The 57,419-nt window shown below is 72.6% G+C and carries 52 protein-coding genes, 1 tRNA gene and 1 pseudogene (1 of these 54 running past the window's edge); 16 read left to right on the forward strand and 38 right to left on the reverse strand.

Annotated features, from left to right (window positions below; genetic code table 11):
- Positions 1-50: 50 nt before the first annotated feature.
- Together ACFUC1_RS00005 and ACFUC1_RS00010 are read right to left on the reverse strand one after the other, a co-directional pair.
- Positions 51-701 (reverse strand): response regulator transcription factor, encoded by a 651-nt coding sequence (locus ACFUC1_RS00005; RefSeq protein WP_310157229.1) that lies wholly within the window; start codon positions 699-701, stop codon positions 51-53.
- Positions 698-1,222 (reverse strand): sensor histidine kinase, encoded by a 525-nt coding sequence (locus ACFUC1_RS00010; protein ID WP_379115827.1) that lies wholly within the window; start codon positions 1,220-1,222, stop codon positions 698-700. The genes ACFUC1_RS00005 and ACFUC1_RS00010 overlap by 4 nt, the downstream gene beginning before the upstream one ends.
- A gap of 281 nt (positions 1,223-1,503) precedes the next feature.
- On the opposite strand from ACFUC1_RS00010, the gene ACFUC1_RS00015 reads away from it, so the two are divergent.
- Both ACFUC1_RS00015 and ACFUC1_RS00020 read left to right on the forward strand, forming a co-directional pair.
- Positions 1,504-2,166, forward strand: coding sequence for an MBL fold metallo-hydrolase (locus ACFUC1_RS00015; protein WP_379115828.1), 663 nt, complete (start codon positions 1,504-1,506; stop codon positions 2,164-2,166).
- 65 nt (positions 2,167-2,231) lie between these two features.
- Positions 2,232-3,104, forward strand: coding sequence for a DMT family transporter (locus ACFUC1_RS00020; protein ID WP_379115829.1), 873 nt, complete (start codon positions 2,232-2,234; stop codon positions 3,102-3,104).
- Here ACFUC1_RS00020 and ACFUC1_RS00025 read toward each other — a convergent pair.
- Together ACFUC1_RS00025 and uvrB are read right to left on the reverse strand one after the other, a co-directional pair.
- On the reverse strand, positions 3,093-4,106 hold the full coding sequence (locus tag ACFUC1_RS00025; protein WP_379115955.1) for a TerC family protein: 1,014 nt from the start codon (positions 4,104-4,106) through the stop codon (positions 3,093-3,095). The genes ACFUC1_RS00020 and ACFUC1_RS00025 overlap by 12 nt on opposite strands.
- Positions 4,107-4,332: 226 nt before the next feature.
- Positions 4,333-6,441, reverse strand: coding sequence for an excinuclease ABC subunit UvrB (gene uvrB, locus ACFUC1_RS00030; RefSeq protein ID WP_379115830.1), 2,109 nt, complete (start codon positions 6,439-6,441; stop codon positions 4,333-4,335).
- A gap of 104 nt (positions 6,442-6,545) precedes the next feature.
- Here uvrB and ACFUC1_RS00035 point away from each other — a divergent pair, with 104 nt between their 5' ends.
- Genes ACFUC1_RS00035 through ACFUC1_RS00045 form a run of 3 tightly spaced genes read left to right on the forward strand, consistent with a single transcriptional unit; the run spans position 6,546 to position 9,062 of the window.
- The gene (locus tag ACFUC1_RS00035) at positions 6,546-7,280 is read left to right on the forward strand and encodes an MFS transporter (protein ID WP_379115831.1); all 735 of its coding nucleotides are present in this window, start codon (positions 6,546-6,548) and stop codon (positions 7,278-7,280) included.
- Positions 7,281-7,310: 30 nt separating this feature from the next.
- The gene (locus ACFUC1_RS00040; RefSeq protein ID WP_379115832.1) at positions 7,311-7,802 is read left to right on the forward strand and encodes a hypothetical protein; all 492 of its coding nucleotides are present in this window, start codon (positions 7,311-7,313) and stop codon (positions 7,800-7,802) included.
- Between the two features lie 42 nt (positions 7,803-7,844).
- Positions 7,845-9,062, forward strand: coding sequence for an MFS transporter (locus ACFUC1_RS00045; RefSeq protein WP_379115833.1), 1,218 nt, complete (start codon positions 7,845-7,847; stop codon positions 9,060-9,062).
- On the opposite strand, the gene coaE is transcribed toward ACFUC1_RS00045, so the two are convergent.
- From coaE to rpsA, 3 genes are all read right to left on the reverse strand, one after another.
- Positions 9,034-10,224, reverse strand: a complete 1,191-nt coding sequence (gene coaE, locus ACFUC1_RS00050) for a dephospho-CoA kinase (RefSeq protein ID WP_379115834.1) — start codon at positions 10,222-10,224, stop codon at positions 9,034-9,036. The two genes, ACFUC1_RS00045 and coaE, sit on opposite strands and share 29 nt — an antisense overlap.
- A gap of 46 nt (positions 10,225-10,270) precedes the next feature.
- Positions 10,271-10,735 (reverse strand): PPOX class F420-dependent oxidoreductase, encoded by a 465-nt coding sequence (locus tag ACFUC1_RS00055; RefSeq protein WP_379115835.1) that lies wholly within the window; start codon positions 10,733-10,735, stop codon positions 10,271-10,273.
- 103 nt (positions 10,736-10,838) lie between these two features.
- Positions 10,839-12,320 carry a 30S ribosomal protein S1 gene (rpsA, locus tag ACFUC1_RS00060; protein ID WP_379115836.1) on the reverse strand — a complete coding sequence of 494 codons (1,482 nt, stop codon included), beginning with the start codon at positions 12,318-12,320 and terminating at the stop codon, positions 10,839-10,841.
- A 158-nt stretch (positions 12,321-12,478) separates the two neighbouring features.
- Between rpsA and ACFUC1_RS00065 the strand changes: the two genes are divergently transcribed.
- Positions 12,479-13,294 (forward strand): class I SAM-dependent methyltransferase, encoded by an 816-nt coding sequence (locus ACFUC1_RS00065; RefSeq protein WP_379115837.1) that lies wholly within the window; start codon positions 12,479-12,481, stop codon positions 13,292-13,294.
- Positions 13,295-13,486: 192 nt separating this feature from the next.
- Positions 13,487-14,998: an MFS transporter gene (locus ACFUC1_RS00070; RefSeq protein ID WP_379115838.1), complete on the forward strand. Its 1,512-nt coding sequence runs from the start codon at positions 13,487-13,489 to the stop codon at positions 14,996-14,998.
- A gap of 70 nt (positions 14,999-15,068) precedes the next feature.
- Here the strand turns inward: ACFUC1_RS00070 and ACFUC1_RS00075 are convergent, their stop codons facing one another.
- Complete coding sequence (locus ACFUC1_RS00075; protein ID WP_379115839.1) at positions 15,069-16,061, reverse strand: DUF3068 domain-containing protein; 993 nt, start codon at positions 16,059-16,061, stop codon at positions 15,069-15,071.
- An 86-nt stretch (positions 16,062-16,147) separates the two neighbouring features.
- Here ACFUC1_RS00075 and ACFUC1_RS00080 point away from each other — a divergent pair, with 86 nt between their 5' ends.
- A complete protein-coding gene (locus ACFUC1_RS00080; RefSeq protein WP_379115840.1) occupies positions 16,148-17,908 on the forward strand; it encodes a hypothetical protein in 1,761 nt (586 codons plus the stop codon).
- A gap of 8 nt (positions 17,909-17,916) precedes the next feature.
- Entirely contained in the window at positions 17,917-19,119 is a 1,203-nt protein-coding gene (locus ACFUC1_RS00085) for an acyltransferase family protein (RefSeq protein WP_379115841.1), read from the forward strand.
- Here the strand turns inward: ACFUC1_RS00085 and ACFUC1_RS00090 are convergent.
- Positions 19,014-23,117: an alpha-(1->3)-arabinofuranosyltransferase family protein gene (locus ACFUC1_RS00090; RefSeq protein WP_379115842.1), complete on the reverse strand. Its 4,104-nt coding sequence runs from the start codon at positions 23,115-23,117 to the stop codon at positions 19,014-19,016. The two genes, ACFUC1_RS00085 and ACFUC1_RS00090, sit on opposite strands and share 106 nt — an antisense overlap.
- Positions 23,118-23,161: 44 nt before the next feature.
- On the reverse strand, positions 23,162-23,929 hold the full coding sequence (locus tag ACFUC1_RS00095) for a class I SAM-dependent methyltransferase (RefSeq protein ID WP_379115843.1): 768 nt from the start codon (positions 23,927-23,929) through the stop codon (positions 23,162-23,164).
- Between the two features lie 76 nt (positions 23,930-24,005).
- Here ACFUC1_RS00095 and ACFUC1_RS00100 point away from each other — a divergent pair, with 76 nt between their 5' ends.
- Positions 24,006-25,157 carry a glycosyltransferase family 4 protein gene (locus ACFUC1_RS00100; RefSeq protein WP_379115844.1) on the forward strand — a complete coding sequence of 384 codons (1,152 nt, stop codon included), beginning with the start codon at positions 24,006-24,008 and terminating at the stop codon, positions 25,155-25,157.
- Here the strand turns inward: ACFUC1_RS00100 and ACFUC1_RS00105 are convergent, their stop codons facing one another.
- From ACFUC1_RS00105 to polA, 3 genes are all read right to left on the reverse strand, one after another.
- Positions 25,158-25,361, reverse strand: a complete 204-nt coding sequence (locus ACFUC1_RS00105) for a hypothetical protein (RefSeq protein ID WP_316009050.1) — start codon at positions 25,359-25,361, stop codon at positions 25,158-25,160.
- A gap of 108 nt (positions 25,362-25,469) precedes the next feature.
- Positions 25,470-27,113, reverse strand: coding sequence for a hypothetical protein (locus ACFUC1_RS00110; protein WP_379115845.1), 1,644 nt, complete (start codon positions 27,111-27,113; stop codon positions 25,470-25,472).
- Positions 27,114-27,120: 7 nt separating this feature from the next.
- Positions 27,121-29,793, reverse strand: coding sequence for a DNA polymerase I (gene polA, locus ACFUC1_RS00115; protein WP_379115846.1), 2,673 nt, complete (start codon positions 29,791-29,793; stop codon positions 27,121-27,123).
- A 67-nt stretch (positions 29,794-29,860) separates the two neighbouring features.
- On the opposite strand from polA, the gene ACFUC1_RS00120 reads away from it, so the two are divergent.
- A complete protein-coding gene (locus ACFUC1_RS00120; protein ID WP_379115956.1) occupies positions 29,861-30,259 on the forward strand; it encodes a PaaI family thioesterase in 399 nt (132 codons plus the stop codon).
- 23 nt (positions 30,260-30,282) lie between these two features.
- Here ACFUC1_RS00120 and ACFUC1_RS00125 read toward each other — a convergent pair whose 3' ends face one another.
- From ACFUC1_RS00125 to hisI, 18 genes are all read right to left on the reverse strand, one after another.
- Positions 30,283-30,846: a GNAT family N-acetyltransferase gene (locus ACFUC1_RS00125; RefSeq protein ID WP_379115847.1), complete on the reverse strand. Its 564-nt coding sequence runs from the start codon at positions 30,844-30,846 to the stop codon at positions 30,283-30,285.
- A 223-nt stretch (positions 30,847-31,069) separates the two neighbouring features.
- The gene (locus tag ACFUC1_RS00130; RefSeq protein ID WP_379115848.1) at positions 31,070-31,600 is read right to left on the reverse strand and encodes a GNAT family N-acetyltransferase; all 531 of its coding nucleotides are present in this window, start codon (positions 31,598-31,600) and stop codon (positions 31,070-31,072) included.
- A gap of 2 nt (positions 31,601-31,602) precedes the next feature.
- Positions 31,603-32,226, reverse strand: coding sequence for an ANTAR domain-containing response regulator (locus ACFUC1_RS00135; RefSeq protein WP_379115849.1), 624 nt, complete (start codon positions 32,224-32,226; stop codon positions 31,603-31,605).
- A gap of 153 nt (positions 32,227-32,379) precedes the next feature.
- A tRNA-Leu gene (locus ACFUC1_RS00140) sits at positions 32,380-32,462 on the reverse strand.
- A 92-nt stretch (positions 32,463-32,554) separates the two neighbouring features.
- On the reverse strand, positions 32,555-34,009 hold the full coding sequence (pyk, locus tag ACFUC1_RS00145; RefSeq protein WP_379115850.1) for a pyruvate kinase: 1,455 nt from the start codon (positions 34,007-34,009) through the stop codon (positions 32,555-32,557).
- An 82-nt stretch (positions 34,010-34,091) separates the two neighbouring features.
- Positions 34,092-35,546, reverse strand: coding sequence for a glutamate synthase subunit beta (locus ACFUC1_RS00150; RefSeq protein WP_379115851.1), 1,455 nt, complete (start codon positions 35,544-35,546; stop codon positions 34,092-34,094).
- The gene (gltB, locus tag ACFUC1_RS00155) at positions 35,539-40,083 is read right to left on the reverse strand and encodes a glutamate synthase large subunit (protein ID WP_379115852.1); all 4,545 of its coding nucleotides are present in this window, start codon (positions 40,081-40,083) and stop codon (positions 35,539-35,541) included. Before gltB ends, ACFUC1_RS00150 begins: the two co-directional genes overlap by 8 nt.
- Positions 40,084-40,221: 138 nt before the next feature.
- On the reverse strand, positions 40,222-41,157 hold the full coding sequence (gene lgt / locus ACFUC1_RS00160; protein ID WP_379115853.1) for a prolipoprotein diacylglyceryl transferase: 936 nt from the start codon (positions 41,155-41,157) through the stop codon (positions 40,222-40,224).
- Positions 41,154-41,918 carry a DsbA family protein gene (locus ACFUC1_RS00165; protein WP_379115854.1) on the reverse strand — a complete coding sequence of 255 codons (765 nt, stop codon included), beginning with the start codon at positions 41,916-41,918 and terminating at the stop codon, positions 41,154-41,156. The genes lgt and ACFUC1_RS00165 overlap by 4 nt, the downstream gene beginning before the upstream one ends.
- A complete protein-coding gene (locus ACFUC1_RS00170; RefSeq protein ID WP_379115855.1) occupies positions 41,915-42,436 on the reverse strand; it encodes a MauE/DoxX family redox-associated membrane protein in 522 nt (173 codons plus the stop codon). Before ACFUC1_RS00170 ends, ACFUC1_RS00165 begins: the two co-directional genes overlap by 4 nt.
- Before the next feature lies 1 nt (position 42,437).
- A complete protein-coding gene (gene trpA, locus ACFUC1_RS00175; RefSeq protein WP_379115856.1) occupies positions 42,438-43,253 on the reverse strand; it encodes a tryptophan synthase subunit alpha in 816 nt (271 codons plus the stop codon).
- Complete coding sequence (gene trpB / locus ACFUC1_RS00180; RefSeq protein ID WP_379115857.1) at positions 43,250-44,521, reverse strand: tryptophan synthase subunit beta; 1,272 nt, start codon at positions 44,519-44,521, stop codon at positions 43,250-43,252. Before trpB ends, trpA begins: the two co-directional genes overlap by 4 nt.
- A 22-nt stretch (positions 44,522-44,543) precedes the next feature.
- Positions 44,544-45,335: an indole-3-glycerol phosphate synthase TrpC gene (gene trpC, locus ACFUC1_RS00185; protein WP_379115858.1), complete on the reverse strand. Its 792-nt coding sequence runs from the start codon at positions 45,333-45,335 to the stop codon at positions 44,544-44,546.
- A gap of 37 nt (positions 45,336-45,372) precedes the next feature.
- Positions 45,373-45,792, reverse strand: coding sequence for a DUF2752 domain-containing protein (locus ACFUC1_RS00190; RefSeq protein WP_379115859.1), 420 nt, complete (start codon positions 45,790-45,792; stop codon positions 45,373-45,375).
- Positions 45,793-45,796: 4 nt separating this feature from the next.
- The gene (locus tag ACFUC1_RS00195; protein ID WP_379115860.1) at positions 45,797-46,051 is read right to left on the reverse strand and encodes an HGxxPAAW family protein; all 255 of its coding nucleotides are present in this window, start codon (positions 46,049-46,051) and stop codon (positions 45,797-45,799) included.
- Between the two features lie 52 nt (positions 46,052-46,103).
- On the reverse strand, positions 46,104-46,703 hold the full coding sequence (locus ACFUC1_RS00200; RefSeq protein WP_379115861.1) for a Trp biosynthesis-associated membrane protein: 600 nt from the start codon (positions 46,701-46,703) through the stop codon (positions 46,104-46,106).
- Positions 46,700-48,259 (reverse strand): anthranilate synthase component I, encoded by a 1,560-nt coding sequence (locus tag ACFUC1_RS00205; RefSeq protein ID WP_379115862.1) that lies wholly within the window; start codon positions 48,257-48,259, stop codon positions 46,700-46,702. Before ACFUC1_RS00205 ends, ACFUC1_RS00200 begins: the two co-directional genes overlap by 4 nt.
- Positions 48,246-48,614 carry a phosphoribosyl-AMP cyclohydrolase gene (gene hisI, locus ACFUC1_RS00210; RefSeq protein ID WP_316009027.1) on the reverse strand — a complete coding sequence of 123 codons (369 nt, stop codon included), beginning with the start codon at positions 48,612-48,614 and terminating at the stop codon, positions 48,246-48,248. Before hisI ends, ACFUC1_RS00205 begins: the two co-directional genes overlap by 14 nt.
- A gap of 145 nt (positions 48,615-48,759) precedes the next feature.
- Here hisI and ACFUC1_RS00215 point away from each other — a divergent pair, with 145 nt between their 5' ends.
- On the forward strand, positions 48,760-49,230 hold the full coding sequence (locus ACFUC1_RS00215; protein ID WP_379115863.1) for an SRPBCC family protein: 471 nt from the start codon (positions 48,760-48,762) through the stop codon (positions 49,228-49,230).
- Complete coding sequence (locus tag ACFUC1_RS00220) at positions 49,223-50,017, forward strand: class I SAM-dependent methyltransferase (protein WP_379115864.1); 795 nt, start codon at positions 49,223-49,225, stop codon at positions 50,015-50,017. Before ACFUC1_RS00215 ends, ACFUC1_RS00220 begins: the two co-directional genes overlap by 8 nt.
- A 34-nt stretch (positions 50,018-50,051) precedes the next feature.
- Here ACFUC1_RS00220 and ACFUC1_RS00225 read toward each other — a convergent pair whose 3' ends face one another.
- Entirely contained in the window at positions 50,052-50,816 is a 765-nt protein-coding gene (locus ACFUC1_RS00225; RefSeq protein WP_379115865.1) for a VOC family protein, read from the reverse strand.
- A gap of 117 nt (positions 50,817-50,933) precedes the next feature.
- Between ACFUC1_RS00225 and ACFUC1_RS00230 the strand changes: the two genes are divergently transcribed.
- Positions 50,934-51,413 (forward strand): NAD-dependent epimerase/dehydratase family protein, encoded by a 480-nt coding sequence (locus ACFUC1_RS00230; RefSeq protein WP_379115866.1) that lies wholly within the window; start codon positions 50,934-50,936, stop codon positions 51,411-51,413.
- A gap of 94 nt (positions 51,414-51,507) precedes the next feature.
- Here ACFUC1_RS00230 and ACFUC1_RS00235 read toward each other — a convergent pair whose 3' ends face one another.
- Genes ACFUC1_RS00235 through ACFUC1_RS00255 form a run of 5 tightly spaced genes read right to left on the reverse strand, consistent with a single transcriptional unit; the run spans position 51,508 to position 54,081 of the window.
- Positions 51,508-52,053: a GNAT family N-acetyltransferase gene (locus tag ACFUC1_RS00235; RefSeq protein WP_379115867.1), complete on the reverse strand. Its 546-nt coding sequence runs from the start codon at positions 52,051-52,053 to the stop codon at positions 51,508-51,510.
- On the reverse strand, positions 52,050-52,436 hold the full coding sequence (locus tag ACFUC1_RS00240) for a VOC family protein (RefSeq protein ID WP_379115868.1): 387 nt from the start codon (positions 52,434-52,436) through the stop codon (positions 52,050-52,052). Before ACFUC1_RS00240 ends, ACFUC1_RS00235 begins: the two co-directional genes overlap by 4 nt.
- On the reverse strand, positions 52,433-53,047 hold the full coding sequence (locus ACFUC1_RS00245; RefSeq protein ID WP_379115869.1) for a putative immunity protein: 615 nt from the start codon (positions 53,045-53,047) through the stop codon (positions 52,433-52,435). The genes ACFUC1_RS00240 and ACFUC1_RS00245 overlap by 4 nt, the downstream gene beginning before the upstream one ends.
- Before the next feature lie 3 nt (positions 53,048-53,050).
- Positions 53,051-53,383 (reverse strand): hypothetical protein, encoded by a 333-nt coding sequence (locus ACFUC1_RS00250; protein WP_379115870.1) that lies wholly within the window; start codon positions 53,381-53,383, stop codon positions 53,051-53,053.
- 50 nt (positions 53,384-53,433) lie between these two features.
- A complete protein-coding gene (locus tag ACFUC1_RS00255; protein ID WP_379115871.1) occupies positions 53,434-54,081 on the reverse strand; it encodes a dihydrofolate reductase family protein in 648 nt (215 codons plus the stop codon).
- A 340-nt stretch (positions 54,082-54,421) separates the two neighbouring features.
- Here ACFUC1_RS00255 and ACFUC1_RS00260 point away from each other — a divergent pair, with 340 nt between their 5' ends.
- On the forward strand, positions 54,422-56,611 hold the full coding sequence (locus tag ACFUC1_RS00260; RefSeq protein WP_379115872.1) for a DEAD/DEAH box helicase: 2,190 nt from the start codon (positions 54,422-54,424) through the stop codon (positions 56,609-56,611).
- 133 nt (positions 56,612-56,744) lie between these two features.
- Positions 56,745-56,910 (forward strand): annotated as a pseudogene (locus ACFUC1_RS00265) (YfcE family phosphodiesterase); the annotation flags it as partial.
- 48 nt (positions 56,911-56,958) lie between these two features.
- On the opposite strand, the gene ACFUC1_RS00270 reads toward ACFUC1_RS00265, so the two are convergent.
- A protein-coding gene (locus ACFUC1_RS00270; protein WP_379115873.1) for an Hsp70 family protein crosses the window boundary here: on the reverse strand, positions 56,959-57,419 show its end. Its footprint extends 1,090 nt past the window's final position; the window shows 461 of its 1,551 coding nt (coding positions 1,091-1,551); the start codon falls outside the window, past its right edge; the stop codon is at positions 56,959-56,961.

Consider the following 57,419-nt stretch of genomic DNA (forward strand, 5'->3'; position numbering starts at 1 on the left):
CGGTCCGTCTGCACCGCAGACGGACCGTCACCCTCAGGAACCCCCGCAGGTCAACGCAGGTGCGCCGGCCACGTCTCCTGCGACCCGTGGGCCGACAGCAGGGCCGCTGCCTGCAGCCGCGAGTGCACGCCCAGCTTCGTGAGCAGGTTCTGCACGTGCGTGCGGGCGGTGCTGCGCTGCACGCCGAGCGAGGTCGCCATCTCCTCCGTAGTCTGGCCGTCCATGATGCAGCGCATCACCTGCCACTCGCGGTCGGTGAGGAACTGCAGGGCCCACAGCGGGTCGTCCGACGACTTCTGCGGCCGCAGCGCGCGCTGCAGCAGCGACGGTTCCACCGCGAGCTGGCCGCGCACGGCCCGGTCGAGCATCTCGACGATCTCGACGATGGGCTTCTCCTTGCCGACGTAGCCTGACGCGCCCTCGGCGATCGCCCGGCCGACGATGGCGTGGTCGGCCTCGGCCGACAGCATCACGACCTTGGTCGACGGCGACAGCTCCCGGATGCGGTGGATCGCCGTGAGCGACGTCCCGCCCGGGAAGTTCACGTCGAGCAGGCACACGTCCGGGTGGTGCTCGGCGACCGCCTCGACCGCCTCGTCGGGCGACTCGGCGAGCGCCAGGACCTCATGACCCCGCGCTCCCAGCGCGAGGCCCAGGGCCTCGAGCAGGAGCAGGTGGTCGTCGCAGACCACGATTCTCACGAGGCCACCGACCTCAGGCCCGACGGGGTCAGGCGGATGTCCGCCTCGACACCGCCGCCGGAACCGCCGTGGATGTCGAACGACCCCCCGCACGACGCGACCATCGCCCGCGTCGTCGTCAGGCCGAGCGACGTGCGCGACGAGATCTTGCCCAGACCCGGGCCGTCGTCGACGACGCTCAGGTGCACACCGTGAGGGTCCTGGTGGACCCCGACCCGGACGTGCCCGTCCTCGCCGGCCGCCCGGACCGCGTTGTCGAGCACGCAGGCGAGCGCCCGGCTCAACGCCACCGGCCGGGCCGACGCGTACGCGACGGTGTCCCCGACGAGCTCGATCTCGCAGTCCGCGGTCGCCCGCGCCCGCTCGACCCCACGGGCCGCCACCTCGACGACGTCCGTCGGGACGACCGCGTCGGTGGCACCCCCTCCGAGGCTGGCCTCGACCAGCTCGGCGAGCCAGCGCGCCTGCCCGGCGATGACGTCGAACTTGCGGTTCGTGTCCCCACCCTCCGTGCCTGCCATCAGCAGGATGGCCGCAAGCGGCTGCCGCAAGTCGTGCAGCAACGCTCGAACGGTGTCGATCTCCCCTCCAGCGACTGGGCGCTGGACCTCCTGAACCACTGCAACCATGTGCATTCCCTCACAACCCGCGAGCCGGGGACCTGCACCCCCTGTGAGGCCCCCTGTGGCTCTGCGACCGCTCAAAAGTAGGACGCTGGAAAGAGGAGCAGCAATAGTCATTCGGGACTAGGCGATTCCACCGATTTCCCGCGGTTGCCTTTCGTCGGGGGAGAATGCCTTTCATGGCGATGACCAGCAACGACGGATCCGGCCGACCTGCAGAGCAACACGTGTGGGGAGGTCTCACGATGTGGCGGGAAGCAGTGTCCGAGATGGACAACAATGCCTACCTCCTGCGCTGTTCGCGCACGGGCGAGCTGCTCCTCGTCGACGCCGCCGACGACGCCGAGCGGCTGCTCCGGCTGGTCGAGGGGGCCGGCGGGGACCTGCGCACGGTCGTCACGACGCACCAGCACTGGGACCACCACCGGGCCCTGGCCGAGGTCGTCGCGGCGACCGGCGCGTCGACAGCGTGCGGCGCCGACGACGCCGACGGTATGCCGGTCCCTCCGGACCGCCTGCTGGCCCAGGGTGACGTGGTGCAGGTGGGCGAGGTGTCCCTCGAGGTCGTGCACCTGCGGGGACACACGCCGGGCTCGGTGGCGCTGGCCTACCGCGACCCGGACGGCCCGACCCAGCTCTTCACCGGCGACTCACTCTTCCCGGGCGGTGTCGGCAACACGAAGAACCCGGGCCAGAGCTTCGAGTCCCTGATCGAGGACGTGACCACCCGCGTGTTCGAGGTCTACGACGACGACACCGTGGTGTGGCCGGGCCACGGCGCGAACACCACGCTCGGGGTGGAGCGGCCGCACCTGCCGGAGTGGCGCGCCCGGGGCTGGTGAGCGGGACGGGCGCACGGCGGACCGTGGCGCAGGCCGTCCGGCCCGGCTCACTAGAGTCGCCGACTGTGACGCCCCGCCAGCCCCCTGCTCCTCCCCTGCTGCTGGTGCTGGCGGCGATCGCATCGGTCCAGTTCGGGGGTGCCCTCGCGGCCACGCTGGTCCCCGAGATCGGGGCGGGCGGCTCGGTGGTGCTGCGCCTGCTGTTCGCCACCGCGATCCTCGGCCTGCTGGCGCGGCCCCGGCTGCGGGGGCACTCGCGGCGTGCGTGGCTCGTCGTCGTCGGCTTCGGGCTCGCCCTGGGGCTGATGAACCTGGCCTTCTACGCCTCGCTCGCGCGGCTGCCCATCGGGGTGGCGGTGACGGTCGAGTTCCTCGGGCCGCTCACCCTCGCCAGCGTCCTGTCCCGGCGGGCGCGCGACCTCGCGGCCGTGGGCGCCGCTGCCGTCGGGGTGGTCCTCATCTCCGAGGCCCTCGACACGCCCTGGCACCGGCTCCAGTGGGCTGGGCTGGGGCTGGCGGCGCTCGCGGGTGCGTGCTGGGCGGCATACATCGTCGCGAGCCGGCACGCCGGTCGCGAGTTCAGTGGCCTGGATGGCCTGGCGCTGGCCATGGGGGTGGCGCTGCTCGTCGGCCTGCCCTTCGGAGCCGGGTCGGTGCCGAGCTGGAGCGGCGAGGCCGTGGTCAAGGGCCTCGGGATCGCGGTCCTGTCCTCGGTGCTGCCGTACTCGCTCGAGCTCGCGGCGCTGCGCCACCTGAGCCCCCGGACGTTCGGGGTGCTGCTCAGCCTCGAGCCGGCCGCGGCCGCGCTCGCCGGGCTGCTCGTGCTCGACCAGCGCCTGCACCCCACCCAGCTGGTGGGCATGGGGCTGGTCGTGCTGGCCAGCGCCCTGGTCATGGGCGCCGGCCAGCCACGGGACCCGGCCGCCTCAGGAGGCTGACCGCTCCACCTCGGACTGGCGCTCGTCGCGCCGCGTCTTCCACAGGCTGGCGACGGTCGTCACGCCGAGGATGACGACGATGGCGCCGAGCGAGACCGAGATCGGGATGTCGGGGGCGGCCTCCACGTGCTTGCCGCCGTTGATGAACGGCAGTTCGTTCTCGTGCAGGGCGTGCAGCACGAGCTTGACGCCGATGAAGGCGAGCAGGACGGCCAGCCCGATGGTGAGGTAGACGAGCTTCTTGAGCAGGCCGCCGATGAGGAAGTACAGCTGGCGCAGGCCCATCAGAGCGAAGAGGTTCGCGGTGAGGACGAGGTACGGCTCCTTGGTGAGGCCGTAGATCGCGGGGATGGAGTCGAGCGCGAAGAGCAGGTCGGTCGTGCCGAGCGCCACGATGACGATGAACATCGGGGTGGCCAGCTTCTTGCCGTCGACCTTCGTGAACAGCTTCGGCCCGTCGTACTCCTTGGTGGCGGGGAAGCGTCGCTCCACCCAGCGCATGAAGCCGTTCTCCTCGTACTCCTCGTCGTCGTCGCCGTTCTCCCGGGCCAGCTTGACCGCGGTGTAGATGAGGAACGCGCCGAAGATGTAGAAGACCCAGGAGAACTGGTTGATGGCAGCCGCACCGACCGCGATGAAGATTCCGCGCAGGATGATGGCGATGACGATGCCGACGAGCAGGGCCGTCTGCTGCAGCTTCTCGGGCACGGCGAAGCGGGCCATGATCAGCAGGAAGATGAAGAGGTTGTCGACCGACAGCGAGTACTCGGTGAGCCAGCCGGCGTAGTACTCGGTCATGAACTTCGCACCGGCCTGGTCGTGGGTGAACCACCAGACGCCGACGCCGAAGACCAGGGCCGCGCCGACGTAGACCGCCAGCGCGAGGCTGACCTCCTTCGTCGTCGGCACGTGCGGCCGGCGGGCCACGACGAAGATGTCGAAGAGCAGCACCGCGGCCATGAGGCCGATGGTGAGGTACCAGACCCAGGGGGCGACCTCCATCTGCGTGGTGGTGGTCGCTGCAAGCGTGGTCACGGTCAAGGGTCCTCCGGTCACGACGAGGTGGCCGGAGGTCTCTCCCGCCCCGTGAGGTGCGGACCGGAGCCCCGGGCTGCAAGCCGTGATGACGAGGACACCGCGATGGGGATACTCCCCTCCGATTAACCCGACCAGTCTCCCAGACCGCCGCGGACGGCCCCAAATCGAGTCCAGCCCGCGGCGGGTCGGACTACTTGGTCGCCTCGGACATCTGGCGCAGCTCCTTCTTGAGGTCGCCGATCTCGTCGCGCAGCCGGGCGGCCAGCTCGAAGTGCAGGTCTGCGGCCGCCTGGTGCATCTGCGTCGACAGCTCCTGGATGAGGTTGGCCAGGTCGTTGGCCGGCATCCCGCGGAGCCGGTCCGCGGCAACCCCGGCGTCGGCCTGGACCGTGCCCCGGCCGCCGCGCTGACCGGTCTTGCCCCGCGACTGCGTGCGCCCCGAGCCGATGAGCGCCTCGGTGTCGGCGTCCTCGCGCTGGATGAGGTCGGTGATGTCGGCGATCTTCTTGCGCAGCGGCTGCGGGTCGACCCCGGCCTCCTTGTTGTAGGCGATCTGCTTCTCGCGACGGCGCTGGGTCTCCTCGATCGCCTCCTGCATCGAGGGCGTGACCGAGTCGGCGTACATGTGGACCTGGCCGGAGACGTTGCGGGCGGCGCGGCCGATCGTCTGGATGAGCGACCGGGCGGAGCGCAGGAAGCCCTCCTTGTCGGCGTCGAGGATGCTCACGAGCGACACCTCGGGCAGGTCGAGGCCCTCGCGGAGCAGGTTGATGCCGACGAGCACGTCGTACTCGCCCATCCGCAGCTCGCGCAGGAGCTCGACCCGGCGGAGCGTGTCGACCTCGCTGTGCAGGTAGCGGACGCGCACCCCCTTGTCGAGCAGGTAGTCGGTGAGGTCCTCGGCCATCTTCTTGGTGAGGGTCGTCACGAGGACGCGCTCGTTCTTCCTGGTGCGCTCGCCGATCTCGTGCAGCAGGTCGTCGATCTGGCCCTTGGTCGGCTTGAGGATGACCTCGGGGTCGATGAGGCCGGTCGGACGGATGATCTGCTCGACGACCCCCGTCGCCTGGGCCAGCTCGTAGGGGCCGGGCGTCGCCGACAGGTAGACCGTCTGCCCGATCCGCTCGAGGAACTCCTCCCACTTCAGCGGGCGGTTGTCCATGGCGGACGGCAGCCGGAACCCGTGGTCGACGAGCATGCGCTTGCGCGACATGTCGCCCTCGTACATGGCGCCGATCTGCGGGACGGTGACGTGCGACTCGTCGATGACGAGCAGGAAGTCCTCGGGGAAGTAGTCGAGCAGCGTGTTGGGCGCGGTGCCCCGGGCTCGGCCGTCGATGTGCATCGAGTAGTTCTCGATGCCCGAGCACGAGCCGACCTGGCGCATCATCTCGATGTCGTACGTGGTGCGCATGCGCAGGCGCTGGGCCTCGAGCAGCTTGTTCTGCTTCTCCAGCTCGGCCAGGCGGTCGGCCAGCTCGAGCTCGATGCCGCGGATCGCCCGCTCCATCCGCTCCGGGCCGGCGACGTAGTGCGTGGCGGGGAAGACGTACATCTCCTCCTCCTCGCGCATCACCTCACCGCTGATCGGGTGCAGCGTGTAGATCCGCTCGATCTCGTCGCCGAAGAACTCGATGCGCACCGCGAGCTCCTCGTACACCGGGATGATCTCGACGGTGTCGCCGCGCACGCGGAAGGTCCCGCGGGTGAAGGCGAGGTCGTTGCGGGTGTACTGCATCTGCACGAAGCGGCGCAGCAGGTCGTCGCGGTCGACCTGCTGGCCGACCTTGAGCCGAGCCATCCGGTCGACGTACTCCTGCGGGGTGCCGAGGCCGTAGATGCACGAGACGGACGCGACCACGACCACGTCGCGGCGGGTCAGCAGCGAGTTGGTCGCGCTGTGCCGCAGCCGTTCGACCTCGTCGTTGATGGAGGAGTCCTTCTCGATGTAGGTGTCCGTCTGCGGGATGTACGCCTCGGGCTGGTAGTAGTCGTAGTAGGAGACGAAGTACTCGACGGCGTTGTGCGGCAGAAGCTCGCGGAACTCGTTGGCCAGCTGTGCGGCCAGGGTCTTGTTCGGCGCCATCACGAGGGTGGGGCGCTGCACCTGCTCGATCAGCCAGGCGGTGGTGGCGGACTTGCCCGTGCCGGTCGCGCCCAGCAGGACGGTGTCCTTCTCCCCCGCCTTGATCCGCCGGGACAGGTCGGCGATGGCCACGGGCTGGTCACCGGCGGGCTGGAACTCGGAGACCACCTCGAACGGGGCCACCGTGCGCTGCAGGTCGGTCGTGGGACGCATGGATCCACCGTATGCCGTGCCACCGACACCGCGCCCGGCGCGGGGCTGTCCCACCCCCGCGCTAGCGTGTGCCCGCCCTGCTCCCCTGCCCCCGGAGGTCCTCCGTGCCAGCCCCGGCGACGACGCCACCGCTCACCCGCCGCGGCATACCGGTCGACCCCCGCCTGCGCGTGCTCGCGCTCGGCACGTTCGTCAACCGGGCGGGCGCGGGAGCGACCCTGACCACCTTCGCCCTGTACTTCACCCGTGAGGTGGGCCTGGCGGCCGCGCAGGTCGGCCTGGCCCTCTCGATCGCCGCCGTCGTCGGCATGGTGGCGCAGGTGCCCCTCGGCCACCTCGGCGACGTCCGCGGGCCGCGCGAGGTCATGGCGCTCCTCACCGCGGCGTTCGGTGCGGTGGGGCTGCTCTTCCTGGTGGTGCGTGACTTCTGGGCCCTCACGGCGGTCCTCGCCGTCGTCACCGCGCTCCAGAACGGCGGCGGCGCCGTGCGCAACGGCTACATCGGCCGCATCGCGGTCGGGGGCTCCGGCGTCGCCTTCAAGGCGTACCTCCGGGCGGTCACCAACCTGGCCATGTCGCTCGGCGCGGCCATGGGCGGTGTCGCGCTGTGGATCGACCGGCCCTGGGCCTACCTGGCCGTCTTCGCGATCGACGGCGTCACGGGCATCGTCGCCGGCCTGGTCAGCCTGCGACTCCCCCACCTGCCACCGGCACCAGCCCGAGCCGCCGGGGAGCCCCGGCTGGCCGTGCTGCGGGACACGCCCTACGTGGTCGTCACGCTGCTCACCGGCGTTGTGGCGATGCACTTCGTGGTGATGGAGGTCGGCATCCCGCTGTGAATCAGCCAGCACACGAGTGCCCCGACGGCCATGGTCGCCGTCCTGCTCGTCCTCAACACCGTGGCCGTGACCCTGTTCCAGGTCCGCATGACGCGAGGGGTCGACGGGGTGACCGAGTCGGCCCGGGCCATGGTCCACGGCGCCGTCGGGATCGCCCTCGGGTTCGCCGTGATCGCCACGTCCGGATGGCTCGGGCCGGTCGGCGCAGCAGCGGTCCTCGTCGTGGGCGCTGCCGTGCACGTCGTGGGCGAGATGCGCTCCAGCGGCGGCCAGTGGGGTGTGCAGATGGGCCTGGCACCGCAGGAGCGGCAGGGGCAGTACCAGGGCTTCGCCGGGCTCGGGTTCTCCCTGTCGAACGTCGTGGCCCCCACGCTCATCACCCTGCTGTGCATCGAGTGGGGCTGGCCGGGGTGGCTGGTGCTGGGCGGGCTGGTCCTCGGGGCGGCGCTGGCGCTGGGGCCCGCGACCGCCTGGGCACAGCGCACGCGCGACCGCTACGGCGCCCTCTCCGCCACGGGCTGAGACGTCGCTGCACCCCTCGGTCGCCGGGCGTTGACTGGCCGGGTGGACCTCGCGACCGTCGGCACCGCCCGCCGTTGGGGCATGCTGGCGGCCAGCACCGCGGCGCAGGCGTCCGGTGCGGTGGCCCTGCACGGACCGGCGTTCCTCATCCCGGTGCTGCACCGGCGCGGCGGGTTGTCCCTGCCGGCCGCAGGCATGGTCGCCGCGGCGCCCACGATCGGCGTCATGCTCTCCCTCGTCGCCTGGGGCCTGCTGGTGGACCGTCGCGGCGAGCGGCTCGCGCTGGTGTCCGGGCTCGCGGCGGCCGGCGCCTGCTCCGTCGCCGCCGCGTGGGGTTCGGGCGTCGCGTGGTGGTCGGCCTGGCTGGTGCTCGCCGGAGCCGCGGCCGGCGCCGCGAACGCAGCGAGCGGTCGGGTGGTCGTCGGCTGGTTCCCCGTGCAGCGACGCGGTCTGGCCATGGGGATCCGGCAGATGGCCCAGCCGCTCGGCGTCGGGTTCGCCGCCGTCACGATGGCCCCGCTGGCGGACGCGCACGGAGTCCGGGCGGCCCTCCTCGTTCCGGCCGTCGCTGCCGTCCTGGCCCTCGCGGCGGTCGCTCTCGTGGTCCTCGACCCGCCGCGGCCCGCCCGGACGGTCGAGCACACCGCCAGTCCCTACCGGGGTGACCGCACGCTGGCCCGCGTGCACGGTGTCTCGATGCTGCTGGTGGTGCCGCAGTTCCTCGTCTGGACCTTCGGGCTGGCGTGGCTCGTCGACGACCGCGGGTGGTCCGCCGGCTCGGCGGGAGTCCTCGTCGCGGTGACGCAGGTGGCCGGCGCCCTCGGGCGCATCGCCGCCGGCGCCTGGTCCGACCGGGTCGGCAGCAGGATGCGGCCGTTGCGCTGGGTCGCCGTCTCCGTCGTGGTGGCGATGCTCGCCCTCGGGGCGACGGCCGCCGCCGGGTGGTCCGTGGCCGCGTTCCTGCTCCTCGTCGCGTCGACCGTGACCGTCGCCGACAACGGGTTGGCCTTCACCGCCGTGGCCGAGCGCGCCGGGCCGTTCTGGTCGGGGCGCGCACTCGGCATCCAGAACACCGGCCAGTTCCTGGCCGCCTCGCTCGTGCCACCCCTCGCGGGGGCGCTGGTGGAGCAGCTCGGGTATGCCGCCGCCTTCGCGGGTGCTGCGGCCTTCGCCGCCGTGGCGCTGCCCCTCGTCCCGGTCCGGTCCGAGGCCCCGCTGCCCGGCTCCCCGGTCAGCGCCGCACCGGCGCCCAGCCGCTGACCCGCACCCACTCCTCGACCCGGGCGTGCACGGCGTCGAACCACGGCTCCTTGGCCTCCGCGTAGGCGTCGACCCCGAGCCCGCTCGCCGCGAGGCGCTGCTTCTCCGCGGCATACTCCTCGCGCGCGGCCCGGTCGGCACGCATCCAGTCGCGGAAGGCGAGGGCCCACCGCCACCCCGGACTGCCGACCTGGCGGACGTGGACGTGCACGAGGCGCCCGGGGTCGGCGCCGGCGTGGAACCGCTTCTCCCACGCCGACCCGACCTTGGCGTTGTCGAACGCCACTGTCCCCGTGCGGGGGAAGCCGGCGTCCCGGAGCCGCTGGACGAGCGCAGGTTCGTCGGCGGCGTCCAGCGAGGCGACGCCCACCTGCAGGTCGATGACGTCCTTGGCCAGGAGGCCCGGCACAGAGGTGCTGCCGACGTGGTCTGCGGTGACGACGATGTCCCCGAACGCGAGGCGGAGCCGTTGCAGCAGGCGCTCGGCCTGGGCCGGCCAGGACGGGTCCGACGGCACGGGGCGCAGGTCGTCGGACCGCGCCGCACGGACGCCGGTGCGCACGTTGAGCTCGAAGGGGACGAGCCGCTCGTGCCACAGCCGGTCGACGGCGGCCTCGAGCTCCGCCTCGGTGCCGCCGTTGTCCAGCCACACGTCGGCGGCTGCCCGGCGCTCCCCCTCGGACGCCTGGGCGGCGATGCGGCGGCGGGCGTCCTCGACGTCCATGCCCCTGGCGCCCACGAGCCGGTCGAGCCGCACCTGCTCGTCCGCGTCGACGACCACGACCAGGTGGTAGCCGGGCCCCATGTGCTTCTCGACGAGGAGGGGAACGTCGTGCACGACCACCGCGTCCTCGGGTGCCGCCGCGAACAGCTCCCCCGTGCGGCGCGCGATGAGCGGGTGGGTGATGCCCTCGAGGTCGCGGCGGGCCTGCGGGTCGGCGAAGACGAGCGCCCCGAGGGCGGCACGGTCGAGGGCGCCCTGCCGCGAGACGACACCGGGGCCGAAGCGCTCCACGACCAGCCGCAGCCCGTCGCTGCCGGGGGCCACCACCTCGCGCGCCAGGACGTCGGCGTCGACGACGATCGCACCCAACGCGGAGAACCGTTGCGCGACAGTCGATTTGCCGGAGCCGATCCCGCCCGTGAGCCCGACCCTCAGCATGGGGACACCCTAGTCGCCGGCCCCGGCCCGACGGGTCAGCCCCGTCTCAGTCGGCGAGGCGGGCCGGGAAGCCACCGGTCGCGATCGGCCCCCACCGCGTCGGGGTGATCCGCAGGATCGACTTGCCCTGGTCGAGCATCGCCTGCCGGTACTCGCCCCAGTCGGGGTGCTCGCCGGAGATGTTGCGGAAGTACTCCACGAGCGGCTCCACCGAGTCGGGCACGTCGAGCACCTCGCAGTCGCCGTCGACCTGGACCCAGGCGCCGCCGAAGTCATCGGAGAGGACCATGACGCTGACCTGCGGCCGGTGTCGGGCGTTGGTGGTCTTGGCCCGCTCGGGGTAGGTCGAGATGACGATGCGCCCGCTGTCGTCCACGCCGCCGGTGACAGGGGATGCCTGCGGGCGACCGTCGGACCGCTCGGTCATGAGCACCATGTGGTGGCGGGGGCGGACGAACTCCAGCAGCCCGTCGAGGTCGACCTTGGTGTTCGTGGCGATGGTGCGTGGCATGACGCCATCCAAACACGTCCGGGCACGGCACGAGGCCCGGCCCCCTCGTGGGGACCGGGCCTCGTGGTGTCGACCGTGGTGGCACGCGGTGCGTGCCGGCCGGTCAGTTGCCGGTGAGCTTCTCGCGCAGAGCGGCCAGCGCCTCGTCGGAGGCGAGGGTGCCCTCGGAGGCCGAGGACGAGGACGAGCCCGAGTCCGAGCTGCTGCCACCCGAGGAGTAGGACGTCGCGGTGCCGGCGTTCGAGGCAGCCTCGGCGTCGTCCTTGGCGGCCTGCTCGACCTGGGCCTTGTGGGCCTCCCAGCGGGCGTGGGCCTCGGCGTACTGCTTCTCCCACTTCTCGCGCTGGGCCTCGTAGCCCTCGAGCCACTCGTTGGTCTCCGGGTCGAAGCCCTCGGGGTACTTGTAGTTCCCCTGCTCGTCGTACTCGGCGGCCATGCCGTACAGCGTCGGGTCGAACTCGGACACCGGGGCGCTCTCGTCGTTCGCCTGCTTCAGCGACAGCGAGATGCGGCGACGCTCGAGGTCGATGTCGATGACCTTGACGAAGATGTCGGCCCCGACCTGGACGACCTGCTCCGGCAGCTCCACGTGGCGCTCGGCCAGCTCGGAGATGTGGACCAGGCCCTCGATGCCGTCGTCGACGCGCACGAACGCACCGAACGGGACGAGCTTGGTGACCTTGCCCGGGACGACCTGGCCGATCGCGTGGGTCCGGGCGAAGTGCTGCCACGGGTCCTCCTGCGTCGCCTTGAGCGACAGGGAGACACGCTCGCGGTCCATGTCGACGTCGAGGACCTCGACGGTGACCTCCTGGCCCACCTCGACGACCTCGGACGGGTGGTCGATGTGCTTCCAGGACAGCTCGGAGACGTGGACGAGGCCGTCGACCCCGCCGAGGTCCACGAACGCACCGAAGTTGACGATCGAGGACACGACGCCGGAGCGGACCTGCCCCTTCTGGAGCTCCTTGAGGAAGGTCGTGCGGACCTCGGACTGGGTCTGCTCGAGCCAGGCACGGCGCGACAGGACCACGTTGTTGCGGTTCTTGTCGAGCTCGATGATCTTGGCCTCGATCTCCTTGCCGACGTACGGCTGGAGGTCGCGGACGCGACGCATCTCCACGAGCGAGGCGGGGAGGAAGCCGCGCAGGCCGATGTCGAGGATGAGGCCACCCTTGACGACCTCGATGACGGTGCCGGTGACGACGCCGTCCTCCTCCTTGATCTTCTCGATCGTGCCCCAGGCGCGCTCGTACTGGGCGCGCTTCTTGGACAGGATCAGGCGACCCTCCTTGTCCTCCTTCTGGAGGACCAGGGCCTCGACCTCGTCGCCGACGGAGACGACCTCGGACGGGTCGACGTCGTGCTTGATCGACAGCTCACGCGAGGGGATGACGCCCTCGGTCTTGTAGCCGATGTCGAGCAGGACCTCGTCCCGGTCGACCTTGACGATGCGACCCTCGACGATGTCGCCGTCGTTGAAGTCCTTGATGGTCGCGTCGATCGCGGCAAGGAGGTCTTCCTCAGAGCCAATGTCGTTGATGGCGATCTGAGGGGCGGTCTTCTCGACCGTGCTGGCAGTCATGTAGTAGGAACTCCGATGATGGGCAGGAAATAGAAGGTGTGGATGTGCGACCCGCAGGTCGCCCCGCGCCCTGGGGCACGGACACGACGAAGCGAGCACACGGATGTGCTGCTCCACCTTACCGGCGGCGTCCGGCGGGGGTCAAAAACGCGAGGGGTATGCCGTTGAGCGAGTTTGCGCAGGTCAGCCGCCGGTCGGCGGGCCCGGACGAGACCGCGGCGGCGAACCGGTCCTGGTGGGACGCCGAGGCCGGCGAGTACTACGCCGAGCACGGGGCGTTCCTCGGCGACTCCGAGTTCGTCTGGGGGCCCGAGGGCTGGCGCGAGTCCGAGCTGGGGCTCCTCGGCCCGCTGGAGGGCCGGCGGGTTCTCGAGATCGGTGCCGGCGCGGGGCAGTGCTCCCGCTGGGTCGCCGGTCGCGGCGCCTCCGTGGTCGCGACGGACCTGTCCGGCGGGATGCTGCGCCAGGGGGTCGCCCTCAACCGGCGGGCCGCTCCCCCGGCTCGGCCGGTGCCCCTCCTGCAGTGCGACGCGGTGGCCCTGCCGTTCGGCGAGGGCAGCTTCGACGTCGTGTTCACGGCATACGGGGCGGTGCCCTTCGTCGCGGACACGGAGGCGCTGCTGCGCGAGGCGGCCCGCGTGCTGCGCCCGGGGGGACGCTTCGTCTTCTCGACCACCCACCCGTTCCGCTGGGCGTTCCCCGACGACCCGGGCGAGCACGGCCTGACCGTCACGCAGTCCTACTTCGACCGCACGCCCTACGTCGAGGCCGACTCCGACGGCGAGGCGACCTATGTCGAGCACCACCGGACGGTCGGGGACCGGGTGCGGGAGATCGTCGCCGCCGGGTTGGTGCTCGTGGACCTCGTCGAGCCGGAGTGGCCCGAGCGCAACACGCAGACGTGGGGTGGCTGGTCGCCCACCCGCGGGCGGCTCTTCCCGGGGACGGCGATCTTCGTCTGCGTCCGCGGCTGAGGGCCTCGGCCCGCCTTCCCGGCTGGGCACCCGACCGGGCCGCCCCGGCAGCCGGGAGCTGCCTGTGTGCGCGCCCGAAACGACCTCAACCTGCAGGTTTGCCCCTCCGGCCCTAGCGTGGTCGCGGTTGCCGCGGAGACCCCCGACCCCGAGGGAGCGCGTGCCACCGCTCACTCGAGGAGGAGGAGAACCGTGGCGTCAGACGTCGAGACAGGACGCATCACCACCGACATCCCGGCCCGGATGGACCGCCTGCCCTGGGCCCGCTGGCACTGGCTGGTCGTCATCGGCCTCGGCACCGTCTGGATCCTTGACGGCATCGAGGTCACCATCGTCGGGTCCATGTCGGACGCGCTGAAGCCCGCGAACACCGGCCTCGGGCTCAGCAGCTCCGACATCGGCCTCGCGGGGGCCGTGTACGTGGCGGGCGCCTGCCTGGGCGCGCTGCTGTTCGGCCAGCTGACGGACCGCTTCGGCCGCAAGAAGCTGTTCCTGCTGACGCTGGGCATCTACACGATCGCCACCGTCGCCACGGCCTTCGCGCCCAACCCCCTGTGGTACTTCTGCGCGCGGTTCGTCACCGGCATGGGCATCGGTGGCGAGTACGCCGCGATCAACTCGGCGATCGACGAGCTGATCCCCAAGGACTACCGCGGGCGCGTCGACGTCGCGATCAACGGCTCGTTCTGGGTCGGTGCAGCCCTCGGCTCGCTGCTGACGATCCCGCTGCTCGACCCGAAGGTCGTCGACCCGGCGATCGGCTGGCGCCTCGCGTTCGGCATCGGCGCCGTCCTGGCGGTCGGCATCCTGTTCGTGCGGCGCAACGTGCCGGAGAGCCCCCGCTGGCTGTTCATCCACGGGCGCGACGAGGAGGGTGAGCAGATCGTCAAGGACATCGAGCGCACGGTGTCCGAGGAGACGGGTGGCTCGCTGCCCGAGCCCACGGAGGAGCCCATCACCATCCGGCAGCGCCGGACGATCTCGATCGCGGAGATCGCCAAGACGGTGTTCACCCTCTACCCCAGGCGCACGATCCTGTGCTTCTCCCTGTTCGTCGGTCAGGCGTTCCTCTACAACGCCTTCTTCTTCACCTACGGAGACACCCTCACCACGTTCTTCGGGGTCAAGCAGACCGGCTGGTACCTCGCGGTCTTCGCGGTCAGCAACTTCCTGGGCGCGCTGCTGCTCAGCCCGCTGTTCGACCGGGTCGGGCGCGTCCGCATGATCACGGGCACGTACATCGTGTCGGGCGTGCTGCTCGGCATCGCCGGCATGATGCTCGGCGGCCTCAACGCGACGACCCTGACCATCTTCGGCGTGGTGACGTTCTTCTTCGCCTCGGCCGGCGCCAGCGCGGCATACCTCACGGCCAGCGAGGTGTTCCCACTGGAGACGCGGGCCCTGTGCATCGCGTTCTTCTACGCGATCGGCACCGCGGTCGGCGGCATCAGCGGCCCGCTGCTGTTCGGCAAGCTCATCGACGACGCGTCGAAGTCCAAGGACATCACCGGGCTCGCGTTCGGCTACTTCCTGGGCGCCGCGCTGATGATCGTCGCCGGGCTGGTCGAGGCGTTCCTCGGGGTCAAGGCCGAGGGGCAGTCGCTGGAGAGCATCGCCCAGCCGCTCACCGCGGAGGACGCCGGTGGCAAGGAGGGCGTGCGTGAGGGCAGCGGGCGCACGGTGCCCGGCGCCTCTCCCGCCTGAGTCCTGACGCACACGAAGGGGGCCGACCGGGATGATCCCGATCGGCCCCCTTCGTCGTGCAGGCGGTCGGTCAGACGGCGCGGCGGTCGCGCTGCTGCCCGCCGAAGGTGAGGAACAGCCCAAGGGCGATGAACAGCACGCCCAGGAGGATGCCCACCAGCGTCAGCGAGCCGTTGACGAACCCGAGGAGGGCACCCTTGGTACCCCAGGCCTTGACGTTGTCGCTCACCGTCTTGTCGTTGTAGCCGATGGTGCCCTTGGTGGTGGCGAGCTCGGGGTAGCCGTCGGCGACGAGGGACTTGTCCTGCTGCTCCTGGCCCTTGATGAGGACACCGGTGTTGGGCTCGATCCACAGCGTGCGCACGTTGCCGTACATCACCTTGGCGGACACGTCACCGTCGGCCGAGTCGCCGAAGACGGCCTTGGGGACGTCACGCGTGGCCACCTCCGCCTTGGGGATGGTCTGGCGGAACACGTAGGTGTCCAGGCCCTGCAGCTTCTCCTCACGGACGTACTCGATCGGCGTCGCCTTGCCGAGGTCGCCGTCCCAGAACTGGTAGGTCTTCTTCTGCACGTCGAACGGGAACTTGAAGAACAGGCCCTGGTGCTGGACGTCGACCGTCTTGGCGGGGTCGGCGAGGTCGCCGGCCGACTCGAAGTCGCCGCAGCAGTTGGTGGCCTCGCCCGTCTTGCGGTTGAAGCTCACACCCTCGTTGCTGTACGTCAGGTCGGTCCACTTGCCGTTGAGCTCGGCCTGCGACTGCACCGTGGTCTGCCAGAACGCGTCCGTGTCCTGCTTGCCGGCCGCCTTGGCCCGACCCGGGATGCCGAGGACCTGCCGGGTGCTGCGCAGGTGGGCGTTCTCGAGCTTGTCGAAGACGGGCTTGCCGTCGACCTCGTGGGCGTAGAGGGCCGACATGCCCGTCCCCTCCGACACCGAGGTCGACTTCTGGTCCAGCTTGACCGTGGCCAACCGGTCGTAGAGAACCGGCTTCGCCAGCACCCCCAGCACCAGCAACAGCACACCCACCAGCGTGGCGACACCGCCAAGCACCTTACGCATCCCGGCTCTCTCTCCTTTGAAATGAGGTGAGCGGACGCTACCAGCGGGTAGCCTGCGCGCGAGGGACATCGTTCGAAGAGGAGCACATGCGTCGTTGGTTCGCCGGAGGTGACCGCACCCTCTGGGTCATCGTCGGCGCCGTGGCGGCCGGAGCGGCGGCCATCCTGGGCGTCCTGGCAGCACGCGGCTCCTGGTACACCGACGACCTGGACTTCCTCGTCGACGGTGCGCGGGGCTTCTCGCCCGGGGCGCTCCTCACCCCCGTCAACGACCACGTGGTGCCTGGCCTGCGCCTGGTGTACGCCGTGTTCGCGGCGGTCGCGCCGCTGAACTACGCCTTCACGGTCGGTGTCCGGGTCGTCCTCTGGGCCGTCGCGTGCGTGCTCATGGGCGCGTTGGCGCAGCGGCTCCTTCTCCGCACAGGTCCCGCCGTCCTGGCCACGGTCCTGTATGCGTTCTCCCCCGTCGTGATGCCCTCGTTCATGTCGCTCTCGAGTGCCACCAACAACCTGCCCGCCCACGTGCTGGGCCTGGTGTTCCTCCACCTCTCGCTCGACTGGGCGCGCCGGGGGCGCGTCCGGGACCTCGTGGGCGCGGCCGTGGCGCTCTTCGGCTCGCTCCTCTTCTGGGAGAAGTCGGGGCTCGTCGCGCTGACGGGGCTCGCGGTGGTCATGGTCGCCCACACGCGCCTGGGCCGGGCCCGGGTCGTCATCCCGTGGTCCCTCGCCGTGCTCGTGCCCGGTGCCGCCTTCGGCGCCCTGTTCCTCGCTCGACGCCAGCAGGGGACGGTGGACCTGCCCGATCCTCAGACTCTGCTCTCGCTCTTCGGGCAGGCGCTCCAGCGCGCCGTCCTGCCGGCCGTCGCCGGGGGGCCGTGGTCGTGGTCGCCCAGCAACCCGCCCTTCTTCGGGTTCGCGGACCCTCCTGCTGGGATCCGGTGGGCCGGGGCAGTCGTCCTCGTGCTGGCGATCGGTGCGACGGCAGCCTTCGGACGCCGGTACCTGTGGTTCTGGGTGGCGGTCCTGCTCTACTCGGTCGGGACGACGCTGGTCGTGTCCCTGGGTCGCTTCTCGACCTTCGGCAATGCCTTCACGGCGCACTATCACTACTGGTCCGACCTGGCGATACCCCTCAGCCTCGCCCTGGCAGCGTCCGCGGCCTGCCTCCCCGTCCGCGCCGGGCGTCCGCTCAGGGTCGTTGCCCTGCCCGTGGCGGCTGCGTGGGCGTGCGTCCAGCTCGTCTCGATGGCCGGCTTCGGCGACCTGTGGTCGCGCAACCCGGCCGGAGCGTACGTGGCCAGCCTCTCCGCCGACCTGAACGAGCGCCAGGGCACGAACCTGTGGGACGTCTCCATGCCCGGTGACGTCGTTCCCGGTATCAACGCGCACCGCACCGTGGCCGGCCTGCTCCCCCTGCTGGGAGACAACCGGACGACGATCCAGGACTCGGGCACGACGCCCTACGGCGTGGACGAGCACGGCAGGGTCCGCCCGGCCACCCTCAAGGCATGGGGGTCCGGGGTGGTCCCCCCCGACTGCGGAATGCGGATCCACGGGAGTGAGTCGGTACGCGTCCCCCTCTCCGCTGAGGTTCCTGAGGGTCAGTGGTTCGCGCGGATCTCCTACCTCGCCAACGTCGACACCCGCGTTCGCGTCGTCCTCGACGGTGACAAGGGCGCCGTCCCGCTGGAGGGAGGTCCGGCCGTGTGGCCGGCCGGCCTGGCGAACGCCTACCTCCGCGCAGCGTCCCCGTCCTCGGCAACAGCCGTCACCATCAGCGGGCTCGACGACGACGCAACGGTGTGTGTCGGTTCCGTCGAGGTGGGCGCCGTGGAGCTGAGCAAGTGACCCGCGGCATGCGCAGGCAGTTCCCCGGCCTTGACGGCATCCGGGCGGTCGGTGCCCTCCTGGTACTCGGCACGCACGTCGGCTTCGAGAGCGGCGCCTCGATCAGCTCGTCGTTCAACGGTGTGCTGTCCCGCATGGACTCGGGGGTCGCCATCTTCTTCGTCATCTCCGGCTTCCTGCTCTACCGTCCGCACGCCGTGTGCCTGCTCACCGGCGACCCGCGGCCCGACGTACGTCGGTACTTCTGGCACCGTGCGGTGCGGATCCTGCCGCCGCTGTGGCTGGCGGTGCTGGGTGCGGCCATCGTGTTCCACGGCCGGCCCGGCACCACCGCCCGGAACCTGGCGCTGCACTCGGCCCTGGTCCAGATCTACGTCGAGCGTCACGAGGCGCTGGGACTGACGCAGATGTGGAGCCTCGCGACCGAGGCTGCCTTCTACGTGCTCTTGCCGGTGCTGGCGTGGGTGCTCGCCCGACGGATGCCGCACCCCGTGGTCGGGGCTCCTGACACCCGTGCCGCGGTCCGTGTGCGCCTCGGGCTGCTGCTCGCCCTCCCGGTGGTGGGATCGGCCTGGATGGCGCTGGCCGCCGACCGTCACGAGCCGTTGTGGGGCATCTGGCTGCCGGGGTACATCGGCTGGTTCGGCCTGGGGATGGCCCTGTCCCTGTGGAGCGCCGCCCGGTCGCTGGGCGTGCTCGGGCACACCTGGCTGGACGACCTGGCGCCGCGCTCGTGGACCGTCTGGGGGGTCGCGGTCGGTCTCTACCTCGTGCTGGTGTCCCCCGTGGCCGGGCCGTACGACCTGAGTCCCGCCACGCCCGGCCAAGCAGCGACGAAGAACCTGCTCTACGGCATCCTCGGAGCCCTCGTCGTGCTCCCCGCGGTGTCGGCCAGGACCTCGGAGGAGGACCCACCGGAGGCCCGGGCCCTCGGTGGCCGCGTGGGCAAGGTGCTCGGTGACCTCTCGTACGGGGTCTTCTGCTACCACCTCATCGTCCTCGGGCTCGTCGAGCGGGCCATCGGGTTCCAGATCTTCACGGGCCGGTTCTGGACGCTGCTCGGGCTGACGGCGCCCCTCAGCCTGCTCGTGGCGGCCGCCAGCTTCTACGGGGTCGAGCGACCGCTCATGCGGCGCGCCCGTCGCGGCGAGCGGGTGCCCGCCCACGTGACCGAGAGTGCGAGCGCAACCGCTGTGAGCACCGCCAGCTGAACCACGCTGCTGTGCACGCCGGCGTCGCCGGACGGCCACGGCTCGACCATCGCGACCGCCGTCGCCAGGACCCCCGCGGCCGCGACGACCGACAGGACGACGAGCCGCCGGCCCGCGGCGCGGCGGACGACCACGGCGACGGCGACGGCTGCCAGCCCGACCCAGCCGAAGGCGGCGACCAGGACCGCCGACGCGCCCCAGCCCCAGACCCGCGACTCGTCCGGCGCCGGCGGAGCGGGACCCCGGCGGCGGCGTGCGGCCAGCATGAGGGCCGCGACGCCCAGGGCGAGGAGGGCGCCGATCGCCAGACCGAGCCGGTAGGTCCGGTCCGGCTCGAACGACGCGTGCAGAGTCCCGGCGTCGCCGGCCGGAAGGACCCACCCCTGCTGCCAGCCGTTGACGCGGACCGCTGACAGGACACGCCCGTGCTGATCGGTGGCGCGCCAGCCGGGGTTGAAGTTCTGCGGGACGGCGAGGACCGAGGCGCCCGGCTGCCCGCTCAGCGCCACGGTGAACGTCGACGGACCTGTGCGCTGCGGCACCGCTCGCACGGTCCCGGCCGGGTCGGACGTCGGCCCCGCCGAACCGGTGACGGACGACAAGGCCCGGCCCCCCGTCGCCAGGGAGAGCTCGACGGGGCGGAACACGCGGGTCGCCGGGGCGTCGAGCCGGAAGCGCCCGTCCGGGACGGCCACGGCGTCGGCTCGGCACAGCGACCACGTCAGGGGGCGCCCCTGGAGGACTGCTGCGGCCGTGCCCGTGACCGCCGTGTCGTAGCCGCGACCGGCCACGGAGAGCCGGGGTCCGAAGCCGCAGGACGCCCCGGTGCCCTCGTCACCGGACAGCTTGCGCACCAGGCCTTCGGCGCCGGACACAACCACCTCGGAGACGCCGACCGGCAGGGTCCGGCTGAGTCCGTTGGCGTCGATGGTCCGCGCCCCTGAGGTCTCGAGGAACCGCAGGACGACCGTCCTGACAGGCTGCTTCGGCCACGAGAGCCTGCTCTCCCGGTCGACGTCGAGCACCCGTGGACGGCCGCCGTCGAGGGTCACCTCGACCTTGGTCGGTCGTGAGGCTGCGAGGTACTGGTCCACCCGCAGCTGGAGGCCGTCGCTGCGGACGGTCCGGGGCAGGCGGACGGTCAGTCGTGGCTCGGGGTCGTCGGCGGAGGCCACCCACCCGGTGCCGAGGTCACCGTCGACTGCGGCCCCCGGGCGCCCCGCCGGGTCCGCCACAGCACGGCTGCTGGCGGTCGCGCGCACCGGGTTCAACCCGTCCAGCAGGCCGTCGGCCGCCGTCCCGTCGACCGCGACGACGGCACCGCTCATCGCCAGGTCACCGGCCCCTCCTGCATCGACGCTTCGATGCAGCCCCGCGACCTCCTCGGGGTCACGCGCGAGATCGGGGTCGCAGAGCGGCCGGGAGCCGATGTCGACGCAGGCACTGGTCCCCTGCGCAGCCCGGAGCAGGAGGGAGCCGATCGTCCCGGCGCGTGGCGCGGGTGCCACCAGCGACGACCCGAGGACCAGGCCAGGGACCGAGACCTCGGCGATCCCCACGCCGTTGACCGGTTCCCCCGGCGCCACCTTCGTGACGGTCACCCGGAGTCGACCGGTCGTGCCGGCCGGGACGGGAAGCGGCTGAGGCCTGTCGGACTGCGCGACGACCGCCGTCGTCCGGCCGCGGTCGCTCTCCACCTGCACCTCGACGGGCACCGCGCCCAGCGGGTCCCGGTGGGTGAACGTGATCTCGGCTCCGCTGACGTCTCGTGGCGAGCGGAGATCCAGCTCGAGCCACTCGCCGACCGCGGACCCGTACCTGCCGGACACCCAGGCCGTAGCCGGGTCGCCGTCGACCGCTGCAGCCGGACCCGTCCCAGGTCCCAGGCGAAGGGTGGCATCCGCGTCGGCGGCCGAGGACGATGCCGTCACCCGGGCCAGGTCACCGTCCCACGCACGCACCGTCTGCGTGACCGAGGGGGCGACGTCGTAGTCGATGACCCTGCGTCCGGTCCGCCCCTTGTCGTCCGGCGTGAGCACCGGCGAGGTGTTGTCGCTCGCCCGCCCGAAGAACACCTCGCGCCGGCGGTACCCGTCCGTGACGACCGACGGGGACGCGGCCAGGCTCGAACCCGCACCGACGCCGTCGGACCCGGTGACCGTCATCGCGAGCTCCGGGTGCGCGGCGAGGACCGCACCGACGTCCTCCGGTCCCCCCACCACGCGCCCTACCGCACCGACCGGGGCCTGGACCGCCTCGCCGGTGGCGCCGGTGTCCACGACCTCGACGCTGGGGTACGGCAGCCGGGTGTGCGACTCCTGCGTGGAGCCGGGCTGCTCGGCGAAGGGGTTCACGCGCGGGCCGAAGCTCGCGACCACGGGCATACCGGAGCGCGACAGGGCCTGGTGCACGAGCGCCCGGACGTTGCGCGTCGCGTCTGCTCGCAGGTCGTTGCGGACGACGAGGTAGCGCACGCCCGCCGACCGGAGGGCGTCGGCGAGCTCGGGGCCGCCGCGACCCGCACCGAGGTCCGCCTCGACGCCGTCGAGGAACCGCGTGGCGCCTGCAGACCCCAGGGGCACCGCGTCGCGCACCGCGAACGGCCGGCGCATCAGCGCCTGCAACGGCTCGTCCTTGGTCGATCCCCACGTGAAGTCGGCGAAGCTGGCGGCCGGCACCACCAGAACGGTCCCCTCGCCGGGCTGGGCATCGAGCCAGCGGGCGGCCTGTCGCCAGTGCGCCGGGATCGCCGAGTACCCCTCCGGCCGGGCCAGCGACCCCAGCAGGGCGGGGGTGGCCGAGGCCAGCAGCAGGGACACCGTGACGACGGGCACGAGCCACGCCGGGGTCCGCAGCCTGGACGACAGCCGAGACGCGTGCGCACCCAGGTGGACCAGGCCGAGGACCAGCGGGACCCGGACCACGAGCTCGAACTTGTGGGTGTTGCGCAGCGGCGCCAGGGCGCCGTCCAGCGCCGCCTGCAACGGGCCGGCGGCCAGTGACTGGGCCGCTCCCGTGTGCCCCAGCGTCACCAGCGCGAGCCCGACGACGAGCCCGAGCCCGAGGAACCGGCGCTCGGGGCACGACCTCGAGGCCAGGCCCAGGAGGCCCAGCACCGCCACGGCCGCGGTGACCGCGATCAGGGCGCCGGTGGACACGAGCAGCCACATGCCCGGCCAGCTCGGGCCCGCCGGACCGGTGAGGAACGCGAGCCACGGCGTCGTGCCGCGCAGGGCCTCGAACGGGCTGGCGAAGGCGGTGGTCACCGGGGCGTTCTCGATCCAGTCGAGGAACGGCGGGCTGTACCTGCCCAGCAGCACGAGCGGCACGAGCCACCACACCGACACGGCGACGACGGCCGTGAGCCAGCCCAGGGCCAGACCCACCGTGCGCGCACGCAGGCCCCGGCTGAGGAACCACAGCGCGGGCAGCACGAGCGTGGCCCCCGTGGCGACCGCGTTCACCCCGCCGACGAAGCCGAAGGCGACCGCGGACGCGGTGGTCCGCCACCACCACGAGCGGGGGCGCGGGTCGACGAGGGGCAGGAGCACCCACGGCGCCATCGCCAGGGGCCACACCTCCACCGACGTCACGGCCACCTCCCCGAGGAACCGCGGGGAGAGCGCGAAGACGAGCGCGCCGGCATACCGCGACCACGGGGTGCCCATCCTCAGGGCGGTGGCGAGCCTCCACATGCCGACGAACGCCGTGCCCAGCACGACCGTCCACCAGAGGCGCTGCACGACCCAGGCGGGGACCCCGGCGGTGACCAGGAGCCAGTGGAAGGGCCCGACCGGGAACAGGTAGCCGTAGGCCTGGTTCTGCAGCTGCCCGAATGCTCCCTGGGGGTCCCACATGTGCAGGGCGCGCAGCAGGAAGCCGCCGGGGTTGGCCGTGAGGTCCAGCTTGGTGTCCGGGACGATGCGCCCGGGCTCCTGGTGGAAGGCGACGGCGGCGAGCAGCAGGCAGCCGGCGAGGAGGCGGGCACGCCAGACCACGCGTTCGGCATGCTGGTCACGTCGTCGCCGGTCGAGCTCCTGCGTCACCGCTTCTCGACCACGATCACGACGTTCCAGCTGACCACCTCGCGCAGCCCCGGGACGCGCACGACCCATCGCGCCCACCACGGGTGGTACCGCGGCAGCACCTCGACGACACGCAGCTCCCCGCGGGCCTCCGCGGCGCGCGTCCAGCGCAGCATGCGCCCGGCGGAGCAGGCGAACAGGGACCGCCCGAAGTCGTTCTTCGGGCGGTGCCCGTGCCGCGCGGCATACCGGTTGGCGGCACGGCGCCCACCGAGGTAGTGCCACGGCGCGGTCTCGTGGCCGCCCCACGGCGAGAGCCACGGTGTCCAGGACAGGACGACGAGGCCGCCCGGCCGGGTCACGCGCAGCATCTCCGCCGCCATGGCCTCGGGGTCGGGGACGTGCTCGAGCACGTTGCTCGAGTACGCGACGGTCACCGCGTCGGACGCGATCGGCAGCTGCAGCCCCGACCCGCGGACGGCGTTGGTGCCCACGTGCCCACGTGCGGTCAGCTCGCCGACGTCCGGCTCGACCCCGGCGTAGGACGCACCGGCCCGGGCGAAGGCATCCGCGAAGTAGCCCGGGCCTCCCCCGATGTCCAGGACCCGCGCACCGTCGATGGGCGCCCACCGCAGCACCTCGGCGACCGAGTCACGGGCCAGGGTCGAGTAGAACCTGTCGGGGTCGGTCTGCTCGACGAGGAAGGCGCGGAAGAGGGCCACGGACCGGCGCAGCGACCCCCGCGGCAGCTCCGACGCCACTGAAATCTCGCCCGACTCGACCACGCGGAGAACCCTAGTGCCGCTACGGTTACCCATCGGTCACTTTGGGCCACACCCGACGTTGTGAGGATCTGCACAGGTGCGAATCGCCTTGCTGAGCTGGCGTGACTTCACGCACCCCGAGGGCGGCGGCGCCGAGCACTACCTCGAGACCGTCGGCGCCGAGCTCGCCGCGCGCGGGCACGAGGTCGTCATGTACTGCGCGTCCCACGGCGACGCCCCGGCCACCGAGGTGCGCGGGCGGCTCACCCTGCGCCGCCAGGGCGGCCGCTTGAGCGTGTATGCCGCGTGCGTCCGGGCCCTGCGCCGCGACGAGCGCGAGCACGGCCCCTACGACGTCGTGGTCGACACCCAGAACGGCATCCCCTTCTTCTCCCCGTTCGGCACCCGGACGCCGGTCGTCGTCCTGGTCCACCACGTGCACCGCGAGCAGTGGCCGGTGGTCTTCTCCCCGTGGGTGGCGCGGATCGGCTGGGCCATCGAGTCGCGTCTGGCACCCCTGGTCTACCGCCGGAACCAGTACGTCGCCGTGTCGGGCCGCACCCGTGACGAGCTGGTCGGGCTCGGCGTCGAGGCCGGCCACGTGGCCGTCATCCACAACGGCACGGACGCGCCCCGGGCGCTCGACGTGCCACGCGCGGCCACCCCGACCCTGGTCGTCCTGGGCCGCCTCGTCCCGCACAAGCGGGTGGAGCAGGCCATCGACGTCCTCGCCCGCCTGCGCCCGATGCACCCCGGGCTGCAGCTGCGCGTGGTCGGGCACGGCTGGTGGCACGACAACATCGCCGCCCACGCGGAGGCCTCGGGTGTCGCCGACGACGTGCACCTGCTCGGCTTCGTCGACGAGGGGACCAAGCACGCCGAGCTGGCGGCGTCCTGGGTGGCGCTGGCCCCGAGCGTCAAGGAGGGCTGGGGCCTGTGCGTCGTGGAGGCCGCGAGCCACGGCGTCCCGACCGTCGCCTACCGGGACGCCGGCGGCCTGTCGGAGTCGATCGTGGACCGCCAGACGGGGGTCCTGGTCGGCGACGTCGACGAGCTGACCCACGAGGTCGCGATGCTGCTCGCCGACCACGAGCGCCGGGAGGAGATGGGCCGGCACGCCCGCGAGTACGCCCAGCAGTTCACCTGGACGAGCACCGCGGACCACTGGGAGCGGCTGCTCACCGAGGTGGCACGGCGAAGGGCGCCGGTCGCGATGACCGACGCCCGTTCGCGGACCAGGACTGGCTGATCAGCCGCCGTACGGGATGAGGGTGCTCGGGTCGACCGGGTTCTGGCGGCCGTTCTGCACGGCGACGCTGTCCTGCGGACCCTGGGTGCTCACCACGGTGACGACCGCTGCCGTCGCGGCGCCTCCGCCGATGACGATGCTGAGCAGCGTGACGGCAAGGGCGGACGAGATCTCGCCACGCTCGGTGCGACGCAGAAGCTTCATGGGTGCAGGGCCCTCCAGGGTCGTTGGTGCGGCAGATGTTACCGACTGGTTGCCCTCAGGGTGCAACTTCGCCGGAACTCGCGGTCAGCGTGTCACGGGACCCAGGGGTCAGGGAGTCACCGCCCACACGGCGAAGTGGGGAGTCTCCCGCTCGACGACGACGCCCGCTCCCCGCACAGGGACCCGCCCCGGCGTGTCCTTCCAGACCAGCACCGCGGAGACCCCGGCACGGCGCAGCGTCGCGGCATCGAGGGTGTCGGAGCCGCCTAGCGCAGCGAGGGTGGCGGGGTCGTCGTCGACCACCACCACGGCGCCGTCGCGCACGACGGTGAGCTGGCGCGAGGCCACGACGTCCGCCGGGACGGCGCGCGAGGTCGGGTCCAGGAAGGGGTCGGGGCCGGCCCACGGCACCCGGCGGAACGGCTGCCACGGCAGGACGAGCAGCGCACGGTCGCCCGCAGCACGCGCCGCTGCGTCGACCGCCGGCTGCCAGTCCGCCGGCACGGTCACGGGCCGGTAGGCCCCGCGGACCTCCCCCGGCAGGTCGGGCACGGACAGGACGGCGAGGCTCGCCAGCGCGACCGCGACCGCAGCACGGCGTGTGCCGTGCGCTCGCGACTGCCCCGGCCGCGCCGCCGGCCTGCTGCTCCCCCGGGCCACGAGGGACGCCAGGAGCACAGCGGCCGTGAGGGCGGTCGGGGCCAGCCACCGGTGGGTGTCACGGCCGATGGCCACACCGGGCACCGCCTGCAGCGCCGCGAAGGGGGCCAGCCCCGGACCGGCTGACACGGCCCACGCCAGGAGCACCGGCCCCAGCCAGGCAGCCCCCACCAGGGGCCCGAGGCGTCGGTCCGGGCCCCGGGCCAGCCGCACCAACGCGGCCGCGCCCAGCAGGGCGAGCACCAGGCCGGCCACCACCGCCACGGCCGTCCCCCGAGACCCCGGGCGAGCTGCCGGGGCCCAGATCCCGCCCAGGGTGAGGAGGGAGCCGAGGGTCCCGAGCGGGGTGTCCGCAGCAGCCGCGAAAGCGCGGGCGCCGTCGGGGTCAGCGGCACCCTGCCGGTGGACCAGCGCGGCCACCACCCACGGCAGGCACCAGGTGACGGCCAAGGACCCCGTCGTCACGAGCCAGCGGGCGCTGCGGCGGTGGCCGGTCAGCAGCGAGGCCACCACCGTGGCGACGCCTGCGGTCAGGCCGCCCCACGGGGTGAGGGCCGCGGGCAGCGCTGCGAGCAGGAGGGCTGTGGCGGCACGCCACCCGGTGAGCCGGGACCGCACGACGACGACCACCCACGGCAGCATCGAGTAGGCAAGGAGGGTCGGCGGCTGGCCGACCAGGAGTCGCTCGGCGACGTACGGGTTCCACCCCGCGACGACCGCAGCCACCACCATGCTGGCCGGTCCCCACGGCCGCACCAGCACGGCCGCGCCGAGGCTCGCGAGGAGGACGGACCCCAGGAGCATGAGCTGCTGCTGGGCACCCACGGGCAGCACGGCTGACAGCGCGGTCGTGACCGCGTCGAGCGGCACGGCGCGCGGCGCCGAGCCCCCGCCCCAGGTCGTGGGGCTCCAGCGCGGGTGCGGCACCCCGACGAAGTCGCGGTAGAGCAGCACCCCCGGGCCAAGCGAGCCGCCCGTCACCGCGAGGGCGACGGCGGCCGAGGTCACCCCGGCCAGCGCGAGGTCACGTCGGACCCACTGCCGCTCCGCCGGCTCGCGGTCCGCGCGAGCCGGCAGGCCCCTGCTGCCCACGGAGGACTCAGTGCGCGGCGTCGTGCCAGGAACGGCCGACCCCGACGCTGACGTCGAGCGCCACGTCCATCTCGACCGCGTGACCCATCTCGCGGCGCACCAGCGCCTCGACGTCGTCCCGTTCCCCCGGTGCGATCTCGAGGACGAGCTCGTCGTGCACCTGGAGGAGCTGGCGGGACTTCGCCCCGGCCTCGGCCAGCGCGCGGTCCACGCGGAGCATCGCGACCTTGATGATGTCGGCCGCGGAGCCCTGGATGGGGGCGTTGAGGGCCATCCGCTCCGCCATCTCGCGGCGCTGGCGGTTGTCGCTGGTGAGGTCGGGCAGGTAGCGGCGGCGGCCCAGCATGGTCTGGGTGTAGCCCGTCGCCCGCGCCTCGGCCACCACGTCCCGCAGGTACTCGCGCACCCCGCCGAACCGGGCGAAGTACTCGTCCATCAGGCCCTGGGCCTCGCCCGTCGAGATCGTCAGCTGCTTGCTCAGCCCGAACGCCGACAGCCCGTACGCGAGGCCGTACGACATCGCCTTGACCTTCGACCGCATCTCCAGGGTGACGTCCTGCGGCTCGACCGAGAACACCCGCGACCCGACGAACCGGTGCAGGTCCTCGCCGGTGCGGAACGCCTCGATCAGCCCCTCGTCACCGGACAGGTGGGCCATGATCCGCATCTCGATCTGGCTGTAGTCGGCCGACATCAGCGACTCGTACCCGTCGCCGACGACGAACACCTCGCGGATCCGGCGGCCCTCCTCGGTGCGGATCGGGATGTTCTGCAGGTTCGGGTCGGTCGAGGACAGCCGGCCGGTCGCGGCGATCGTCTGCTGGTACGTCGTGTGGATGCGCCCGTCCTCGGCGACCGACTTGAGCAGCCCCTCGACCGTGACCCGCAGCCGGGACGCGTCGCGGTGCCGCAGGAGCGCCTCCAGGAAGGGGTGCTCGGTCTTGGCGTAGAGGTCGGTCAGCGCGTCGGCGTCGGTGGTGTACCCGGTCTTGGTGCGCCGCGTCTTGGGCAGCCCGAGCGTCTCGAACAGGACGACCTGCAGCTGCTTGGGCGAGCCGAGGTTGATCTGGTCGCCGCCGATCGCGTCGTAGGCGTCCTGCTGGGCCTCACGCACCTTCGCGGCGAAGTCGGCCTCGAGGCCGGTCATCGTGTCGACGTCGGCCGCGATGCCGGTGCGCTCCATGCCGGCCAGCACCCGCTCGAGCGGCAGCTCGACGTCCTGCTGCAGCGACGCGCCACCCGTGGCGTCCAGCTGCTCCGACAGCGCCGCCGCGAGGTCGAGCACGGCGCGGGCGCGGACCATGGCGTCCTGCGCACCACCGAGGTGCTCGTCGCCGAAGTCGAGCAGGCCCTGGCCGGTCGACTCGGTCTCGGCACGCAGCTCGCGGCCCAGGTGGCGCAGCACGAGGTCGGCCAGGTCGTACGACCGCTGGTCCGGCCGCACGAGGTAGGCGGCCAGCGCGGTGTCCGTCGCCACTCCCTGCAGGTCCCAGCCCCGCGCGTACAGCGCGAGCATCGGCCCCTTGGCGTCGTGCAGGACCTTGGGCCGTTCGGGGTCGGCCAGCCAGGCACCGACGGCCGCCTCCCCCTCGGGGTCCAGGGTCGTGAGGTCGAGGTATGCCGCGGCGTCACCCTCGGTAGCCAGCGCCAGGGCCGTGGCATCGCCCGTACCCCGGCCCCAGTGGCCGACGAGGTGCAGGCCCACGCGGGCTCCCGGAGCGGCATACGTCTCGAGCCACCCGGACACCTGCTCGGGCGCGAGCACGGCGCCCTCGAGGTCGAACCCGTGGTCGGCCTCCTCCTGCGGCGCCTCGAGGTACTCGAAGAGGCGGTCGCGCAGGACGCGGAACTCGAGGCTGTCGAAGACGGTGTGGATGAGCTCGCGGTCCCAGTTCCTGCGCTCGAGCTCGTCGATGGTGACGGGCAGCGGCAGGTCGCGGACGAGCTGGTTGAGGCGCCGGTTGCGCAGCACGTCGTTGAGGTGGTCGCGCAGCGACTCACCCGCCTTGCCCTTGATCTCGTCGGCGTGGGCCACCACGCCCTGGAGGTCGCCGTAGAGGCCGAGCCACTTCGCAGCGGTCTTGGGCCCGACGCCCGGGACACCGGGCAGGTTGTCGCTGGACTCGCCGACGAGGGCCGCGAGGTCGCTGTAGCGCTCGGGTGAGACGAGGTACTTCTCCTCGACCTTGGCGGGGTCCATCCGCCACACCTCGGAGACACCGCGGACGGGGTAGAGGAGGGTGACCTTGTCGGTGACGAGCTGGAAGGCGTCGCGGTCGCCCGTGCAGATGACGACGTCCATGCCCTGCTCGGTGGCCTGGGTGGTCAGGGTGGCAATGACGTCGTCGGCCTCGAAGCCGTCGACCTCGACCCACCGGATCTTGAGCGCGTCGAGGACCTCGCGCACCAGCGGGATCTGCCCCGAGAACTCGCCGGGGGTGGCCGACCGGGTCGCCTTGTAGTCGGCGTACTCCTCGCTGCGGAACGTCTGCCTCGAGACGTCGAAGGCGACGGCCACGTGGGTCGGCTGCTCGTCGCGCAGCACGTTGATGAGCATCGAGGTGAAGCCGTAGACCGCGTTGGTGTGCTGGCCCGTGCTCGTGGAGAAGTTCTCCGCGGGCAGCGCGAAGAAGGCGCGGTAGGCAAGCGAATGACCGTCGAGGAGAAGCAGGCGACTCACACGTGGCAGCCTAGGGCCCGTGACCGACACGACGAACCACGAGGCCTTTCTCGAGGCCCTCGAGACCATGAACCCGAACTCGCTCATGAAGCGGATGGAGATCGAGATCCTCGAGGCCTCCCCCGAGCGGGTCGTCGCCCGGATGCCCGTGGAGGGCAACACCCAGCCCTACGGCCTGCTCCACGGCGGGGCGTCGGTCGTGCTCGCGGAGACCCTCGGGTCGATCGGGTCCGCCCTGCACGCCGGCCCGGAACGGATCGCCGTCGGCCTGGACATCAACGCGACCCACCACCGGGCGGCGCGGTCGGGCTTCGTGACCGGCACCGCGACCGCGCTCTCGCTCGGGAGCACCCTGGCGTCGTACGAGATCGTCGTCACCGACGACCACGACCACCGCGTGTGCACCTGCCGCATCACGTGCCTGCTCCGCAACGCCCCTCCCGGAGCCCCGCGGCCCGGCGCCTGACGCGCCGCCACGTGGTGAACCGGTCAGCCGGCGAGGCGGCTGCCGGCGGTGGCGCGCGCCTTGGCCCGCAGCGACCGGCGGCGGTGCAGCAGCTGCTCGAGCGAGGCGTGGTGCCGCTCGTCGGTGCCGAGCCGGCGGCGCAGGGCCGACACCGTCGTGATGCGGCGCACCACCTGGGAGCTGAAGCCGAGCCGGGCGAAGAAGCGGTTGGCCTCTCGGTGCTGGGCCGGGACGTTGCAGCCGATCTGCTCGCAGCCGCGCGAGTCGGCATACAGCGTCACCGCGCTCATGAGCTGGCGGGCCACGCCGTGCTTGCGCTGCTCAGGCGCCACGTAGAGCTGGTCGATGGTGACGCAGGGGGCCTCCGTCAGCGCGGAGAACGGGCTCGTCGCAGCGACCGCGAAGCCGACGGCCTGCCCGTCGCTCAGGGCGATGTACGCCCGGACGTCCTCGCGGTGCAGGGCTGCGGTGATCCGCCCCTCGGAGGCGGCGCGCGACGCGACCTCGGGGCTCACCCCCGCCTCGACCCTCGACGCCATCCAGAGCTCGGCGAAGGATCGCTCCTCGTCCTGGCCGACACGTCTCACGCTGATCGAGGGACGGCTCACAAGACTCCTCCAAGGTCCTTGGTCAAGCTCCTGCAGGCTCGGCCCCCCCGACCGATGTCAGGTACCCGGTCGGGCACCCGAAGGAGGACTCTAGGCCCACTGACGACTCTCGGGAAAGGGTGCGCTTTCAACAATCGTCCGGATGGGTGAGATTGCCTTCGGCAACCATCGTTGGGCGTGGCCACGCGGGCCCCCGGACACCTCACAACGCCCGCTCGAACACGTAGTCGTCCTCGTACCGGGCCCCCACGAGGAAGCGCTTGGTGCCGACCTGCTCGAACCCGCTCTTGCGGTAGAACCGCTGGGCGCGCTCGTTGAGCTGGTTGACACCGAGCCAGACCCCGGCCGCGCCACGTCCGGCAGCCGAGTCGAGCACGGTCTGCATGAGCAGCCGGCTCACTCCCGCACCGTGGTGCCCGGGCAGGACGTAGATCTTGGACAGCTCGGCCGTGGGGCGCAGCCGCAGCGCCGCGCGCACGTCCGGGTCGGCGGGCTCGCCGTCCACCAGCATCGCGTAGCCCGCGGGCCCGTTGGCGTCCTCGGCGAGGAACAGGTCACGGGCCGGGTCGGCGAGGTACCGCTGGAAGCAGTCGACCGACAGGACGTCCGCGACGAACGTCGCCACGGACTCCGGCGTGACGTGCGGCGGGCAGGCGAGCGCGAACGTGGCGGCAGCCACGGTGTGCAGCGTCTCGGCGTCGTCGGCGGTGGCGGCGCGGACCGTGACCGCCACGCTCAGGCCTTGTCCATCCCCGTGATGACGGCCTCGGCGACCTCACGCATGCCCAGGCGGCGGTCCATCGCCGTCTTCTGGATCCAGCGGAACGCCTCGGCCTCGCTGATCTTCAGCTTCTTCTGCAGGATGCCCTTGGCCCGGTCGACCGCCTTGCGGGTCTCGAGCCGCTCGCCGAGGTCGGCGATCTCCTGCTCGAGCGCCTTGACCTCGGTCCAGCGGTGGCGGGCGATGTCGATGGCCGGACCGAGGTCGCTCGCGGTGAACGGCTTGACGATGTACGCCATGACCCCGGCGTCGCGGGCGCGCTCGACGAGCTCGGTCTGGCTGAACGCGGTGAGCATGACGACCGGGCAGATCCGGGCCGCGCCGATCTGCTCGGCGGCGGTGATGCCGTCCATGACCGGCATCTTGACGTCCATGATGGCGAGATCGGGCTGGAGCTCGGTGGCCATCTCGACCGCCTGCTCGCCGTTGCTCGCCTGGCCGACGACCTCGTAGCCCGCCTCGGTCAGCATCTCGGCCAGGTCGAGGCGGATCAGCGCCTCGTCCTCGGCGACCAGGATGCGCAGGGCGGTCGGCGCCGCGGTGTCCTCGGCGGGGGTCTGTGCCTGGGTCTCGCTCACCCGGACAACCCTAGTTGACGCACGTTAACGGCACGTTGCGGGTGCGTGTGCCCGGCGTTCCGGGCTGCCGGGGACCATCCCTGCCCGGGGTGTGGCGGGGCCTGGCCGGAGCAGGAGCGCACCCCGCCCGGTCGGGGCGGGGTGCGGTCGCGGTGCCGAAGGGGGGACTCGAACCCCCACGCCCTTGCGGGCAGAGCATTTTGAGTGCCCCGTGTCTGCCATTCCACCACTCCGGCCACACCGGCACACGCAGCCGGCACGGGCGCCCGCAGGCGCGCGCACAGCATACAAAGGCGCAGGTCCGCCCCGGACCACGAGGCGAGGTGCCTCAGAGCTCGTTGAGGTCCTCGTATGCCGGGGCCACACCGTTGACCGCGTCGCCCATCTTGTGCACGCGCAGGGCGTTGGTCGACCCGGGGATGCCGGGCGGCGAACCGGCGACGAGGATCACGAGGTCGCCCTCCTGGGCCCGCCCCTCGGCGAGCAGCGACCGGTCGACCTGCAGCGCCATCTGGTCGGTGTGCCGGGCCATCGGGACGAGGAAGGTCTCGATGCCCCAGGCCAGCGCCAGCCGTGAGCGGGTGTGCTGCTCAGGCGTGAAGGCCAGCATCGGGATCCGCGGACGCATGCGGGACATGCGCTTGGCCGTGTCGCCGGACTGGGTGAAGGTGATGAGGAACTTGGCCCCGAGCAGGTCGCCGATCTCGACGGCCGCGCGGGAGACCGCGCCGCCCATGGTGTGCGGCTGCGTGCCGAGCGGAGGGATCCGCTCGAGCCCGTGCTCCTCGGTGCTCTCGATGATGCGGGCCATGGTGCGGACCGCCTCGATCGGGTGGGCGCCCACACTGGTCTCGCCCGACAGCATGAGCGCGTCGGCGCCGTCGAGGACGGCGTTCGCGGCGTCGGACGCCTCGGCCCGGGTCGGGCGCGGGTTCTCGATCATCGACTCGAGCACCTGGGTCGCGACGATGACCGGCTTGGCCTGGCGGCGGGCGATCTCGATGGCTCGCTTCTGCACGATCGGGACGTCCTCGAGCGGCAGCTCGACGCCGAGGTCGCCCCGGGCGACCATGACGCCGTCGAACGCCTGGATGATCTCGGCGAGCGCCTCGACCGCCTGCGGCTTCTCGATCTTGGCGATGACCGGCAGCCGCACCCCGACCTCGTCCATGACCTCGTACACGTCGTCGAGGTCGGCGGCCGACCGCACGAACGACAGGGCGATCATGTCGGCGCGCAGCCGCAGCGCCCAGCGCAGGTCCTCCTTGTCCTTCTCGGACAGGGCGGGGACGGACACCGCGACGCCGGGCAGGTTGATGCCCTTGTTGTTGGAGACCGTGCCGCCGACGGTGACGGTGCACCGGACGTCGGTGTCGGTCACCTCGGTCGCCTGCAGGGCCACCTTGCCGTCGTCGATGAGCAGGACGTCACCGGGGCGGACGTCCCCGGGCAGGCCCTTGTAGGTGGTGCCGACCTCGTCCTGGGTGCCGTCGACCTCGCGGGTCGTGATCGTGAACGTGTCGCCGTTCGCGAGCGAGACCGGGCCCGAGCTGAACCGGCCGGTGCGGATCTTCGGGCCCTGGAGGTCGACGAGGACGCCGACGGCGTGGCCGGTCTCGTCGCTCGCCCGTCGGATCTCCTTGTAGATCCGCTCGTGCTCGGCGTACTCGCCGTGCGAGAGGTTGAGCCTGGCCACGTCCATCCCCGCGTCGACCAGCTCGCGGATCTTCTCGGGGGTGGAGACGGCCGGGCCGAGGGTGCACACGATCTTGGCGCGACGCATGTGTCGACCTTATCGGGCGTCCCGACACGGACGTGACCCCGGTCACCCTCCGGACAGCCGGGAGGGTGACCGGGGTTCGCGGTCAGACGACGAGGGGGCGGTCGGTCGGGTTGATCGGCCGCGGCAGCGCGGTCGACCCAGTGAGGTACCGGTCGACCCCGGCCGCTGCGGACCGGCCCTCGGCGATGGCCCAGACGATGAGCGACTGCCCGCGTCCGGCGTCCCCGGCGACGAACACGCCGGGCACCGACGTCATGTAGTCCTTGTCCCGCTTGACGTTCGAGCGCTCGTCGAGCTCGACCTCGAGCTGCTCGACGACACCCGGGCCCTGTGGCCCGAGGAAGCCCATCGCCAGCAGGATCAGCTGCGCCGGGAGCACCCGCTCGGTGCCCTCCACCTCGACGAACCGCCCGTCCTGCATGGTGACGTCGACCAGGCGGATCCCGCTGACCTTGCCGTCCTCGCCGAGGATCTCCTTGGTGGACGCGGCATACAGCCGCTCGCCACCCTCCTCGTGCGCGGAGGCGACGCGGAACAGCATCGGGTAGGTCGGCCACGGCTGGCCGGCCGCCCGCTCCTCCCCCGGCCTCGGCATGATCTCCAGGCTGGTGACCGAGCGAGCGCCCTGGCGGTGCGAGGTGCCGATGCAGTCGGCGCCGGTGTCGCCGCCGCCGATGACGATGACGTCCTTGCCCTCGGCCGTGACCTGTCCCTCGACCTCCTCGCCGAGCGCGACCCGGTTGGCCGGCGGCAGGAAGTCCATGGCCTGCATGACACCGTCCAGCTCGCGCCCCGGTACCGGCAGGTCACGCGGCACGGTGGCGCCGACGGCCAGGACGACGGCGTCGTACCGGTCGCGCAGCTGCCTGCCCGTGATGTCCTCGCCGACGTTGACGCCGCTTCTGAAGCGGGTGCCCTCGGCCTCCATCTGGGCGATGCGCCGGTCGAGGACCGCCTTCTCCATCTTGAACTCGGGGATGCCGTACCGCAGCAGGCCACCCGGCTTGTCGGCGCGCTCGAACACCGCGACGGTGTGGCCGGCCCGGGTCAGCTGCTGGGCCGCCGCGAGACCGGCCGGGCCGGACCCGACGACCGCGACCGTCTTGCCGGAGAGCCGCTCGGGCGGCTGCGGCTGGACGTACCCGGAGTCGAAGGCACGCTCGATGGTCGTGACCTCGACCTGCTTGATCGTCACGGCGGGCTGGTTGATGCCGAGCACGCAGGCGGTCTCGCAGGGCGCCGGGCACAGGCGGCCGGTGAACTCCGGGAAGTTGTTGGTCGCGTGCAGCCGCTCGATCGCCTCGCGCCAGTCACCCCGCCACGCCAGGTCGTTCCACTCGGGGATGAAGTTGCCCAGCGGGCAGCCGCTGTGGCAGAAGGGGATGCCGCAGTCCATGCAGCGTCCGGCCTGGCGCTGGAGCTGCCCGAGCTCCTGCTCCTCGTAGACCTCCTTCCAGTCCCTGATGCGGACCGGGACGGGCCTACGGGCGGGCAGCTCGCGCTCACGGGTCTTCAGGAAGCCCTGGGGGTCAGCCACGGGAGGCCTCCATGATCCGCTCCCACACCTCGGGGCCGTCGACGTCGAGTCCTTCCGCCTCGGCGGCGGTGCGCACGTCCAGGACGCGCTGGTAGTCACGGGGCAGCACCAGGCTGAACCTCTCCTTCGCGGTGTCCCACTCCTGCAGCAGGTGGGCCGCCACGGCCGACTCGGTCCAGTCGAGGTGGCGCTGCAGCAGGTCGCGGACGGTCGTCTCGTCGTCGGGGCGCAGCGGCCCCACGTCGACGAGCTCGGGATTGACGCGGTCCCGGTCGAGGTCGAGCACGTAGGCCACTCCCCCCGACATGCCGGCCGCGAAGTTGCGACCGGTCGGGCCGAGCACGAGGACGGTCCCGCCGGTCATGTACTCGCAGCCGTGGTCGCCCACGCCCTCGACGACGGCCGTGGCACCGGAGTTGCGGACGCAGAACCGCTCGCCGACCATCCCGCGCAGGAACAGCTCGCCGGTGGTGGCGCCGTACCCGATGACGTTGCCGGCGATGACGTTCGCCTCGGCCTGGAGCGGGGCGCCGCGGTCCGGCCGGACCACGACACGTCCGCCCGACAGGCCCTTGCCGACGTAGTCGTTGGCGTCGCCGAGCAGACGCAGGGTGATCCCGCGCGGCAGGAAGGCGCCGAGCGACTGGCCGGCCGACCCGGTGAGGGTGAGGTCGATCGTCCCGTCGGGCAGGCCCTCGGGGTGCGCCTTGGTGACCTCGTGGCCGAGCAGCGTGCCGATCGTGCGGTTGACGTTGCGGACCGCGACCTCACCGGTGACGGGCGTGCCGTCGGTGATCGCCTCCCGGGCGATGGCGATGAGGCTGTGGTCGAGCGCCTTCTCCAGCCCGTGGTCCTGACCCGTGGTGTTGCGGCGGGCCGAGCCGTCGGGGCTCTGGACGTCGGCGAAGATCGGCGACAGGTCCAGGCCGGCGGCCTTCCAGTGGTTGACCGCCTTCGTGGCGTCGATGGCGCCGACCTGGCCGATGGCCTCCTCGAGCGTCCGGAAGCCCAGGGCGGCCAGGTGCTCGCGCACCTCCTCGGCGATGTACTCGAAGAACGTCTCCACGAACTCGGGCTTGCCGGAGAAACGCGCCCGCAGCTCGGGGTTCTGTGTCGCGATGCCGACGGGGCAGGTGTCGAGGTGGCAGACGCGCATCATGACGCAGCCGCTGACCACGAGGGGCGCCGTCGCGAAGCCGAACTCCTCGGCGCCGAGCAGTGCCGCGATGATGACGTCGCGTCCGGTCTTGAGCTGGCCGTCGCACTGCACCACGATGCGGTCCCGCAGGCTGTTGAGCACCAGCGTCTGCTGGGTCTCGGCGAGGCCGATCTCCCAGGGCCCGCCGGCGTGCTTGAGCGAGGTCAGCGGCGAGGCGCCGGTGCCGCCGTCGTGGCCCGAGATGAGCACGACGTCGGAGTGCGCCTTGGAGACACCGGCCGCGACCGTGCCGACCCCGATCTCGGAGACGAGCTTGACGTGGATCCGCGCCTCGGGGTTGGCGTTCTTGAGGTCGTGGATGAGCTGGGCGAGGTCCTCGATCGAGTAGATGTCGTGGTGCGGCGGCGGGCTGATGAGGCCGACGCCCGGCGTGGAGTGCCGGGTCCTGGCCACCCACGGGTACACCTTGTGGCCGGGCAGCTGGCCGCCCTCACCGGGCTTGGCGCCCTGCGCCATCTTGATCTGGATGTCGCCGGACTTGGTGAGGTAGAGCGAGGTGACGCCGAACCGGCCCGACGCGACCTGCTTGATGACCGAGCGCCGCTCGTCGTCGAGCAGCCGGTCGACGTCCTCGCCGCCCTCACCGGTGTTCGAGCGGGCGCCCAGACGGTTCATGGCGATCGCGAGCGTCTCGTGCGCCTCCTGGCTGATCGAGCCGTACGACATGGCGCCGGTCGAGAACCGCTTGACGATCTCGCTGACCGGCTCGACCTCCTCGAGCGGCACCGGGGGCCGGTCGGGCGAGGAGGTGAACTCGAACAGCCCCCGCAGCGTCATCAGCCGCTCGGACTGCTCGTCCACGCGCTGGGTGTACTGCTTGAACACGTCGTACCGCCGCTGCCGGGTCGAGTGCTGCAGCCGGAAGACGGTCTCGGGGTCGAACAGGTGCGGCTCGCCCTCGCGGCGCCACTGGTACTCGCCGCCGACGGCCAGCTTGCGGTGCGGGAGGCGCACGCCGTCCGGCGGGTATGCCGCGGCGTGCCGCGCCGCGGTCTCCGCGGCGATCACGTCGAGCCCGATGCCGCCGAGCTGGGAGACGGTGCCGGTGAAGTAGCGGTCGACGAGCTCTTGCGACAGGCCGATCGCCTCGAACACCTGGGCACCGCGGTACGACGCCACGGTCGAGATGCCCATCTTGGACATCACCTTCAGGACGCCCTTGCCGAGCGCCTTGATGAGGTTCGCGACGGCCTTGTCCGGGGTGACCCCGGTGATGTGGCCGGACCGCACGAGGTCCTCGACCGACTCCATGGCGAGGTAGGGGTTGACCGCGGCGGCGCCGTACCCGATGAGCAGGGCGACGTGGTGCACCTCGCGGACGTCGCCGGCCTCGACCACGAGGCCGACCAGGGTGCGGGTCTTCTCGCGGATGAGGTGGTGGTGGACGGCGGAGGTGAGGAGCAGCGACGGGATGGGCGCGAGGTCGCGGCCGGAGTCCCGGTCGGACAGCACGATGAACCGGGTGCCCTCGGAGATGGCCCGCGACACCTCGGCGAAGATCTCCTCGAGCCGCGCCTCTAGGGCCGCTGCACCACCGGAGACGTCGTACAGGCCGCGCACGACGTGGGTCGCGTAGCCCGGCAGGTCGCCGTCGGCGTTGACGTGGACGATCTTGGCCAGGTCGTCGTTGTCGATCACCGGGAACGGCAGCACGACCTGCCGCGCGTGCGCGGGCGTGGCGGTGAGCGCGTTGCCCTCGGGGCCGATGACCGTCCCGAGGGAGGTGACGAGCTCCTCGCGGATCGCGTCGAGCGGCGGGTTCGTCACCTGCGCGAACAGCTGGGTGAAGTAGTCGAAGATGAGCCGCGGTCGGTCGGACAGGACGGCGATGGGCGTGTCGGTGCCCATCGAGCCCAGGGCCTCCGCGCCGCTGCGGGCCATCGGCGACAGCAGGATCTTGAGCTCCTCCTGCGTGTACCCGAAGGTCTGCTGACGGCGGGCGACCGAGGCCGCGGTGTGCACGATGTGCTCGCGCTCGGGCAGGTCGTCGAGGTGGATGAGGCCGGCGTGCAGCCACTCCTCGTAGGGCTGCTGCGCCGCGAGGGAGGACTTGATCTCGTCGTCGGAGACGATCCGGCCGTGCTCGGTGTCGACGAGGAACATCCGCCCCGGCTGCAGCCGGCCCTTGCGGACCACGCGGCTCGGGTCGAGGTCGAGCACGCCGGCCTCCGACGCCAGCACCACGAGGCCGTCGTCGGTGACCGAGTAGCGACCGGGCCGCAGCCCGTTGCGGTCGAGGACGGCGCCGATGAGCGAGCCGTCGGTGAACGTCACCGCGGCCGGCCCGTCCCACGGCTCCATGAAGGTGGAGTGGAACTCGTAGAAGGCCCGGCGGGCCGGGTCCATCTCCTCGTGGTTCTCCCAGGCCTCCGGGATCATCATGAGGACGGCGTGCGGCAGCGACCGGCCGCCGAGGTGGAGCAGCTCCAGCACCTCGTCGAAGGACGCGGAGTCCGAGGCGCCCGGGGTGCAGATCGGGAACAGGCGGTTCAGGTCACCGGGGATGACGTCGGAGACGAGCTGGCTCTCGCGGGCGCGCATCCAGTTGCGGTTGCCCTTGACGGTGTTGATCTCGCCGTTGTGGGCGATGAGCCGGTACGGGTGGGCCAGCGGCCAGGACGGGAAGGTGTTGGTCGAGAACCGGGAGTGCACCAGCGCCAGCTGGGTCTCGAACCGGCGGTCGGACAGGTCCGGGAAGAACGGCTCGAGCTGCCCGGTCGTGAGCATGCCCTTGTAGACGATCGTGCGGCACGACAGCGACGGGAAGTACACCTCGGTCTCGCGCTCGGCCCGCTTGCGCAGGCAGAAGGCGAGCCGGTCCAGGCCGAGTCCCACCATGCGGCCGACGGCGGCACTGACGAACAGCTGCCGGAAGTAGGGCATGCAGTCGCGGGCCACCTGGCCGACGAGCTCGGCCGAGATCGGCACGTCGCGCCACCCGAGGACGTTGAGGCCCTCCTCGCGGGCGATCTGCTCGATCCGCTCGACGGCGGCAGCCCGCTCGGCCTCGTCCTGGGGCAGGAAGGCGGTGCCCACAGCATACGCCCCGCCGACGGGGAGGTCGAAGTCCACGACGGCCCGGAAGAACGCGTCCGGCACCTGGGTGAGGATGCCGGCGCCGTCGCCCACGAGCGGGTCGGCGCCGGTGGCGCCCCGGTGCTCGAGGTTGCGCAGGGCGGTCAGGGCGTGGTCGACGATGTCGTGACCGGCACTGCCCCGCATCGTCGCCACGAGCGCGACGCCACAGGCGTCGTGCTCGAACTCACGGCGGTAGAGCCCGGTGTCGGCGGGCTGGGCGGAGAAGCGCGTGTCGGACACGGGCGGGTCACCGTCCTCGGGGGTCGTAGGGCGTGTGCACAACCCTCGCAAGGGCGCACGGGGCACGCGCGTGGACGGCCTTGGCCACGGCGCAAGCAGGATAGCCCGCGTGCTCGTTGTTCCGCTATGTGAGCCGTCTCATTCCGAATGGTGAGACGTCACGCTGGGTTCCTGAGTTTCCGTCGAGCCGTCCCCGCCCCCACCCCCGCCGGGCAAGGCCACCGGGCGGGTCCGGTTGGCCCGGACGATGGCCACGCCGAGGAGGAAGACGAGGACGCTGGTCCAGACGTTGACCCGCTGGCCGAGGATCCGGTGTGCCTCGTCCGAGCGCATCAGCTCGAACACGATGCGGCCGAGCGGGTAGCCCGCCACGTAGAGCCCGAAGAGCTGGCCGCGGCGCAGGCGCAACCGGCGGTCGACGACCACCAGCGCCAGCGCGAGGACCAGGCAGAACAGCGACTCGTAGAGGAACGTCGGGTGGAAGTAGCCGAGGACCGTGCTCGAGCTGCCGGGGCAGGTCGTGGCGTGCCCGGCCGCCTGGTCCCAGCAGTGGATCTCCAGCTTCCACGGGACGTCGGTGCGCCTGCCGTAGAGCTCGTTGTTGAACCAGTTGCCCCACCGGCCGAGGGCCTGGGCGACGGCCACGCCGGGGACGGCCGCGTCGGCGAAGTCCATGAGCGGCACGCCGTGGCGCCGCGCGCCGATCCAGGCCCCGAGGGTGCCGAGCGCGATGGCTCCCCAGATGCCGAGGCCGCCCTGCCAGATGAAGAACGCGTGGAGGGGCTGGCCGCCCTGGCCGAAGTACGGGTCGGGCGTGGTGATGACGTGGTACAGCCGGCCGCCGACGATGCCGAACGGCACCGCCCAGGCCGAGATGTCGACGGCGAGCTCGGGGGCGTGGCCGCGGTCGCGCAGGCGGCGGCCGGTGACCCACACCGCGACGGCGATGCCGGCCAGGATGCACAGGGCGTACGCGCGGATCGGCACCGGGCCGAGGTGCCACACCCCGGACGTCGGGCTCGGGATGCTCGCCGGTAGCGCGGCCGGCAGCGTGGCCACCAGTGCGGTCGTCACTTGGTCGCGGCCTTCACCTTGTCGGCGAACGCCTGCTGGGTCAGGCCGGTCAGGTCGAGGGTCTTGCCGTCGAGCTTGACCGTCGGGGTGCCGTTGACTCCGTCCTTCTCGGACTGGGTCTGCACCGACTCCACCCACTGGTTGTGGGCCTTGTCGGCGTAGCACTTCTCCCACGACGTCATCGCCGCGCCCGTGATCCCGGCCCGGGTCGCGAAGTCCTTGAGGGCCGCGTCGCTGTACCCCGCGCCCTCCTGCGAGGGCTGCCCCTGGAACGTCGCGGCGTGGTACTGCAGGAACTTGTCCTGGTCGGCCGCGCAGGCGGCGGCGTTGGCGGCGCGGTTCGAGGAGTCGTTCTTCAGGTTGTCGTCGAGGAACGACAGCGGGTGGGCGACGAGCTTGACCTGGTTGGACTGGACCATGTCCTTGATCTGCAGCCCGAAGATCTCCTCGAAGCGGGCGCAGACCGGGCACTGGAAGTCCTCGTAGAGGTCCAGGGTCGGGACGGTCGACGGCGCGCCGGGGTTGACCACGACGCCGGCCCCCATCGCGGCGACGTTCTTCGGCAGGGCCGAGCCCCCGGCGGTGGTGGCGGCCTTCTTGTCCGACTTGCCGAGGGTGACGGCGGTGACGACGCCTGCGACCACGAGGAGCACGACGACCACGGCGACCACGACCTTGGCCGTGCTGGTGCTCCTCGGCGCGGCGGCGGCCGCCTTCTCCTTGCGACTGGCTGCCTTGCGGTCTGCCGTGGCCTTGCTCATGCCGGGTGTCCTTCTCGGTCGAGGGTCTCGTCGGGGTCTACCGCGGTGGCGGGGTGCGGGAACAGCCAGCCGTCGAGCGCGAAGGCCGTCCGCGGGCGGACTGCCAGCCACGCCGCGCAGGCCAGCAGCCCGATGTCGCGCGCGATCTCCTGGGGGTACTGCGTCTGGGAGGCGTCGATGGTTCCCCCCTTGCCGAAACAGCCGCAGTCGATGGACAGGCCACGCGCCCACGCCGAGGAGATCCCGGCGATGAACACGACCATGAGGATCCCGCCGACGACGGCCGATCCGCGCGTCAGCAGCCCCACCACGAGCAGCAGTCCCACGGCGATCTCGACCACCGGCAGGGCGTAGCCGACGTAGCCGGCCATGTCGTACGGCAGCAGCTGATAGGCCCGGACGGACCGGGCGGAGGTCTCGAGGTGACCCACCTTGAGAGCCCCCGCGACGACGAGCACGACACCGAGGACCACGCGGGCCACCAGCCCCACCCAGTCGCGCCACGGGCGTGCGGTCATGTCAGCGCCCGCTCCGCACGCCCTCGGCGAGCTCGCCGACGAGGGACCGGAGCGCCTCGATGCCGGACTGCTCGTCGGGCGCGTCCGTGAGGCACCGCACCAGGGCCGAGCCCACGATGACCCCGTCGGCGTATGCCGCGACCTCCGCCGCCTGGGCGCCGCCCGAGACGCCGAGGCCCACGCACACGGGCTTGTCGGTCACCGCCTTGGTCCGCTCCACCACGACGCGCGCGGCGTCACCCATCGCGGTGCGGGCGCCGGTGACGCCCATGTGCGACACGGCGTAGACGAAGCCCCGGCACTGCGCGGTGACCGCCGCGATCCGTTCCTCGGTGGAGCTGGGAGCGACCAGGAAGACGCGGTCGAGGCCGGTCTCGTCGCTGGCCGCGATCCACTCGCCGGCCTCGTCAGGGATGAGGTCGGGCGTGATCATGCCGGCGCCCCCCGCGGCCGCGAGGTCCTGGGCGAAGCGCCGCGGGCCGTGCTTGAGCACGAGGTTCCAGTACGACATCACGAGCGGGGGCGCCCCGGCGTCGCGCACCGCGCGCGTCGCGGTGAAGACGTCGCGGACGTGGACCCCGTGCTTGAGGGCCTGGTCGGCGGCATACGCGATGGTGGGGCCGTCCATGAGCGGGTCGCTGTAGGGGATGCCCACCTCGACGATGTCCACGCCGGCCTCGACCATCGCCACCATGGCGGCGACGGATCCCTCGACCGAGGGGAAGCCGACGGGCAGGTAGCCGACGAGGGCGGCCCGGTTCTCCTCGCGGCAGCGGGCGAGGACCCCGCCCACGCCGATCTCGGTGGTCGTGCTCACAGCTGGGTCCTCCCGTCGCCCTCGGCGCCCGGCTCGTCGGCGGTGCCGCTCGGGACGGCGTCGCCGTCGATGAGGCCGAAGTACTCCGCGGCCGTGTGCATGTCCTTGTCGCCGCGGCCCGAGAGGTTGACCAGCAGCAGGGCGTCGGGGCCGAGCTCCCGCCCGACCTCGATGGCCCCGGCGAGGGCGTGGGCCGACTCGATCGCCGGGATGATGCCCTCGGTGCGGCAGAGCAGCTCGAAGGCACGCATGGCCTGCTCGTCCGTGGCGTAGCGGTACTCGGCGCGACCGGTGTCCCGCAGCCACGCGTGCTCGGGCCCCACGCTGGGGTAGTCGAGCCCGGCCGAGATCGAGTGCGACTCCAGCGTCTGGCCGTCGTCGTCCTGCATGAGGTAGCTGAAGGTGCCGTGCAGGACACCCGGCGAGCTGGCGGCGAAGCGGGCCGCGTGCCGGCCGCCCGCGATGCCCTCTCCCCCGGCCTCGATGCCGATGAGCCGCACGTCGGTGTCGTCGAGGAAGCGGTGGAAGATGCCCATCGCGTTCGAGCCGCCGCCGACGCAGGCGAGCACGGCGTCGGGCAGCCGGCCCACGCTGTCGAGGACCTGGGCGCGCGCCTCGACACCGATGATGCGGTGGAAGTCGCGCACCATCTCCGGGAACGGGTGGGGCCCGGTGACGGTGCCCAGGATGTAGTGGGTGTGCCCGACGTTGGTCACCCAGTCGCGCATGGCCTCGTTGATGGCGTCCTTGAGGGTGGCGCTTCCGGTGTCGACGGCGTGCACCTCGGCTCCGAGCATCCGCATGCGCGCGACGTTGAGCGCCTGCCGCTCGGTGTCGACCTTACCCATGTAGATCACGCACTCGAGGCCCATGAGGGCGGCGGCCGTGGCCGTGGCGACACCGTGCTGCCCGGCGCCGGTCTCGGCGATGACGCGGGTCTTGCCCATCCGGACGGTGAGCAGGGCCTGGGCCAGCACGTTGTTGATCTTGTGCGAACCGGTGTGGTTGAGGTCCTCGCGCTTGAGGATGACCCGGGCACCGCCGGCGTGCTCGGCGAACCGCGGCACCTCGGTGATGATGCTGGGGCGCCCGGTGTACGTGCGGTGCAGCCGCTCGAGCTCACCGAGGAACCCGGGGTCGACCATCGCCTTGCGACGGGCCTCGTCGAGCTCCTCCAGGGCGGGGACGAGGGCCTCGGGGACGTACCGGCCGCCGAAGTCGCCGAAACGGCCCGGTCGCAGCACGGGGTGGGGTGTCAGGTCGGTCACAGCGGGTCTCCTCCGTCGCGGGTCACGCCGGCGCGCCCGCGGTGATGATGTCGTGCGCGGCCCGGCGGGGGTCGGTGCCGCGCACCAGCGCCTCCCCGACGAGGACCGCGTCGGCTCCCTCGGCGGCGTAGCGGGCCGCGTCCCGGGGGCCGGAGACGCCGGACTCGGCGACCTTGACGACGTCGTCGGGGACGAGCCCGGCGAGGCGGCCGAAGGTGTCGGGGTCGACGTCCAGGGTCTTGAGGTTGCGGGCGTTGACGCCCACGACGGTGGCGCCGGCGTCGAGCGCGCGACGGGTCTCGTCCTCGTCGTGGACCTCCACGAGGGCGGTCATGCCGAGCTCGCGTGCCACCGCGTGCATCCGCACCAGGTCGGCCTGCTCAAGGGCCGCCACGATGAGCAGGACGATGTCCGCGCCGTGCGCGCGGGCCTCGAACAGCTGGTACTCCTCGACCATGAAGTCCTTGCGCAGCACGGGGATCCGCACGGCTGCCCGGACCGCGTCGAGGTCGGCGAGCGACCCGCCGAACCGGCGCTGCTCGGTGAGGACGCTCACCGCGGTCGCGCCACCGGCCTCGTAGTCCGCGGCCAGCGCGGCCGGGTCGGCGATGGTGGCGAGCTCGCCCTTGCTCGGGCTGGACCGCTTGACCTCCGCGATGAGCGACAGGCCGGGACGGCGCAGCGCCGCCTCGGCGTCGAGGGCCGCGGGGGCGTCGGAGGCGAGGCGCTCGACGACCTCCCGGGGGGTCACGGCGACGCGTGCGGCGAGGTCCTCGCGCACGCCGGCGACGATCGCATCGAGGACGGTGGCCATGGACGACAGGCTAACCAGCGGGGCTGGACGGACGGCGTCAGGGTCGCAGAACGGACAGGGCGGGCAGGAGGCGCAGCGCCCCGAAGGCGAGCAGTCCGAGGGCCCAGACGGGACCGGCCACCGGCAGCCGCGCCGCCCAGGCGGGCCGACGACCGCGTGCAGCCGCCGCCAGCCACGAGGCCCAGGCCGCGACGACGAGGAACGCCGTCGCGACGGCATACGCGTTGCTGGACAGGGCCGCGCCGAGGTGCCCCGTGAGCAGGTCGTGGGTGGCCCGCAGGCCGCCGCACGCCGGGCACGGCACCCCGGTCAGCAGGAGGAAGGGGCACAGGCCCCACGACCCGTGCTGGTGCGGGTCGCGCAGCACCAGGGCCGCGGCGAGCGCCGCTCCCCCGGCGCCCACCAGCAGCGGCGCCCGCACACCGGCGGGCGGCACGCTGCCGACGGCGGCGCTCACGGGATCAGTGGATGCCGAGCTCGGGCTTGGTGGACTCGGGCGAGTCGGGGCCGATGACGGTCTTCGCGCCGTAGCCGGCCATGGAGAGCACCTTGCCGGCGACGGCGCCGACGAGGCAGATCACGATGCCCACGACGAACAGCGCGACGTTGGCGATGACGACGGCCACGGACGCCAGGGCGGTCCCGACGAGGATGACGCCCACCCCGGTCCAGGCGGCGATGCTGTGGCCGTGGTCTTCGTGGACTTCTTCTGCCATGGGGCTCGGGCTCCTGGAGGTCGTGGTGCTGCTGGGTACTGGTCCCATTGTGTCAGGTGGTCCGGGTGTCGTCGCGCGCCGTGGGGTCCTCGCCGGCGTCGAGCCGGTCCCAGTCGGTGCCCACGCGCTGGCCGCGGGGTCCGGCCGTGGTGGTCGGCTTCTCGTACCGCGCGCCGAGGCCGCGCCAACCCGGCGCGCCGACCCAGCCGCCGACGGCCGCCACGAGGAGCAGGACGCAGGCCACGAGGTCGACCCACGGCCACGCCGTCGCGGTCGAGTGGGTCTCCAGGGTGCCGGTGCGGCCGGCGCTGCGCGCCGCCACGGACCCCAGGGCCCCCGACGGGTCGAAGGCGACCTGGGCCACCACGAACCCCTCGCCCAGCGCCGCGAGCACCACCACGGCGAGGGTGACGCGCCGCAGGACGGGCCCGCTCGTGGTGCTGGCGACGGCTGCCGCGAGGGCGACGAGCGCCAGGGCCACGACGCCGGAGGCGACCTCCGTGCCCGTGGCGTCGATGCGGCTGGCGCCGAGGACGGCGTCGTCGACCGTGCCGGAGACCCAGGTGCGGCCGCCGCTGGCGAGCAGGACCAGCGACGAGACGAGGGCCAGCAGGACGACGAAGAGCTTGCCCGTGGGCCGCAGCCGCCTCATCGGACGGTCCGCAGGGCCGAGGCGGTGGCGACCGCGCGCAGGGCGGCAGCCGCCTTGTTCACCGTCTCCTCGTACTCCGTGGTGGGCACGGAGTCGGCGACGATGCCCGCCCCCGCCTGGACGTGCGCGGTGCCGTCCTTGACGAGGGCGGTCCGGATGGCGATGGCCATGTCGAGGTCTCCGTGGAAGTCGAGGTAGCCGACGACGCCGCCGTAGACACCGCGCCGGCTGGGTTCGTAGTGCTCGATGAGGCTGAGTGCGCGCGGTTTGGGGGCACCGGAGAGCGTCCCGGCCGGGAACGTCGCACGCAGGACGTCGTATGCCGTGCAGGCCGGCCGGATGTCCCCCACCACCGTGGACTCCAGGTGGGTCACGTGCGAGTAGCGGCGGACGTTCATGAACTCGACCACGTCGACCGTCCCCGGCTCGCAGACGCGCTGGAGGTCGTTGCGGCCGAGGTCGACGAGCATGACGTGCTCTGACCGCTCCTTGGGGTCGGCGAGCAGGTCCTCGGCGAGCGCGAGGTCCTCCTCCGGCGTCTTGCCGCGGGGCCGGGACCCGGCGATCGGGTGCGTGATCGCGCGGCGGCCGGTCACCTTCACGAGGGCCTCGGGCGAGGAGCCCACCACGTCGTACGAGCCGCCGTCGGGGTGCGGCAGCCGGAGCAGGTACATGTACGGGCTCGGGTTCGCCGTGCGCAGCGCGCGGTACACGTCGAGCGCGTCGGCCGGGCAGGGCGTGGAGAACCGCTGGGACAGGACGACCTGGAACACCTCGCCCGCGCGGATGTCCTCCTTGGCGTCCTGGACCATCTGCTCGAAGTCCGCCTGCGTGGTGTTGCTCGTCACGCCCTGCCGGGCGCGGTCGAAGGCGTCCCGGTCGACGGTCGCGACGGTCGAGGAGGCCGCAGCCGCGAGGTCGGCGGTCATCGCGTCGAGCCGGGCAACGGCGTCGGCCCACGCCTGCTCGACCCGCTCGTCGGTGGCGTCGTAGTTGACGGCGTTCGCCACGAGCAACAGCGAGCCGTCGGCGTGGTCGAGGACGGCGAGGTCGGTGGCGAGCATCATCGCCAGCTCCGGCACGTCGAGGACGTCGGGGTTGGTGTCGGGGACCCTCTCCCACCGCCGCACGGCGTCGTAGGTGATCGCCCCGACCATGCCGCCGGTGAGCGGGGGCAGGCCCTCGACCGGCTCGGTGGCCAGCGCCGCCACGGTGTCGCGCAGCGCCTCCAGCGGGTTCCCGTCGGTGGGCACCCCGACCGGGGGCTCCCCCAGCCAGAGGGCCTCGCCGTCCCGCTCGGTCAGGGTGGCGCGGCTGGTCGCCCCCACGATCGAGTACCTCGACCAGACTCCGCCGTGCTCGGCGGACTCGAGCAGGAACGTGCCCGGGCGGTCGCCGGCGAGCTTGCGGTAGACCCCCACCGGGGTCTCGGCGTCGGCCATGAGCCGGCGCACCACGGGGATCACCCGCCGGTCCTGGGCGAGCACCGAGAAGGTGTCCAGGCTCGGCCAGGTGGCTCCGAACGCGAGGTCGGGGCTGACGTCACTCACCGGCATACGGCCGCGCCCCGAGGTCGCCCTCGTCGAAGCACGTGCGCGCGCCGGTGTGGCAGGCGGCGCCGACCTGGTCGACGCGCACGAGCAGCGCGTCGCCGTCGCAGTCGAGCGCCACCGACTGGACGCGCTGGTGGTGGCCGCTGGTGTCGCCCTTGCGCCAGTACTCCTCACGGCTGCGCGACCAGAAGGTCACGCGGCCCTCGGTGAGGGTCCGGCGCAGCGCCTCGTCGTCCATCCAGCCGAGCATCAGCACCTCGCCGGTGTCGTGCTGCTGGACGACCGCGGCGACCAGGCCGTGGGCGTCGCGCTTGAGGCGGTCGGCGATGGCGGGGTCGAGGGCGGCAGGGGAAGTCACCCCGCCATTGTGCCGGGTCACCGGCCGCGGGCTCCGAGCGGCGTCCCGGGCGGGGTCGCACCGGCGTGCTGGGCGCCGGAGTCTCCGGGCCGGCGACGCACCACGGGATCTTGAGCCGGAGCCGGGCCCGCCGGATCATGGGCGCATGGGCGTCATCGAGCTCGAGGTCACGCGCACCGTCCCGGCTCCGGTGGAGGACGTCTTCGCGCGCCTCGCCGACATCGAGGGCCACAACGCGTGGATGCCACGCAGCGGCAGCATCCTGCGGCGGACCCGGCAGACCTCTGCCGGTGCGACGGGGCTGGGGACCACCTACCTCGACCACACCCTGCTGGGGCCCACCCCCGGGGAGGTCGTCGTCTTCGACCCCCCGAGCGCTCTCGGCTACCACTGGTGGACCAGGTCGCGCCGCGGCCGGCTGCACGTCCAGGGCTGGCCGGGGTACGTCCTGGCCCCGGACCCGGACGGTGGGACGCGAGTACGCCACCACGCCCGGACGGAGACGTACGGCGCCTACCGGGTCGCCGGTCCGGTGCTGCGCCGGATCGCCCTGCGCGAGCGCACGGCGACCGTGGACGCGCTGGTCCGGTCGTTCACCGGGGCCACGGGTGGCTGAGGACGACCTCTGGGCCGGCCTCGTCGACCCGTTCGCGGACGGCGCCTACGCATCGGCCAAGGGGCTCGTGCGCACGTACGTCATGCACCAGCACCTGCTCGAGCACCTGCCCCCACCGCCGGCGACGGTCCTCGACGTGGGCGGCGGAGCCGGGCACCAGTCCTTCCCCCTCGCCCGCGCAGGCTGGCACGTGACCCTGCTCGACTCCTCGGACGCGATGCTGGCTCGGGCGAGGGAACGGCTCGGCGTCCTGCCGGCCGGGGCGCGGGACCGGGTGCGTCTGCTGCACGCGGAGGGCGAGCACGCGGTCGAGGCCGTCGCGGGGCAGCAGTTCGACGCGGTGCTGTGCCATGGGGTGCTGGGCTACCTGGACGACCCGGTCGCGATGATCGAGCAGCTCTGCCGGTGCGTGGCGCCGGGCGGCATCGTCTCGATCCTGACGGGGAACGCGCGGACGTCCGCCGTGCGGCCGGCGCTCGAGCGACGCTGGCAGGACGCCCTCGCCGCCTTCGACGACCCCCGCGAGCTGGGGGTCCTGGGGGTGCCGACACGCGGGGACGACGTCGAGCACCTGTCCGGGTTGCTGGAGGCGCACGGGGTGCAGCCCGTGCAGTGGTACGGCGTGTGGCTGTTCACCGACTGGCTCGAGTTCAGCGGGGCCACGGTCGACCTCGAGGACCCCCACGAGGTCGCGGCCATGGCCCAGGTGGAGCTGGAGGCGAGCCGGCGCGACCCGTACCGGCAGCTCAGCCGACCGTTCCACCTCGTGGGGCGCAGGCCCGCCTGACCCTGGCGGTGCGAGGGTGGGCCGGGTCTGCCGGTCACCCCGCGCCCGACGCCGGTGCCCCGCAGAGGACGAGCTCGTAGCCGTCGGGGTCGGCCAGCAGGAGGCGGACGTGGCCCGTCGGCGCCACGTCGAGGCACTCGTCCCCGAGCCGGGTGGCGCCCAGCGACAGCAGCCGGTCGACCTCGGCCCGGAGGCCGACGTCGCCGGCCACGAGCTCGAGGCGCTGGCGGTTGGGCCCCACCTTGGGCTCGACAGGGGGGCCGCCCCACGAGATGTTGGTGCTGCCTCCCGGCGGCCTGATCGAGGTCTCCTCGTCCTGGTCCCACACCAGCGGCCAGCCGAGCGCCGCGCTCCAGAACTGCCCCACCGCGCGCGTGCCGTCGCACGTCACCTCGGCCAGGAAGCCGCACTCGGCGAGGAACCGGTTGCCGGGCGCCAGGACGCAGAAGTCGTTGCCCTCCGGGTCCTCGAGCACGACGTGGCCCTCCTCCGGGAGCTGGCCCACGTCGAGGTGACGCGCACCGAGCCCCAGCGCCCGCTCGACGACCGAGTTCTGGTCGGCGTCGGAGGAGCTCGTGAGATGCAGGTGCAGGCGGTTGCGCACTACCTTGGGCGACCGAGCGGGCTCGAACCGGAGCCGGAAGCCGGTCGGCTCGGTCGGGACCAGCTCGACGCCGCCGTGGTTCGCCGGCTCGCCTGCCGTGCGGTCCCGGTCCCAGCCGAGCAGCGCTCCCCAGAAGCTGGCCAGCGCGGCCGGGTCGTCGGCGTCGAAGATCAGCGCCCGCAGCTCCGCGGCCATCGTGGTCCCCCGTCCCTCGCCCTGCCGGCGGTGCGGCGCCGGCCCGTCCGACGACGCTAGGTGGCCCACGCCTGCAGGGGCAACGAGTTTTGCCGTCCGTGGGTAGCGTGACGTCCCGTGCGCGTGTGGGTGAGCGGTTCGGCAGGCAGGCTCGGCAGCGAGGTGTGCCGGCAGCTCCTCGCCGCGGGCCACGAGGTCGTCGGCGCCGACGTCCGGGGGGAAGCCCCTGCCGTGGACCTGCTCGACCCGGCTGCGGTGGCGGCCTCGCTCGCCGGCTGCGACGCCGTGGTGCACTGCGCCGGCATACCGACTCCCGAGGACATGGACCCCACCGACCTCGTGCGGACCAACGTCCTGACGACGTTCACGGCGCTCGAGCAGGCCTGGACCGCAGGGATCCGCACGGCCGTCCTGGCCTCGAGCGGCGCGATCCACGGCACCGCGTTCTCCCCCGAGCCGCTCACCCAGCCCTACGTCCCGGTCGACGAGGACAGCCCGAGGCGGTCCTCGTCGCCTCGGACGAGACGCGGGTCAGGCGGCCGGTCGAGGAGCTCCTGCGCGAGCACTTCCCGGACACCGAGGTCGGGGTGCCGCTGACCGGGACGGCCGGCGCGTTCGACTGCTCGAGGGCCGAGCGGGTGCTCGGGTGGCGCCCGACCTCCCGCTGGCGGGAGCCGGTCGCGCCCTCGGCTCAGGACCGGACAATGCTGTAGACGTACATGTCGCGGCGCTCGGCGCCCACCTGCTGCCAGGAGCGCAGCAGGCCTTCCCGCGCGAACCCGCACGCCGCGGCCGTCCGCCACGACGCCTCGTTCCGCGGCTCCACGTAGAGCTGCAGGCGCTGCACCTCCTCCAGGCCCATGGCCCAGGCGGTCAGCGCGGACAGCGCCGCCCTGCCGTACCCACGCCGACGGTGCTCGGCCGCGATCCAGTACCCGGTGGACGCTCGACCGTGGGCGAGATCCCTGGTCCACAGGCCGATCTGGCCCACCGCCCGGCCGGTCCTCGCGGACTCCACTGCGAAGGAGTAGCCCTCGCCCTCCCCCAGCCGTTGGTGCTGTCTGTCGATGTACGCCCTCGCGTCCGCCTCGGAGCCCGAGCGCGGCACCGTGGTCACCAGCGGGATGAGCGGATCCGACGCCGCTGCCACGACCAGCTGGACGTCCTCGTCCCGGAACGGGCGCAGCACCACCGAGCCGTCGCCGCGCAGCGTGGGCACCTGGCTGGGGAGGGTCACTTCTGGGCGATGAGCTGGACGAGGTTGCCGCAGGTGTCGTCGAGCACCGCGACCACGGCCGGCCCGATGTCGGTCGGCGGCTGGGTGAACCGCACCCCGAGCCCGGTGAGCCGCTCGTGCTCGGCGGCGACGTCCTCCACGGCGAACTGCGCGGCCGGTATGCCGTCGTCGGCCAGAGCCGCCCGATAGGGCGTGACCGCCGGGTGGCCGGAGGGCTCGAGCAGGAGCTCCGGGCCGTCGGGGTCCTCCGGCGAGACCACCGTGAGCCAGGAGTCCTCGCCGAGCGGGATGTCGTGGTGCACGGTGAAGCCGAGCTTCGAGGTGTAGAAGTCCAGCGCTGCCCGCTGGTCGTCGACGTAGATGCTGGTGAGGCGGATCCTCATGGCGTGCCCTTCGGCTCGTGGGTGGTGTGGTCGTCGTCGAAGACGTTCCAGCAGATCGGGCTGCGGGCGCGCTGGTCCTCCAGGACGAGCGCGCGGACGGCATCGGGGAGACGGTCGCGCTGCCACTGCCGCTCCGTAGCGGCAGCCTCGTCGCCTGCAGCCCTGGCGGCGGCACGAGCGGCGGTGCGGGCGGCGGTGCCTGTGCCGGCCGGCGCCAGGGCCGCCGCCTCGGCCGCAGCCCGGACGGCTCGGATCGCGTAGGCCGCGGCGCCCAGGTCGTGCGCGGCGACGTGGGCCACCGCGACCGCCTGGCCGGCGGAGAGAGCGGCGAAGCGTGCAGGGTCGGGCAGACCTCGCCCCGCGGCGTTCGCCCGGAACGCCGTGTCGTGCGCCACGGTCATCCGCACCTCCCCGCGGATCCACGCCCGGCCGACCTCGATGGCCTCGCGCGGACGCGGGTCGTCCGGGCTCTCCCGCTCGAACAGGGGCAGGACGTGCTCCGCGCACTGCAGGGCCCACTCGGCCAGCAGGTGGTGGTGCTCGTCGGTGAGCGTGCCGCCCCGGCGGATGGTCACGAGCCGGGGGTCTCGCTCCTTCGGCAGGATCGGCACGGCTCAGAGCTGGAGGATGCGGGTCGAGACCTCGTAGGCGGCCGCGACACCCCTGGGGTCGTGCAGCCCGGCGGGCTCGTCGAGGGCCGCCTGGGTGCGCCGGCGCACGGCAGCCCCCGGGTCGGGGGCGACGAGGTCCTCGCAGAGCCCTGCGACGACGAGGCGGGCGTCGTGCTCGTCCAGTCCCTCCACGGCCAGTCCGTTGTACAGCAGCGTCGCCGCCTCCTCGAAGACCTCGCGCGCCATCTCGGGGTCCACCTCGGGGCGTTCACGGGCGACCCTCTCGGCGGTGGCCAGCAGCTGGTCGAACGGCGGCTCGAACTGGGGCGACGGCATACCCGCCAGCGTGGCAACACCCGTGACGCCGAGGCAACCGGATTGCGCGCTCAGGCGCCGTCAGCGACGCCCGGCCGCCGCGTGAAGGTCAGGTGGGTGACGCCACTGGGCGAGGACACCGTCTCGACGGCATACCCCTCCTCGATGCCCTCGAGGCCGTCCCAGAGGCGCACCCCGCGGCCCAGGACGATCGGCACCTGGACGAGGTGCATGCGGTCGACGAGCCCTGCGGCGAGGAAGTCGCGGACCACGCTGGGTCCGCCACCGATCCGGACGTCGAGCCCGCCGGCGGCCTCCGTCGCCACGGCGAGCGCCTCGGCGGGGCTCGCGTCCAGGAAGTGGAAGGTGGTCCCGCCCTCCATCTCCATCGGGGGGCGCGGGCGGTGGGTCAGGACGAACGTCGGGGTGTGGAAGGGCGGGAGGGGGCCCCACCAGCCGCGCCAGTCCGGGTCGTCCTGCCAGCCGGGCGGCCCGAACTTGTTGGCCCCCATGATCTCGGCGCCGATGCCGTGCTCGTGCCGCTGCGCCATCGCGTTGTCGACCCCGTCGCTGCCGGCCGGGTCCCACATGCGGGTGGCCATCATCCAGCGGTGCAGGCGCTGGCCGGCGTGGCCGAACGGCGCCTCGAGGGACTGTGGCTCCCCCGTGGCGAAGCCGTCGAGCGAGATCGAGAAGTTCTGGATCCGGGTGAGGGACACGGGGCACGCTCCTGCCTGGGTGGTGGCGCCAGTCTGCCCCTCGGGGCCGACAGCGGTCTGCAGGGTGGACCCGGCCGCCGGCCGCTCCTCATCGGTCCCGGGACGGGGCGCGCCGATGTGGCGGTCGGGTACCCGTCAGGCGGGCGGACCGCGTACGCTGGGACCTGCGTCCCGCCGCACGGCGGAGGCGCTCCAGCGACACGGGCCCAGCCCCTCCCCTGCCGCGCGGCCGCACCGGTCCGGTGCGTCGTGCCGTCGGCGGGCAGGCGAGCCGCCCCGCGCTCGGTGCCCCGGCACCGTCCTCGGCCCGTGCCGTGTCCGACGAGGAGAAGGAACCCGCTTGGCACAGCGAGCTCCGCGCCGTCCCGGCGCGTCGCGTCCCACGTCCCGCGACGGACGACGTCCGCGCACCCGGGACGAGGAGGGCATCCTCCCCGTCCTCGCCAAGGCCGTCCGCCAGGTGGAGGCGGCCGCCCAGCGCGGCCCCGTGCGCCCCGGCGCCCGCACGGCATACCAGGTCGTCGCCCTGCTCGTGCGCGAGGAGCGCGCCCGCGTGAAGACCGACCCGGAGGTCTCGGAGGCGGAGCGCTCCGCCGTCCTGACCCGGCTCGACGGAATCGCCACCATCCTCGCCAAGACTGCAGCCCGCGACACGTCCCTGCTGGCCCTGCTGGCCGAGGACGCCACCGTCTCCTCCGCCGCCCTGAGCCTGAAGGAGGACATGCTCCGCGCGGCCGGCCGCGAGGTCGAGCCCGAGGAGGAGCCCGAGCCGGACGAGGTCGCCGTGGCGCCTGCCGCTCCGCAGCGGATCGTGCCGCCGACGGTCATCGCCCGGCAGCTGGCGAACCCGTTCCTGGCCCCCGACTACTCGGCGGTGCCCCCGCGCCCCACGACCAACCGGTTGGGCGGCTGGGAGCTGCTGACGCCGCTGTTCCGTGCGTTCGAGAGCGGCGGCGACGCCACCTGTATGCCGTTGCCCGAGGACCCGGAGCTGCCGATGGGCATGCGCGGGCTGCACCTCATGCGCCACCAGGCCCAGCTCGTGGCGGCCGCCGCGGAGGGCCACCGGACCTTCCTGCTGGCGGACGAGCCGGGCCTGGGCAAGACCGCGCAGGCGCTGCTCGCCGCGGAGGCCGCGGACGCGTTCCCCCTGCTGGTCGCCGTGCCGAACGTCGTCAAGGCCAACTGGGCCCGCGAGGCCGAGCTGTGGACCCCGCGCCGGACCTCGACCGTCGTGCACGGCAACGGCGAGACCGTGGACGGCTTCGCCGACATCGTCATCGTCAACTACGAGATCCTCGACCGGCACGTCGGCTGGCTCGGCGAGCACGGCTTCCAGGGCATGGTCGTCGACGAGGCGCACTTCATCAAGAACAAGACCTCCCAGCGCTCGCGCCACGTGCTCGAGCTCTCCGAGCGCATCCGCTCACGCCGCCTCAACCCGCTGCTCATGGCCCTCACCGGCACGCCGCTCATCAATGACATCGAGGACTTCCGGGCCATCTGGCAGTTCCTCGGGTGGATCGACGACACCAAGCCGCGGATGACGCTCATGGCCGCCCTCGAGGAGAACGGCCTGACCCCGGCCGACCACGGCTTCTACAAGGCCGCCCGGACCAGCGTCATCAACCTCGGCATCGTCCGCCGGCGCAAGGTGGACGTCGCGGCCGACATCCCGTCCCGCCGGATCGCCGACCTCCCCGTCGAGCTGGACGACGAGGCAGGGCGCTCCATCCGCGCGGCCGAGCAGGAGCTCGCCCGGCGGCTCGTGGCCCGGTACGACTCCGCCCTCGCGACGCGGAAGGTCTCCGTCGTGGTCGACGGCATCGACCACGAGCTGGTCCGCCGGGTCGCGGAGTGGGAGCGCGAGGACGGCGGGTCGGACAAGACCGGCGACAACGTGTTCACGGTCATGCGCCGCATCGGCCAGGCCAAGGCCGGCCTGGCCGCCGACTACGCCGCGCAGCTGGCGCGCAACGTCGGCAAGGTCGTGTTCTTCGCGAAGCACATCGACGTCATGGACGAGGCGGAGCAGACCTTCGCACGCCGTGGGATCGGCTACTCCTCGATCCGCGGCGACCAGACGCCCAAGGCCCGCAAGGCGGCCATCGACGCGTTCCTCACCGACCCCGAGATCTCGGTCGTGGTCTGCTCGCTCACCGCGGCAGGCGTCGGCCTCAACCTCCAGGTCGCCTCGAACGTCGTCCTCGCCGAGCTCTCGTGGACCTCCGCGGAGCAGACGCAGGCCATCGACCGCGTGCACCGGATCGGCCAGACCGAGCCGGTGACTGCCTGGCGGATCATCGCGGCGCAGACCATCGACCCGCGCATCGCCCAGCTCATCGACGACAAGGCGGGGCTCGCGGCGCGCGCCCTCGACGGGTCGGACGAGGAGGTCGGCTCCTCCGCCGACGTCCAGCTCGAGGCGCTGGTGACCCTGCTGACCGACGCGCTGGAGAAGCGGCAGGCTGCCCTCCCGGCGACCGAGTTCGCCGGCGTCGTCGAGGTTCCCGAGGTCACCGAGGCCTGACCCGGGCCCGGGCCACGGCCCGGCACGCCTCGGCACCCACGGCCCACGCGCGACCCCGACGGACCCATGACCACCCACCTGCTGCTCCTCGCGGACACGCACCTGCCCAAGCGCGCCAGGGACCTGCCCGAGCGGGCACAGCCACATCCCCTGGGACACGACCACCCCGCGGGGGCTGCGGCTGCTCAACCCCGGGTCCCACCGACCGGCGGCGGCAGCCGTCCTGCACCTACATGACCGCGGTGGTCGAGGACGGGGTCCTGGAAGCGGTCGTCCTGCACGAGCTCCGGCGGCACTGAGGCGTCGGGCCCGCGGCCCCACGCCGCTGGCCGTCGGGCCCGCAGCGGTCAGGCCCGCAGCACCTGCTCCTGCCGGTACCCCGTGGTCAGGTCGGTGATGGTCACGGCCACGATGCCGGCGGCGTCGACGGTGTACCGCTCCTCCACGGTGGGCCCGCTCCCCAGTCGCTCGATCGCGACGCCGTCCGGCAGCCGGTCGCGGTCCTGCTGCAGGGTGGGGTCGAACGGGAACACGACCTCGCCGACGGGCGCGAGGTCCCCCCTCGGCTCGCCCTGGTCGTCGACGGAGGAGTACTCCACGAACCGGAACCAGCCGATGTTGTGCGCCGCCTGGTAGCGCCGGGTCACGACCACCGGTTCGGAGGAGGCGTCGGCGCCCACGGCCGGCGCCGTCGCGAGCGAGCGGTCCAGCACCGGGTCGAACGAGACCCCCGCACCGGCCTCGCGCTCCCGGAACACGCCGAACCCGCGGGAGAGGCGGTCCTGCAGCGAGAAGCCCGCCGACCGGT

The sequence above is a fragment of the Pedococcus sp. NPDC057267 genome, from assembly GCF_042668795.1.
Lineage (GTDB): Bacteria > Actinomycetota > Actinomycetes > Actinomycetales > Dermatophilaceae > Pedococcus.

Coding starts and splice junctions, on each gene's coding strand:
- ACFUC1_RS00010 (WP_379115827.1), bottom strand. CDS start 1,222: ATGGCAGGCACGGAGGGTGGGGACACGAACCGCAAGTTCGACGTCATC.
- ACFUC1_RS00015 (WP_379115828.1), top strand. CDS start 1,504: ATGGCGATGACCAGCAACGACGGATCCGGCCGACCTGCAGAGCAACAC.
- ACFUC1_RS00025 (WP_379115955.1), bottom strand. CDS start 4,106: ATGGAGGTCGCCCCCTGGGTCTGGTACCTCACCATCGGCCTCATGGCC.
- uvrB (WP_379115830.1), bottom strand. CDS start 6,441: ATGCGTCCCACGACCGACCTGCAGCGCACGGTGGCCCCGTTCGAGGTG.
- ACFUC1_RS00040 (WP_379115832.1), top strand. CDS start 7,311: ATGGTCGCCGTCCTGCTCGTCCTCAACACCGTGGCCGTGACCCTGTTC.
- coaE (WP_379115834.1), bottom strand. CDS start 10,224: ATGCTGAGGGTCGGGCTCACGGGCGGGATCGGCTCCGGCAAATCGACT.
- ACFUC1_RS00055 (WP_379115835.1), bottom strand. CDS start 10,735: ATGCCACGCACCATCGCCACGAACACCAAGGTCGACCTCGACGGGCTG.
- rpsA (WP_379115836.1), bottom strand. CDS start 12,320: ATGACTGCCAGCACGGTCGAGAAGACCGCCCCTCAGATCGCCATCAAC.
- ACFUC1_RS00065 (WP_379115837.1), top strand. CDS start 12,479: ATGCCGTTGAGCGAGTTTGCGCAGGTCAGCCGCCGGTCGGCGGGCCCG.
- ACFUC1_RS00075 (WP_379115839.1), bottom strand. CDS start 16,061: ATGCGTAAGGTGCTTGGCGGTGTCGCCACGCTGGTGGGTGTGCTGTTG.
- ACFUC1_RS00080 (WP_379115840.1), top strand. CDS start 16,148: ATGCGTCGTTGGTTCGCCGGAGGTGACCGCACCCTCTGGGTCATCGTC.
- ACFUC1_RS00085 (WP_379115841.1), top strand. CDS start 17,917: ATGCGCAGGCAGTTCCCCGGCCTTGACGGCATCCGGGCGGTCGGTGCC.
- ACFUC1_RS00105 (WP_316009050.1), bottom strand. CDS start 25,361: ATGAAGCTTCTGCGTCGCACCGAGCGTGGCGAGATCTCGTCCGCCCTT.
- ACFUC1_RS00120 (WP_379115956.1), top strand. CDS start 29,861: ATGAACCCGAACTCGCTCATGAAGCGGATGGAGATCGAGATCCTCGAG.
- pyk (WP_379115850.1), bottom strand. CDS start 34,009: ATGCGTCGCGCCAAGATCGTGTGCACCCTCGGCCCGGCCGTCTCCACC.
- ACFUC1_RS00165 (WP_379115854.1), bottom strand. CDS start 41,918: ATGAGCAAGGCCACGGCAGACCGCAAGGCAGCCAGTCGCAAGGAGAAG.
- ACFUC1_RS00170 (WP_379115855.1), bottom strand. CDS start 42,436: ATGACCGCACGCCCGTGGCGCGACTGGGTGGGGCTGGTGGCCCGCGTG.
- trpC (WP_379115858.1), bottom strand. CDS start 45,335: ATGGCCACCGTCCTCGATGCGATCGTCGCCGGCGTGCGCGAGGACCTC.
- ACFUC1_RS00195 (WP_379115860.1), bottom strand. CDS start 46,051: ATGGCAGAAGAAGTCCACGAAGACCACGGCCACAGCATCGCCGCCTGG.
- ACFUC1_RS00200 (WP_379115861.1), bottom strand. CDS start 46,703: ATGAGGCGGCTGCGGCCCACGGGCAAGCTCTTCGTCGTCCTGCTGGCC.
- ACFUC1_RS00205 (WP_379115862.1), bottom strand. CDS start 48,259: ATGCCGGTGAGTGACGTCAGCCCCGACCTCGCGTTCGGAGCCACCTGG.
- ACFUC1_RS00215 (WP_379115863.1), top strand. CDS start 48,760: ATGGGCGTCATCGAGCTCGAGGTCACGCGCACCGTCCCGGCTCCGGTG.
- ACFUC1_RS00225 (WP_379115865.1), bottom strand. CDS start 50,816: ATGGCCGCGGAGCTGCGGGCGCTGATCTTCGACGCCGACGACCCGGCC.
- ACFUC1_RS00240 (WP_379115868.1), bottom strand. CDS start 52,436: ATGAGGATCCGCCTCACCAGCATCTACGTCGACGACCAGCGGGCAGCG.
- ACFUC1_RS00250 (WP_379115870.1), bottom strand. CDS start 53,383: ATGCCGTCGCCCCAGTTCGAGCCGCCGTTCGACCAGCTGCTGGCCACC.